Raw genomic sequence first — 53505 nt, forward strand, 5'->3', positions numbered from 1 at the left:
GCAGGGGGAGCATTTCGGCGAGCGTCAGCCGCAGCACGTCACGGGGGTGCGGACGGTCACCGAGCTTCTCCAGCCCCTGATGCACGCGCGCCGACGTCTGCTCGGACGCGAGGTCCATGGCGAAGGAGAGCATGGCGGTCCGGGAGGCGAAGTAGTGCTGCAGCTGCCCGAGTGACATGCCCGCCTCCTGCGCCACCACGCGCATCGTCAGCCGCGTGACGCCGCGCTGCTCCACCACCCGCCACAGCGCGCGGGCGATCGCTTCGCGGCGTCCGCGGTGGTCCACCTGTTTCGGCATCGCCGGCCCTTCCTCGGGGCTGTTCCAATACAGTTGACATAATACCCCTGACCCATAATCCTGGGGTCCACTCCAGGAAAGGAATCGCCATGTCAGGAGAGCCGACGGTACGGACCACGGAAGGCGTGGTGCAGGGGCGCAGGCGGCAGGGGCACGCGGTGTTCCGCGGCATCCCCTACGCCCGGCCCCCGGTCGGGCCGCTCCGCTTCGCCGCGCCCGCGCCGCCGCACCGCTGGGAGGGGACGAGGCAGGCGGTCGAGTTCGGCCCCGTGGTGCCGCTGTCCCTGCCGATCGACGTGCCCCCGCAGGGCGACGACTGGCTGACGCTCAACATCGGCACCCCGGATCCCGGCGCGGCGGGACTGCCGGTGCTGGTGTGGATCCCCGTCGGCGGCTACCTCTCGGCGGCGTCGAGCGACCCGATGTTCGACCCGGCGGCGCTGGCCGAGGCGGGAGTCGTCGTGGTGACCATCAACTGCCGCGTGGGCGCGGAGGGATTCGCGTTCCTCGACGACGCACCGCCCAACCGCGGGTTCCTCGACCAGATCGCGGCGCTGGAGTGGGTGCAGCGCAACATCGCCGCCTTCGGGGGCGACCCCGGCCGGGTCACCGTGGGCGGGGTGTCCGCCGGGGCGGGCTCGGTCGCCGCCCTCCTGACGATGAAGCCCGCGCGCGGCCTGTTCCGGCGGGCCATCGCCCACTCGGTGCCGGGGCTGCACAGCACCCCCGCGCTGGCACGGCAGGTCACCGCCGCGTTCGCGGACCGGCTCGGCGCGGCGGCCCCCACCGCCGAGGCCCTGCGCGACATCGACCCCTGGCGCCTGGCCGCCGAGCTCACCTCCTTCAACGCCGGTCTCCACGCGCACCGCGAGAGCTGGGGACGCCTCACGGAGACCGGCACCGCGCTGTGCCCCGTCGTCGACGGCGAGGTCCTCCCGGAAACGCCCTGGCCCGCGCTGACCGGCGCACGCGCCGACGGGACCGAACTGGTCGTCGGCCACACCCGGGACGAGTTCCGGTACTTCAGCGTCATGAGCGGCCGGCACGGCGCCTTCACCGAGGAGGACGCCCACGCGGCCCTGGAACTGCTCGCCCCGCAGCCGGACGGCGCGCGGGCCTACCGTGCCGCGTTCCCGCAGGCGGGCCCGGAGGAGCTGGTGGAGACGGTGTACTCCGACGCCCTCTTCCGCATGCCGTCACAGAAGCTGGCCGAAGCGAACGCCGCAGCCGGCGGCACCTCGTACCTGTTCGAACTGTGCTGGACCGCGCCGGTCCGCGGCGGCATCCTGGGCGCCTGCCACAGCCTGGACATGCCGCTGGCGTTCGGCACGCTGGACAGCCCCGTCGGCGCCCAGCTCATCGGCGAGCAGCCCACTCCCGAGGCCGCCGCGCTCTCCCGCGAGCTCCAGGAGGCATGGGTCCGCTTCGTCACCACCGGCGACGCGGGCTGGCCCGCCCACCGGCCCGGCGAGCGCCTCACCCGCGTCCTGGACACCGAGTCGGAGACGCTGCCCTACCCCGAAGAGGCGTCCCGCCAGATCTGGGAAGGCCACGCCCCCGCCCCCTTCGATCTCCCGTAACCGGACGGCTGTGCCCGGTCATCGGGGCCGGGCGCGGCTGCCGGTGGCCCAGACGGCCAGCGCGCAGGCTGCGAACCCGGCGCCGAGCAGGCTGGAGCCCGCCCAGCCGTGGGTGGTGAAGACGGCGGTGGTCGTGGCCGCGCCGAGGGCGGAGCCGAGCGAGTAGAAGACCATGTAGCCGCCGACGACGCCGCTCGTGCGATCCGGGTGCGCGAGCGTGAGGAGGTGCTGGTTGCTCACGTGCACGGCCTGGACGGCGAGGTCCAGGGCGACGATCCCGGCGGCGAGCAGCCACAGCGACCGGGGGAGTTGCGCGATAGCCGCCCAGGAGACGATGAGCAGGGCGAGCGCGAGGCCGGTGACGGGGACCGCCCGTCCCGTGTCGGCCCATCGTCCCGCGCGTGCCGCGCCGAGCGCGCCGGCCAGCCCGGCGACGCCGAACAGGCCGATCTGGCTCTCGCTCAGCCGCCACGGCGCGTCCGCCAGCGGCAGCGACAACCCGCTCCACAGCGCGCCGAAAGACGCGAACAGGAAGAACGCCACGAACCCGTATGTCAGGAAGGTCCGTTGCGTGAACAGCCTGCCGAGCGAGGCGACGGCCTGCCCGTACGTGACGGGCCGGGCGGGCCGCTTCTCCGCCGGCAGCGCGAGGAGGACGAGGGCGGCGAGCCCGAGCGACAGCGCGGCGAGCACGGCGTAGACGCTCCTCCACCCCCACGCGTCGGCGAGCAGTCCGGTGACGACCCGCGAGCCCAGGATGCCGATCACGACGCCGGAGGTGACGACCCCGATGGTGCGGCCGCGTTCGGCGGGCGGCGCGACCGACGCGGCGTAGGCCACGGTGGTCTGCACGACGACCGCGAACACCCCGGCCACCGCCAGCCCCGCGAGCGCCGCCCAGGCGGCCGGGGCCGAGGCCGTCAGGGTCGCGCCCGCCGAGGTGAGCGCCAGGTGCGCGGCGATGAGCCGGCGCCTGTCGGCCACGTCGCCGAGCGGCACCAGCAGCACCAGCCCCGCCAGGTAGCCGAGCTGGCCGATCGCCACGATCCACCCGGTGAGCCCGGCCGGCACGCCGAGATCACGCCCCATCGGCTCCAGCACCGGCTGCGCGGCGTAGACGCTCGCCACCGCCACGCCGCACACCACCGCCAGCAGCGCACGCCGCCACGCATCCATCACATCGACCCAATCAGTAGTAGATTGCAACTGTTTGGACCGTACGGCATGATGGTTTCAATCCGCAACCGAACGGAGTCGCCGATGCAGGACCCCGGCTGGACCGACCCCGCCTGCCCCGTCGCCCGCACCCTCGACCTGGTCGGCGACCGGTGGAGCCTGCTCGTCGTCCGCGACGCGATGGACGGGGCGCGGTCGTTCACCGAGTTCCAGCGGCGCACCGGGATCGCGCGCAACATCCTCACCGACCGGCTCCGCAAGCTCGTCGCCCACGGGCTCCTCGCGCAGCGTGCCGCGCCGTCGGGCCGTCGTCAGGAGTACGTGCTCACCGACGCCGGGCGTGACCTCTTCCCGGTCATCGTCACCCTGCGGCAGTGGGGGGAGCGTCACGCGTTCGCGCCCGGCGAGGCCCACTCCACGCTGGTCGACCGGCACGGCGTCCGGGTGCCGGAGATCGTGCCGGCCGGGGCCGACGGCGCCCGCCTCGACGCCGAGAGCACGCTGGTGCGGAAGGTCTGACCTCTACAGGCGCCTGGCGCGGAGCACTCCGGTCAGCATCGGCAGGGTGAACTCGCCGAGAGCGGTCTCCGGCCTGCCCGCCAGGTAGGCGCGGATCCGGCCGAGCGCCGCCTGACGTTCCTGTTCGGGCAGGACGAGCATGCCGGCGCGCGTGGCGAGCGTCGCGACGAGGGAGTCGGCGGTGCGGCTCTGCCCGTGCGGGAACAGCGCCTGTTCCGCCGAGCCGAACCGGGCCTCGCCGGTCCGGGGCAGGTGCATGCCCGTCGTCGAGGCATGCCACTCCGGGGTGGCTGGCCGGGGCTGCCTACCGCGACAGGAAGGGGACGATCGCGGCCAGGAGCGCCTCGGGGTTGTCCTCCTGCACGCTGTGCCCCGCGTCCACCTCGCATCCCCGCACGTCGGCGGCCCACGCCTGCCAGGGGGCGGCCGGGTCGCCGTCGTACAGCTCCGGCAGGTCGTCGTGCCTGCCCCACACGACGAGCACCGGGCAGCCGATCTTCCTGCCGGCGGCCTTGTCGGCCGCGTCGTCGCGCCGGTCCACCGTGAGCCCCGCCCGGTAGTCCTCGCACATGGCGTGGACGGTCCGAGGGTCGCGGCGGGCGGCCCGGTAGTCCTGCCACGCCTCGTCGGCCACGTGGTCGGGCTGGTCGCCGTACCATCTGTCCGGGTCGCGGTTGATCACCTCGTCCGCGGGCTTGTCGGTCTGGCCGAGGAAGAACCAGTGCCACCAGAGCCGGGCGAAGGTCGCCCCGGCCCGGTCGAGCACCTCGCCGATCGGCGGGCCGCCGATGTTCACGAAGGCCCGTACCCGGCCGGGATGGTCCATGGTCAGCCGGAAGCCCGCGTAGGACCCGCGATCGTGTCCGACGACCGCGTACTCCTGATGCCCGAGCGTTCGCATGAGGGTGGCGACGTCGCCCGCCATCGCGCGCTTGGACATCTGCGCATGCTCCGGCTCGTCGGCCGGGACGGTCGAACGGCCGTACCCGCGCAGGTCGGGACAGACGACGGTGAACCGCTCGGCGAGCACGGGGGCGACCTTGTGCCAGGTGGCGTGGGTGCGCGGATGCCCGTGCAGGAGCACGAGCGCGGGGCCCGACCCGCCGTGGCGCACGCGCAGCGTCACCGGTCCGACGTCGACGTGGTCGAGAGTGAAGCCGTTGAACATCCACCGTGGGTTCCCCGGCGCGATCACGCCAAACGGGCGGCCCGGCCGCCCTAGGGTGGAGGGGTGACCGTCGTGCCTGCTCAGCAGAGGTCCGCCGCTCTGGCGCCGTTCGTGGCGACGCTGAGCCCGTACGAGCTCGGCCCCGGGCCGGCCGGCCTCCATCGCGGGCTGCCCTCGTCCACGGTGTCGATCACGATCCCGGAGGCGGACGCGCTGGAGATCGCGTGGCTCGGGCGGCCCGCCTCGCGCGAACGGTTCCGGACCGTGGTCGCCGGGCTGCACCTGGACCCGGCCGAGCTGAGGCAGGAGGGCGGGACGCGCGGCGTGTGGCTGACGCTGAGCCCGCCGGGCGCCGCCGCGCTGCTGGGGGTGCCGGCGTCGGCGCTGGCCGGGCAGGTCGCCGATCTCGCCGACGTGGCCCCGGCGATGGCGCACCTGCCCGAGCGGCTGGCGGCCTGCCGGTCCTGGCCGTGCCGCCGGGCGCTGGTCGAAGCCGCGCTGATCGCCGGGCTGGCCCGGCACCGGGCGAGCACCGGCGGCCCCGCACTGCGGGCCACGCTGGCGGCGCTGTCCGGGACCGGCCGGGTGCAGGAGGCGGCCCGGCTGCTCGGGTGCTCCCGGCGTCATCTGAGCGCCACGGTCCGGGCCGGGCTGGGCGTGACGCCGAAGGAGTATCAGCGGCTTCTCCGGTTCGAGGCCGCCCGGGGCAGGCTCGTGGCCGCCGCCCGCGCCGGGACGGTCAGCCTGGCGGCGGTGGCCGCGGCGTCGGGGTTCGCCGACCAGGCGCACTTCACCCGGGAATGGCGGGCCATGGCCGGGTGCGCGCCGGCCGAGTGGCTGCGTGCCGAAGGTCTGGTTCCCAAATCTTCAATACCCCTGCCTCCGCCCGGCCCGACGATGGGCGCATGACTTCCGACCTTCGTCTCCGTCCCCGTCTCGTCGTGCCCGACCCGGACCGCGCGTCGGCGTTCTACCAGGCCGCCCTCGGCGCTGAGCAGGTGTTCAGCGCTCCCCGGGAGGACGACGGCCGGCCCAGCGTGATCGACCACCGCCTCGGCGCGTCGTCCTTCCGCGTCTCGCCGTCCGTCCCCGCGTGGGGGTGGCTGTCACCCGATGACCTCGGCGGCTCCGCCGTTCTCCTGGAGATCGAGGTCGACGACCCGGACGCCGTCGGCGAGCGCATGACCGCCCACGGCGCCGAGGTGGTCGTGCCGATCGAGAACCGGCCGTACGGCAAGCGCTCGGGCCGGGTCCGTGACCCGTTCGGCCATCTGTGGATCCTCACCGGCGACCCGCGCTGAGCCGCCCGTACGCCTGCCCGGCCCCACCGCGGTCCGCCGGTCAGGGGCGGCGGCGGGTGAGCCGGTCGAGGGGGGAGTCGTCCTTGGCGGGGGCGAACGAGGCGCCGGTGGTGCGGGCGCGCAGGGCCAGGACCAGGCCCTCGCCTAGCAGGCTGACGCCGATGGACAGGGTCATCGGGCGCATCTGGCCGGGTGTGCCCGCCGCCGTGGCCAGGACGCCGAGGCCGGCGTTGACCGCGACCGAGGCGGCCCACACGAGCAGCGTCCAGGCGGTGTAGCGCTGCCAGAGGTGGCCGTCGCGGACGAACAGGCGCGGGGTGAGCCCGCGCAGCGCGCCCAGCAGCAGGCCCGTGACGGCTCCGGCCACCACCCACGCCAGGTCGGCCCCCTCCGGCCGCACGTTGTCGACCAGGGTGTACGTGCCGATGCCGACGAGCGCGACGGGCGGGACGAACAGGTCGCGGGCGTTGAGCGGCTCCCCCCGGAACCGCCGGATCACCACGGCGACGACCAGGACGACGACGACCACCGCGAGCAGGGTTCCGCTCATGACACCTCCGTTGATAGCACGACCATGCTAAATCAGAACATAGCATGGCCGTGCTATAAAGGGGGGTGCCGAAAATCGTCGACCCGGAGGAGCGGCGGCAGGCCGTCGCCGAGGCCGTGTTCCGCGTGATCTGCCGCGACGGCCTGGAGCAGGCGTCGCTGCGCAACGTCGCCGCCGAGGCCGGGCTGGCCATCGGCTCGGTGCGGCACTACTTCGCCGGGCACACCGAGCTGATGGTGTTCGCGATGCGGGAGATGGCCGCGCGGCTGCTGGCCCGGCTGACCGCGCACGCGGAGCTGCTGCTGGACCCGGCCGCGCCGATGAGCGAGGGCGAGCGGCGCGAGACCGTCGTCAGCATGCTGGCGGAGATGCTGCCGCTGGACGACGAGCGCCGCACGGAGGCCGTCGTCTGGCTGTCGTTCGCCGCCGCCGCCCGCTCACGGCCCGAGCTGCGCGCCCACGCCGACGAGCTGTACGACGGGCTGCTCGCGCTCACCACCAAGGTCCTGGAAGGCGGGCGCCGGTCGGGCCGGCTGCGGCCAGGCGCGGACGTCGCGGTGGAGGCCCGCCGCCTGTGCGCGCTGCTCGACGGGCTGTCGCTGGAGGGCGCGTTCTATCCTGACCGCCTCGACCCCGGCACCATGCTCGCCGTGCTCCGCGCCCACCTGGCCGCGCTGACCTCCGAAGGCGCCTGAGGGACGGCCGGGGAGGTCAGGTGGAGGGCCGCTCCCCGGCCTCCGCGCCGAGGGGGATGCCGCGCACGGTGAGCAGCACGAGCAGGGCGCAGCTCACGGTGAGGGCGATGTCCGCCACGTTGCCGACGAACAGCCCGCCGTAGTCGATGAAGTCGACGACGTGCCCCTGCGCGAACGCGGGCGGGCGGAACAGCCGGTCGAGCAGGTGGGAGGCGGCGCCGCCCAGCAGCGCGCCGAGCACGACGGTCCAGGCGGACGAGCGCAGCCGCCGCCCGGTGTAGAGGATGCCGCCGACGGCCGCCGCGGCCGTCAGCGTGAACACCCACGTCACGCCCTCACCGATGGAGAACGCGGCGCCGGGGTTGAACAGCAGCCGCAGCCGGATCAGATCCGGGATCACCGTGACGGTCCGGCCGCCGGACAGCGCCGACAGCGCCCAGAACTTGGAGAGCTGGTCCACCACGAGCACGACCGCGCCCAGCGCCAGCATCCACGTGTACCGTCCCGGCCTGCGGGCATCTTGTCCGATCGGCACCTTCGACCTCGCCATCCGATGAGCTTGTCCCGCCCAATCTAGCGGTTTCGCTTACGTATCGATCGAAAGCGCCGACCCATGCGTCCGTGCCCGGAGCTGTCAGAGCCGGGCCAGGACGGCGCGCAGGACGGGGGCGAACGCCGCGGGGTCGTCGGCGAAGCCCGTGTGGTCGCCAGGGAACACGACGGCGTCGAGGCCGAGCGCGTTCCCCAGCGCGCGGGAGGCGCGGTCGCAGAGCTGCCCGGCCGACTCCGCGCCGACCCCGACGACCAGGCCGGGCGCGGAGCGGAGCAGGCCCAGGTCGGGCCGCCAGCGGGTGGTGCCGCGCAGCTCGTGGGCGAACCAGCGGCGCTCGTCGGCGACGTGCTGCGGATCGCGTTCGCCGCCGAACATCATCTCCAGCGCCCCCTCGGGCAGCGCGATGTCCGCCTGCGCCATGAACGCCGCCCACGCCCCGATGACGTCGCCGCCGAGGTAGGCGGCGACCATGTCGTCGGTCTGGGCGTGCAGCTTGTCGCGGTCGTCCAGGAGCTCGACGAGCGGCGGTTCGTGGGCGATGACGCCGCGCAGCTGCCCAGAGTGGGCCTGGGCGTGGGCGAGCGCGGTGACGGCGCCGCCGCTGGAGCCGAACACCACGGCGGGTCCGGCGTCCACGTGGGCGATCAGCCGGTGCAGGTCGTCGGCGCGCAGCTCGGGGGTGGAGTCCTGGGCGGGGTCGTCGAGCACGCTGCGCCTGATGCCGCGCGGGTCCGCGGTGAGCACGGTGTGGTCGGCGGCGAGCAGGTCGGCCAGCGGGGCGAAGGCGTCGGCGTCCATCGGCGCGCCGACGAGCGCCACGAGCGGGCCCCGGCCGCGTACCTCGAAGTGCAGGCGGGCGTCCGGGACGCGGAGCGTGGAAACGGTCATGATGTCCTCCTGGACAGGGTGTCGGACGCGGTCCTGGTGACCGCGTTCAGCAGGGGTGGTGCGACGGTGGCCACGAGCAGCGCGAGCGCCGCCGGGATCACCAGGGCGAGGGACAGCGTCGCGGTCGTCGCGACGTACCCGATGAGGGCGGGGCCGACGAGGCCACCGCCGTAGCTGATGGTGGTGACGGCCGACAGCCGGCGGGAGGCGCCGTCGGCGGCGCCCAGCCGGCTGGCCACGATCGGCCAGACGACGGCCATGCCGGCGCCCGCGAGCGCCCAGCCGGCCATCGCGCACTCCACCCGCGCGCTCGCGGGCAGCGTGCCGGCGAGCAGGACGAGGCCGTAGCCGGCGGTGGCGGTCGAGCCGGCCAGCCGGATCGTGCGGCCGGCGCCAAGCCGCGAGCGCAGGGCGTCGCCGGTGAAGCGCACGACCGTCATCGCGACGAAGAAGACCGTGTAGACGAGCGAGCCGGTGGCCGGGTCCGCGCCCAGGACGCGGGTGGCGTGCAGCCCGGCCCAGTCGGTGGCGGCGCCCTCGCTGACGAACGCCGCCGCGCCGATCACGCCCAGCAGGAGCAGCCGCCCCGGCGCCCGCGCACCGGACACGGGCGGGGCCGGGGGCGCGGGGGCGTCCGGGGCGCCCTTCACGGCGGCCAGGGCGGCGGCCAGGGCGAGCGCGCCCGCCGCCATCAGCACCCGCACGTCGACGCCGGCGCGCAGGGCGGCCGTGACGACCGCTCCGCCCGCGACCGCGCCGAGCGTCCAGGCGCCGTGCACGCCCGCCATGATGGGCCGGTCCAGCGCCCGCTCGACGGCCGCCGCCTGGAGGCTGAGGGCCACGTTGAGCAGCCCGGACAGCATCCCGAACACCACCGCCGAGGCCATCAGCGTCCCCGCGTCCGCCGCGAGCGCCGGCCCGGTCAGCGCGAGCGCCGCCGCCGGGGCGCAGCCGCGCAGCAGGGCCCGCCCGGTCCAGCGGTCGGCCAGGCGGCCCGCCACCGGCATGGCCACGAGCGCGCCGACGGCCAGCGCCATCAGGAGCGCGCTGACCCGGCCCGGCCCGAGCTCCAGGCGCGCGTCGGTCGCCGGGAGCGTGGCGCCCCACAGCGCGTTCATGACGCCCGTCAGCCCGTAGCTGAGCGTGATCGTTCCTCGTCCGGCCATGCCTCGATCCTGGTGGTGGCGCCCCGCCCGGGTCCAACACCTGTTCGAAGCCGATTCACGCATCAGCTGCGTCAATCGGCTAGGAAGGAGGCATGCCTGACGACGTGGAGATCCGCCTGCTGCGCCACTACGTGGCCGTGGCCGAGGAGTTGCACTTCAGCCGGGCGGCCCAGCGCCTGTTCGTGGCGCAGCAGGCGCTCAGCCGCGACGTGCGCAGGCTGGAGGACCGGGTGGGCCGCAAACTGCTGGAACGCACCACCCGCCGGGTGACGCTCACGCCGGAGGGCCGCCTCCTGCTGGCGCGGGCCCGCGAGATCCTCGGGCTCTACGACGCGACCATGCTGGAGCTGCGCGGCGAACCCCGCTCGCTCACCGTCGACGTCGTCGGCTCCGGCCTCACGCCCGCGCTGGTGCTGGCCGCCGCGCGCCGGCTCGCGCCCGAGGTGGAGTTCTTCGCCCGCTTCCACAACGGCACCGAGGCGGCGTCGCCGCTGCTGCTGGACGGGCGGCTGGACGTCACGTTCGGCCGCGGCCCGGGCGCGCTCGAGGGCCTGCGCCAGCGTCCCGTACGCCACGAGCCCATCGCGGTGCTGGTGCCCGAGCTGCACCCTCTCGCCAGGCTGCCCGCCGTGCCGCTGGAGTCGTTGCGCGGCACCAGCCCGTGCATCCGGGCCGGCGACCACGCGACTCCCGGGTGGGAGCACGCCGTCCTGCAGTTGCTGGCGCCGTTCGGGGTCGACCCGGCGATGGCGCACCCGCACGTGCGGGGCGGCGACGAGCTCGCCCAGCACATCCGCGACCGTGACGCGCCCATCCTCACCCTGACCACCCAGCCCGCGATCCCCGGCGCGGTGCTGCGCCCGCTGGTCGAGCCGGTCGCGGTGTTCCCGTGGATGATGATCTGGCGGGCCGACGGCGACCATCCCGGCCTGCGCGCCCTGCACCAGGCCGTGGACGACCTCGCCGCCGCCCACGACTGGCTCGCCGCGCCCGACGACGCCTGGCTGCCCGAGCCCGAGGCGAGCCAGCCCACGCCGGCCACCGGCTGACCCTCACGCGATCGAGACCTCCCGCGCGCGCCGGCGGGAGGTAATCCGCGCGGCGGATCGGAGATCACCCGTCAGGCGGACGAATCGGCGGCGCCTCAGCGGCCAGCATGTGATCACCATCCCATGCGGCGCCTTCCAGGCGCCGTGCCCGCAGTACGGGACAAACGGGGCGTCACCGATCGCGCGGGATGGCGTGCGCTGAAAGGCTCACGCACTCGGTGCCCACCGGACGACATCGGAAACGAAACCGGAGGACGAAGAGCGTGTACAAGAAGGTGCTATCCGCTGTAGCGGCGACGGCCGCCCTGGCCGCCCTGCCTGCGGCCCCCGCGGCCGCGACCACCTCGCAGAGCGCGGAGGTGACGATCACGACCCAGCTCCAGCACACCTCCACGTTCAAGGAGTCGAGCGGCGTGGCGTTCACCTGCCCGCTCAACGAGGTGATCACGGGGCGCAAGCACAGCGGCGACGAGAACGGCTACACGACCTACTACTGCAGCCGGGTCCTCGTCAACGGGGAGCAGGCCGTGGTCTCGCCGGGGGCGTGGAGCGAGCCGCAGAAGGAGAGCAGCTCGTTCTACGAGACGCCCGCCGACCAGGCGATCGCCGGCAGGTGGCACACGGGGGACGAGAACGGCAGCACGCGGTACCGGCCCGCCACCCTCCACTGGCAGGGGCGGCAGTTGCGTCTGGCGGCCCACGTGTGGACGGGGAACCTCAAGGAGAGCAGCCACTACTCGCACGGCACCCCCGGCGAGGTCATGGTCGGCCGCGCGCACTGGGGTGACGAGAACGGCAGCACGAGATACCGGTACGCCACGGTCATCCTCGGCTGAGGTGTAGAGCGCATCAAGGGGCTCGCCGTCACCGGCGGGCCCCGTTTTTCATTTGACCGGCAACCCAATTGAATATAGTAATGACTCCATGCAAAATGAGAGCAGGCGTCCGTACCGGATGGGAGCCCGCGCCGCCGCCGTGGAGGCCACCCGCGCGCGGGTGCTGGAGGCCGCGGCGGGGCTGTGGATGCGCCACTGGTACGACGACGTCACGCTGCAGCACGTCGCCGACGCGGCGGGCGTGTCCGTGCAGACGATCGTCAACCGCTTCGGCGGCAAGGAGGAGCTGGCCGACGCCGTCGCCGACTGGCTCGCCGCCCGGATCTCCGACACCCGCCAGGCCCCGGCCGGCGACGTGGCGGCGATCGTGGCGGCGCTGTTCGACGACTACGAGCGCGACGGCGACGCCGTGACGCTGTGGATCGCGCAGGTCGACCGCGTCCCGGCCATCGGCAGGGCCGCCGCCCACGCCCGCGCCCAGCACCGAGCCTGGCTGGAGCGCGTCTTCGCCGACCGGCTCCCCGCCGGCGGCCCCGCCCGCGAGCACGCGCTGAACCTGCACTACGCCGCCACCGACGTCTGCCTGTGGAAGCTGTGGCGGCGCGACCTCGGCCTGCCCCGCGCCGACGCCGAACGCGCCATGCGTGACCTGCTGACCTCGATCGACCCGCGAAAGAGTGACCATGAGTAGCAGTTTCCTGTTCGCCACCTGGTCCGGCGGCGGAGCCGTGCCGCCCACCCTCTCGGTCGCCCGCGCGCTGCGCGAGCGCGGCCACCGCGTCCGGGTGCTGGCGGACAGGTCGCTGCACGACGAGGTCGCCGCCACCGGCGCGGAGCCCGTCGCCTGGACGACGGCGCCCCAGGGCGACACCACCGACCCGGCGCAGGACCTGCTGAAGGACTTCGAGGCCCGCACGCCGATGGGCGCGTTCGCCCGGCTGCGCGACCGGCTCGTCTGCGGGCCCGCGGCCGACTTCGCCCGCGACACGCTGGCCGAGTTGCGCGCCCACCCGGCCGACGTGCTGGTCTCCGACTTCTCCCTGCTGGGTACGCTCACCGCCGGTGAGGCCGCCGGGATCCCGGTGGCCGCCCTCGGCACGACCCTCTACCCGTTCGCCACCCCCGGGGCGCCGCCGTTCGGGCCCGGCCTCAAGCCCGCCACCGGCCCGCTGGCCCGCCTGCGTGACCGGATCGTGGCGGAGATGACGCTCAGGCCGTGGGCCAAGGGCCTGCCGGCGCTCAACGCGGCCCGCACCGCCAACGGGCTGCGGCCGGTGGAGTCGGTCATCAGCGCGTTCTCCCGCGTCGACCGGTTCCTCGTGCTGTCGGCGCGCGCGCTCGACTACCCGGGACGGCGCTTCCCCGACCACGTCCGCCACGCCGGGCCCCGGCTGGACGACCCCGTCTGGGTGGGGGAGCTGGAGCTGCCCCCGGGCGACGCGCCGCTGGCGCTGGTCAGCCTCAGCTCGACGTTCATGAACCAGCGCGCGCTGCTCGACCGCATCGCCCAGGCCCTCGGCACGCTGCCCGTGCGCGGGCTGCTGACCACCGGCCCGGCCGTGGACCCGGCGACGGTCCGCGCGCCGGGCAACGTGCTGGTCACCGCCTCCGCCCCGCACAGCGCCGTCCTGCCCCACGCCGCGCTGACGATCACCCACGCCGGGCACGGCACGGCCGTCAAGTCCCTGGCGGCGGGCGTGCCCCTGGTCTGCGTGCCGCTCGGCCGGGACCAGGGCGAGGTCGCCCGCCGCGTCGAGCACGCCGGGGCCGGGCTGGTCGTGGGCAGGGGCGCCTCGGCCAGGACGATCGCCCGCGCGGCCGGCCGGGTCCTGCACGACGGGTCCTTCCGGCGCGAGGCGCGCCGGCTGGCGGACGAGATCGCCGCCGAGACGGCCGCCGACCTCGCGGTGGCCGAGCTGGAGTCCCTGGCCGCCCGCGCCGTCGGCGGGCCGTCGCGGCGCTGATCCGCGACGCCTGCGGGACGCCGATCACGGCACCAGCGCGGCCACCATCGTGCGGAGCGTCGCGAGCGCCTGCCCGGCGTCGACCCGGTCGGGCGCCAGCAGCCATTGTTGAAAGATGCCGATGCCCGCGCCGACGATCACCACGGCCAGCGCGTCCGCCGACACCCCGGCGGGCAGCGGCGCCCGTCGCAGCCTGCGCAGGAGGTGCTCGCGCAGGGTGGCGTGGATCTCGGCGTAGCGGCTCTGGATGGGGGAGCCCGGCTCCAGCGCCTCGACCAGGAGCGTGACGAACAGCTTGGTGGTCGGCGCGGTGAACAGCGCCTCGAACTCGTCCTCCGCCTCCCAGAGCGGCCCGGGGTCCGGCTCGTCGGCGTCGAGGCCCGCGCGGATCGCCGCCACCGAGCGTTCGAGCACGGCCAGCAGCAGGCCCTCCTTGCTGCCGAAGTGCCAGGGGATGGAGCCCCTGCTGATCCCGGACCGCTCGGCCACGTCGACGAACGTCGTCTGCCGGTAGCCCTTCTCGGCAAACAGCTCCGCGGCCGCGGTGAGGATCAGCTCGCGGCTCTCGTGGCTGGTCTGCTCTCGTCGCGGTGTCACACACCCTCCTTGTGTGCTAGCAATCATATTCTATGTTGGCCAACACAGGAGAGCATCGTGCGCTTCGTCACCTATGCCACCGCCGACGGCGACCGAGCCGGGGTCCTCGACGGTGACCTCGTCCACCCCCTCCCGCCCGGCGTCACGCTCGCCGGGCTGCTCGCCGGCGGGCTGCGGGAGGCGGGGGAGCGGGCACTGGCCGAGCCGGGCGAGGTCGTCCCGCTGGCCGGCGTCACGCTGAAGGCGCCGATCCCCACACCCCCGTCCATCCGCGACTGCCTGTGCTTCCTCGACCACATGCGCGGCTGCCTGCGCGCCATGGGCGCCTCCGGCGAGCTCGAACCGACCTGGTACGAGATCCCGGCCTTCTACTTCGGCAACCCCGCCACCGTCGTCGGGCCGCACGACGACGTGCCCGTCTCGCCCGGCAGCGCCTGGTTCGACTTCGAGCTGGAGATCGCCGCGGTGATCGGCGCCCCGGGCCGCGACCTGACCCCCGAGCAGGCCGGGAGCCACATCGCCGGCTACACGCTGATGTGCGACTGGAGCGCCCGCGACCTGCAAGGGCTGGAGAGCCAACTCAAGATCGGGCAGGCCAAGGGCAAGGACGGGGCGACCACGCTCGGGCCGTGGCTGGTCACCCCCGACGAGCTGCCCACGGGCCCGGACGGCAGGCTCGCGCTCGGCGTCCGCGCCGAGGTCAACGGCGAGGTGGTCGGCGAAGGCCGCACCGACGCCATGGACTGGTCCTTCGCCGAGGTCGTCTCGTACGCCTCGCGCGGCGTGGAGCTCCGGCCCGGGGACGTCTTCGGCTCCGGCACCGTGCCCGGCTGCTGCCTGCTCGAACACCTCGACTTCGGCGACCTCGGCGCGTTCCGCGGCTGGCTCAAGGACGGCGACGTGGTGCGGCTGCACGCCGACGGGCTGGGGGAGGTGCGGCAGACCGTGCGCGCCGCCACCGCCCCGCACCCGCTGCCGCGGCGGCCCGACCCGGCCGTCGTCCCGCGTCCCGCGCGGGTCAACCCGGCCCGCTCCGCCGTGCCGTACACCGAAGGTCTGCACCAGGTCGGCGACGGCGTGTGGGCATGGCTGCTGCCGGACGGCGGCTACGGCCGCAGCAACGCCGGGCTGGTCGCCGGAGACGGCGCGTCGCTGCTGGTCGACACCCTGTACGACCTGCGGCTCACCGCCGCGATGCTGGACGGCATGCGGCCCGTCACCGACCGGCACCCCATCAGCCACCACGTGCTCACCCACGCCAACGGCGACCACACGCACGGCGGGCAGCTGCTGGCCGGCTCGGTGCGCGTCATCGCCGCCGAGGGCACCGCGCACGAGATGCGCACCGAGCTGCCGCCGGAGCTGACGGCCGCCCTCCAGGTGATGGACCTCGGGCCGACGCTCTCGCGCTACCTGCGCGCGCGCTTCGGCGACTACGACTTCGGCGGCATCCGGCTGCGCGCCCCCGACCAGACCTTCGAACGGCGGCTGAGCGTCGAGGTGGGCGGGCGGGAGGTGCGCCTGCTCGACCTCGGCCCCGCGCACACCGGGGCCGACACGGTTGTGCACGTCCCCGCCGCGGGCGTGCTGTTCGCCGGGGACCTGCTGTTCGTCGGCTGCACGCCGATCGTGTGGAGCGGGCCGATCGCCAACTGGATCGCCGCCTGCGACACGATGATCGCGCTGGACGCGCCGACCGTCGTGCCCGGCCACGGCCCGGTGACCGACGCCGCCGGCGTCCGCGCCGTACGGGACTACCTGAGCCACGTCGTCGAGCAGGCGGACGCCGCCCACGCCAAGGGCCTGGACCTGCGGGAGGCGGCGTTCGGGATCGACCTGGCGCAGTACGCCGCCTGGCTGGACGCCGAGCGGGTCGTGGTCAACGTCTACCAGCGCTATCGCGAGATCCGCCCCGGCCAGCCGGTGCTCGACAGGTTCGCGCTGTTCGCCCTGATGGCCGAATGGGAGGCCGCCCGCTCATGAGACTTCCGGACACCGCCCACACCTCCGTCCCGTGGCGCATCCACGCCGTGGCACCCGACTTCCGGCTGGAGGACGTGTGGGCGCTGCCCACGCCCGGCGGCCCCGGCGACCTGGACCGGCTGGTCGCCCAGATGGCGGGCGGCGCGGGCCGGTTCTCCGGGCCGAGCCGGTGGCTGTTCGCGCTGCGCTGGAGGCTCGGCGCGCTGTTCGGCTGGGACGGGCCGGGCTCGGGCGTCGGCACGCGGGTGGAGTCACTGCGTCACCGGCTGCCCGCCGACCTGCGTGACGGCCCGCGCGGCCCGGACCCCCGCGCGGTGCCGCTCACCTCCGTCTATCTGACCGGCGCCGAATGGGCGGCGGAGCTGGCCAACCGCACCGTGCACACCGTCATGCACATCGGCTGGGTCCCGGACGGCACGGGCGGCCACCGGGGGCAGATGGCGGTGCTGGTCAAGCCGAACGGCCTGTTCGGCAGGGCGTACATGGCCGTCATCCGCCCCTTCCGCCGCCTGGTCGTGGACCCGGCGCTGGTCCGGATGATCGGCAGGGGCTGGCGGGCCGGGAGCCCGTGACGGGCGCCGGGACCCGCCGGGTCAGGCCCGTACGCCGAGCGTCACGTCGAGCCAGTCCACGGCCTCCTGGGCGAGCCGGGTCGGGTTGTTGACCTGGCAGTGCGCGTCGGCGCCCGAGGCGGCGTCGAACTCCAGCAGGGTCTTGCGCTCCACCGGCAGCGCCTCGTGGAACCGCCGCGCCTGGTCGACGAGGACCGGAGACTCGCTCAGCCCGGCGATCGACAGGAACGCGCTGCGAATCTCGCCCGGGTCGGTGGTGAAGGTCGCCAGCAGACGGGCGAAGTCCACGGGCTCGGCCAGGCCCGAGCGCCACAGGTACATCCGGAAGCTGTCCTTCATCGCCCCGTCGGTCGCCATCGCCTCGACCACCTCGACGGGCAGCACCGCGCCGAAGTCGAGGATCGGGGTGCTGGCGACGCCGGCGGCGATCCTGCGCTCGGACATCAGCGCCCGGCTGATCATGTAGCCGCCGCCGGAGAACCCGATGATCGCCAGCTTCGCGGTGTCCTGCCCGTAGGTCCCCACCAGGTGGTCGACGATCGCGCCGACGGGCCGCTCGGTCTCGGCCATCAGGTGCAGCCCGCGCAGCGGCGTGCTGCCCTGCCCCGGCAGGTCGACGATGACCGTGGTGTAGCCGCGTTCCCAGGCGTTGCGCCCGGCCAGGTGGTACATGTCCTCCTTGCTCGTGTCCCCGCCGCCGATCACGATCAACGTGGGCGTGCCGGGGCCGGCGTCGATCCGCAGACCCGGCAGCGACGCGCCCTCGAACGGCACCTCGATGAAGGTCATCGGGAGAGCCAGCAGCTCCACGGCCCGCCTGAAGGCGGCCTCGTACTTGGAGATCAACGGGAGGAACCGCTCGCCGCGGCCGGCGAACTGCCACGCCTGCCGGTAGGCGTAGTAGGCCTTCATCATGACCTCGCCGGCGCTCCGCCTGCGGCCCTGTCCGGCCCACCGCTCGGCCAGGGCCCGCTGGGCGTCGCCGAAGCCCTCGAACTCCGCCACCCAGCCGGCCGTGTCTCCGTCCTCGATCCGGGAGGCGATGTGGAACAGCTCGCCGGAGTCCAGCCCGCCGGTCTTCGCCGCGCCCAGCGACCACTGGAAGATGAAGTCCATGTCGCGGTCGCCGAAGAAATAGCGGGTCGCGTTGCTGCGCTGCAGCGTGGTGTTCTGCGTCATGGGGGCGAAGCTACGGCCGCGCCGCGGCGGCCGGTAAGGACCGGAGGCGTGGCCCGGGGGACCTTTCACGCGCCCCCGCGATGCTGCTGGGGCGACCTTCCGTACGTGCGGCGGAAGGCCCGGCGGAAGGCCCGCTCGTCCGAATATCCCAGCCGCCGCGCGATCACCGCCGTCGGCAGGCTGCCGTCGCCCAGCATCTCCACCGCCAGGTCGCCGCGGACCGCTTCGAGCTCACGCCGCCAGCTCGTGCCCTCCCGCTTGAGCAGTTCCTGGAGCCTGCGCGGGCTGATCGCGAAGTGCCTGGCCGCGGCTTCCAGATCGCCGAGATGCTGCGCCTGGTAGGCCCGCACCCTGTCCCGCCAGCTCTCCTCGGCGGGGAGGAGCTGCGCGGCCCGGCGCCGCAGCATCGCCGCCGTCACCGGATCGGCTCCGACCAGCGGGATCTCCAGTTCGGAGCGGCGGAAGGTCAGCGAGTTGGCCGGCCGGCCGAAGTCGACGGCGGGGGAGCCGTAGGCCTCGGCCAGGTCGCCGTGACGGTGCGGCGCGGGCATGGCCAGCCCGACGTGGACCGGGGTGATCGGCTTCCCGGCGGCCACGCGGACGAGCGCGAGCTGCCAGCCCAGCAGGAACGTGACCGCGTGCCTGTTCTGCGTCGGCAGGCTCCGGCTCAGCGTGACCAGCCCGTCGTGCTCGCTCCAGCCGTACGACCCGCCCGTGGAGAGCACCCCCACGTTCCGTACGGCGGCGCCGAACGCGCCCGCCAGCGTGTCCGAGCTCAGGAACAGGAAGTCCAGCAGGCCGAACGCGCCCGGCTGGTACGCCCGCCCAAGCGTCAGCCCGAAGTCCGGGTCGCCGTTCAGCCTCGCCGCCCGTGTCCAGAGCTCGTCCACGGCGTCGGCGGGGACGCGGGAGGGGAGCTCGTGATCGGACAGGCCGGTCTCCCGGGCCAGCCGCTCGGGGTCCTCGCTTGCGCCCAGCACGTATTTGACCGCTGATGCCGCAATTGTCCCATTCACAGCCGGAATTGTACGTCCCGGCAGGGCATACCATTCCGTATGGTACCTTTTCCGATCAAGGAACGAGGGGCCGCCCGTGAAATGCCCGGGCGGCCGAATTACTCCTTGAATTCAGTGGATTCCCGCACCTCAGAAAGGTCGCATCATGCGTTTTTCCCGTACCGTCCGTTCCGTCATGCTGGGATGCGTGGCGACGACGCTCGCCCTCGGCCTCGCCTCCTGCGGCGGCGGCGTGGACAAGGCGAGCTTCACGGAGAAGCTGAAGGCCGAGGCGGACATGGAGGGCATGCCCGAGCCGGCCCTGTCCTGCCTGGCGGACGTCGCCCTGAAATACGGTGACGCGAAGAGCCTGCAAAGCTACATGGAGGGCTCCCTCAAATCGGCCGACGACATCAAGGGCCTGACGGGGAACAAGGAGGCCGAGCAGGCGCTCTCCAAGTGCGCCCAGCAAGTGGGCTGACCGGGCTCCGCGCGCGCTCGCTCACCAGCACAAAGGACCATACGATCCGGTATGGTATGGTCCGCCTGGTAAGCGGGCGCGACCCTGCGCGCCTGGCCCGGACGAGTGGGAGCACACCACATGAACGCACTGACCCGATGGGTCCCCCGCCTGATCATCGCGCTGGCGATCGTGCACTTCGCCTACGCCCTCGCGACGCCGAACTCCTGGGCCGACATGGCCGGCGACGGCTTCTGGGCCTCCGCCGCCGACACCGCCGCCGCCGACTACTACAAGCGCGAATACACGCTCTATTTCTTCGCCGCCGGCATCCTGCTCCTGGCGCTGGGCACCCTGGCCCGGACGCTGGCCCACGCCACCGGACGTTTCCCGGCCCAGGTCGGCTGGTACCTGATCATCAGCGGCGCCCTGCTGTGCGTCATCGAGTTTCCGGTCACGGGCGGCTGGCTGATGGTCGCCATCGGCGTGCTCGGCCTCGTCGCCGCGCGCCGTACCGGCACGGCCCGGCCGCTCACCGAGGCGACGGCCGGGCTGGACCGGTGACACCTCCCCAGGCTCAGCGGATCTTCCGGTGACCGCTGCGGTTCCGGTTCAAAGGTCCGGAACGGCCTCTCCGTTGAGGTAGCGCCCGGGCGAGGTGCCGACGGTCCGGCGGAACGCCGCGAGGAAGGCGCTCGGGGTCGCGTACCCCACCGTGTGCGCCACCTGCGACACCGGCCGGCCCTCGGCGAGGAGAGGCAGGGCGGCCCGCAGGCGCATGTGCGTGCGCCAGCGGTCGAAGCTCATCCCCGTGTCACGGACGAACAGCCGCGTCAGGGTGCGCCGGCTCACTCCGACGGAGCGGGCATGGGCGTCCAGGCTCCGGGAGTCGGAGGGGTCGGCGAGCAGGGTGCCGGCCACGGCGCGTACGCGTTCGTCCACGGGGAGCGGAACGTCGATGGGCAGGGCAGGCAAGGGGCGCAGCAGGTCCAGCACCACCGCCTCGGCCCGCAGCCGCGCGTCATCGGCGAGGTCTTCACGGGCGAGATGGGCGATCAGGTGGGCCAGCAGCCCGTCGACGCCGACCGCGGTGGGCTCCGCCCAGTCCAGGGCGCACCGCGCCGGATCGAGATAGAGGCTGCACAGCAGCGCGTCGCGGGTCGCGCCGGTCCGGTGGACGACCCCCGCCGGCAACCACAGGGCCCGGGTGGGCGGCAGGACCCAGTACGCGTCGTCCACGGCGACGCTGAGGACGCCGCTCCGCGTCCAGGCCAGCTGGTGGTGCGTGTGGCTGTGCGGGGAGATCCACTCTCCCGACGACAGCGGGAAGTGCCCGACGACGATCACGCCCACCGCGGCCGGGACCGCGGACTCGCCGGCCTCGATCATGCTGTGCAGACTATGTCCCCACGGCGACATGGTGTGAGCTCATCGCGGATCGTGGCCAGTGCTTCGGGTGAGGTCCTCACCGGGGAGCGGCGGCCGGAAGGCTTCCGCTGACGGCACGCGACGGCAGCAGCACGGCGATGAGCACCGCGCCGACCGCCACGCAGACCGCGCCCGCGGTGAGCCCGTCCGCATAGCCCATGACGGCCAGCGCGGCCACCCCGACGGCGCCGCCGATCTGCTGGACGGAGGTGAACAGGGCCGATCCGAGACCGGCGTTCTCCTCGGTGGTGCCGTCGACCGCGGCCACGGCCATGACGGGCAGGCTCAGCCCGTTGCCCACGCTCAGGACGAGCATGCCGGGCAGGACGTGGGCGGCGTAGGTGTCGCCCGCCGCCACGCCGGACAGCAGCAGCAGGCCGGCGATGTTGACCAGGAACGCCAGCAGGAGCGCCCAGCGCGTCCCGATCCTGAGCGAGATGCGGGAGGACAGCCACATGCCCGCCAGAATGCCGGCGCCGTAGGGCAGGTAGGAGATTCCGGCCAGGAGCGGGCTGTAGCCCAGCACGGTCTGGATCTGGATCATCAGCAGGAACGACATGGCGTACATCGCCATCGAGAACAGCAGGGTCGCGCCGTTGGCGACCGCCCGCGTCCGCGAGGCCAGGAACGACCGGGGCACCAGCGGCTCCGCCGCCCGTGACTCGGCCACCAGGAGCGCCACCGCCAAGGCGGCCGAGAGCACGACGGCGCCTACGGCGAGCGGGTCGCTCCAGCCGGTCTCTCCGGCCCGCAGCAGCCCGTACACCAGCGACACCGCAGCGCCGGTGACCAGGACCGCGCCGGGAACGTCGAGGCCACGCCGGCCCGGAGCACGGGACTCGGGGATCAGGCGGGGGAGCAGCACCAGGGCCACGGCGACGACGGGCAGGTTGATCAGGAAGATCCCCCGCCAGGACAGCAGGTCGGTCAGCGCCCCGGACAGCACCAGCCCCGAGGTCCCGCCCAGGGCGGCGATGCCGCCCCAGACGCCGAGCGCCTTGGTGCGCTCCTCCGGTCCCGGATACAGCAACGTGATCATCGACATCGCCGCCGGGCCGGCCATCGCAGAACCCGCGCCCTGCACGAACCGCCCGACGACGAGCTGCCACGGCTCCTGCGCGAGCCCGCAGGCCAGGCTGGCCACCCCGAACAGCGCCACCCCGATGAGGAAGACGCGGCGGCGGCCCAGCAGATCCGCCATCCGGCCGCACAACAGCAGCAGCCCGCCGAAGGCCAGGAAGTAGGCGTTGACGACCCAGGGCAACCCGGACGCGCTGAATCCCAGCTCATCGCGGATGCTGGGCAGAGCGACGTTCACGACGGTGTCATCGAGCACGAGCATGAACTGGACAAGACACAACACGATCATCGGCACCCGACGACGCTATGATCCGCCGCCGGTGGCCACAATCCGCGACGGGGCCAGACCATGTCGCATGGAGGACACGGGTAGACGGCGCGCCCGCCGACCCCATCGGTCCCTGCCCGTCGGCCGCCGGGGCGCGGCCACCCTGACGGAGGGGGCGATTCATTTGCAGATAGTCGAAAAGCGGGCCGTCGTGCGGTGGAGGCGACAGGGGGACGGACGCACAGTGAGTGCCGTCACGACTCCCAGGAAAGGCGGACCCGTTGCCTCATCCCCCTACCGAGACCGCGCTGGCGGATCTGGCCGGACTGTGGCGGATCCGGGTCTTCGAGGAGACCGTCACCCGCCTGCGGGTCGAGGAGCGGATCGCCGGGTCGGTCCACCTGTGCATCGGCCAGGAGGCCGTCCCGGTGGGCGCCTGCGCCGCGCTCGACCTGACGCGTGACGCCGTGTTCGCCACCTACCGAGGTCACGGCTGGGCGCTGGCCTGCGGCGCCGACCCGGCGGCGCTGTTCGCCGAGTTGCTGGGCCGGGAGACGGGCACCAACGGCGGGCGGGCCGGCTCGGCGTACCTGTCGGATCCCGGCCACGGCTTCTACGGCGAGAACTCCATCGTGGGTGCGCACGCCCCCATCGCCGTCGGCGCCGCGCTGGCCGCCCGGTACGACGGCTCCGGCCGGGTCGCGCTCGCGGTGTTCGGCGACGGGGCGATGAACCAGGGCGCCGTCCACGAGGCCATGAACATGGCGAGCGCCTTCGACCTGCCGGTCGTCTTCGTGGTGGAGAACAACCGGTACTCCGAGCTGACGCCGATCGCCGCGATGGTCAGGGACGACGACCTGGTCTCGCGCGCCGCCGCGTACGGCATGCCGGGCTCGTGGGTGAACGGCAACGACGTCGGCGCCGTCCGGCGCGTGGTCGCCGAGGCGGTGGACGCCTGCCGGTCCGGCCGGGGGCCCGTCCTCGTCGAGGCGCACACCCAGCGGCTGGTCGGCCACTACATCGGCGACGCGCAGACGTACCGGCCGCGTGACGAGGTGGAGGCCGCCCGCGCCACGGAGCCGATCGTCGTGCTGACCTCGGCCCTGCGCGCGGCAGGGGCCGGCGACGCGGAGCTCGCCGCGGTCGAGGCCCGGGCGCGCGCCCAGATCGCGGCCGCGGCGGTCACCGCGCTCGCCGCGCCGCCGGCCGACCCCGCCACCGTGAAGGAGCACGTGCATGGCTGAGATCACCTACGCCCAGGCCGTCAACGCCGCGCTGCGCCGCGCCCTCGCGGAGGACCCGGGCACCCTGCTGTTCGGCGAGGACGTCGCGCTCCCCGGCGGGGTCCACGGCGTGACCCGCCGCCTGCGCCGGGAGTTCGGCGAGCGCGTCTTCGACACGCCCATCTCCGAGTCGGCCATCCTCGGCGGGGCCGTGGGCGCGGCCATGATGGGGCTGCGGCCCATCGTGGAGATCATGTGGGCGGACTTCGCGTTCGTCGCGTTCGACCAGTTGATCAACCAGGCGGCCAACGTCCGGTACGTCTCCCGGGGCAGGCTGACCGCGCCGATGACCGTACGCACCCAGCAGGGCGCGACACCCGGTTCCTGCGCCCAGCACTCCCAGAGCGTGGAGGCGCTGTTCGCGCACGTCCCCGGCCTGCGGGTGTGCCTGCCCGCCACCCCGCAGGACGCCTACGACCTGCTGCTGGCCGCGATCGGCTGCGACGATCCGGTCGTCGTCATCGAGAGCCGGGAGCTCTACCACTCGCTCAAGGGCCCGGTCGACCAGGACGGGCCCCGGGCCCCGATCGGCGGCGCGCGCGTCCACCGCGCGGGGTCCGACCTCTCCGTGGTGACCTGGGGGCCGATGCTGCACACGGTGCTGGAGGCCGCCCGGGTCCTGGAGTCGTCCGGCGTCAACGTGGAGGTGATCGACGCCCGCTGGATCGACCCGTTCGACACGGACACCGTCGTGGACAGCGTCTCGCGTACGGGCCGCCTGGCGGTGGTCCACGCGGCCAACCTGACCGGCGGCTTCGGCGCGGAGGTCGTCGCGCGGGTGGTCGAGCGCGGGGTGCCGCTGTCGGCGCCGCCGCTGCGGATCGCCACCGAGGACCTGCGGATCCCCGCCGCGCCCGCGCTCCAGCGGGCCGCGATCCCCGGCCGTGACACGGTGGCCGGGCGGCTGCTCTCGATGTTCGCGCCCGCGACGACCGCGTGACGGCCACGTGACGGGCGGGCGTCCGGTCAGTCGCGGCCCGGCACGGCCAGGTGATGACCGCGCAGGAGGTTCGTCGCGATGGCGGCGGCCTCCTGCACGGCGGCGATCAGGTCGCGCTGGGCGGTCCTGAACCGCGTGGCGGGCACCGACACCGTGTACGAGCCCGCCGGAGCGCCGTCCTGGCCGAAGTACGCGGCGGAGGCGCAGCAGATGCCGTCGCTGAACTCCTCCAGGTCGAGCGCGAAGCCCTGCCTGCGGATGTTGCCGAGCTCCACGGTCAGGCTGTCGACGTCGCCGAGGGTGCGCGCGGTCAGCCGCCGCAGCTCGACCCCGCCGAACATGATCTCGATCTGCTCGTGCGGCAGGTGCGCCAGCACCGCCTTGCAGGAGGCGCGGGCGTGCGTGTCGCCGGTGTAGCCGACGTCCAGGCCGCGTACGCCGAGCGCCTGCTCACCGGCGATGAACTGCAGCAGGGTGATGACGCCGTGGTGCCAGCCGCTGACGTACGAGGTCTCCCGCGTCCGGGCGTGCAGCCTGGCCAGGATCGCGAACAGCTCGGGAAGGGGCTCGAACCTGGCACGCAGTTGCCTGCCGAGGGAGGCGCCGCCCGGGCCGACGTCGATGCGCCCGCCGGGCAGCCGCACGACGTAGCCGCCCGCCTTGAGCGTGCGCAGGATGTGGTAACAGCGGCCGAGGCTGAGGCCGAGCTGCCGGCTGAGGCTCTTGGCCGTGGCCTGGCCGTCCGCGAGGGCGACGGCGCGCAGCACGTCGATACCTCGCAGCAGGGTTTGCAGGCTGCCGTCGCCCTCGACGGCGGATGGCGGCAGAACGGTGTCGGTCATGCTGGGCTCCCGGGCTGGTCGCCCGCACGCTATGCCGCGAGCGGGCAGGTCACGGGTCCGTCGAAGCGAGTTTTCGACTATAGCGAAAGGCCGGGCCGGCCCCGGGCCGGTGCGCGGGGCCGCGGGCCATACTGCCAACCGCACAATCGACGGACCCGGAAGGATCACATGCTCAGCTCCGAGCAGTTCCGGTCGCGCTTCCCCGCGTTGCAGCGCCACGTCTGGCTGGACACGCCGGCGAGCCCGCCCGCCGCGCTCGAGGTCGCGCACGCGCTGCAGGCGGCCCTGGACTCATGGCTGTACGGCGACTTCGACTGGCAGGAGTGGGACCGCGCCTCCGGCGCCGCCAGGAGCTCGGTCGCCCGCCTGCTGGGTGTCGCCGAGGAGCGGGTCGCCGTCGTGGGCTCGGTCGCCGAGGCCGCCGCGACGGTCGCCAAGTCCCTGCCGCCCGGCCGGATCGTGGTGCCCGCCCAGGAGTTCCGGAGCAACCTGTTCCCGTGGCGGCAACTGGAGTCCGCCGGGCACGAGGTGACGCTGGTGCCGCCCCGGGACGGCCGCACCCGGACCGAGGACCTGGTGGCGGCGCTCGATCCGCGCACCGCGCTGCTCGCCGTCAGCGACGTGCTGTCGATCGACGGCCACCGCGCCGACCTGCCCGCGCTGCGCCGGGCCGCGGACGGCGTGGGCGCGCGGCTGTTCGTCGACGCGACCCAGTCGCTCGGCGCGCTCCGCCTCGACCTCGACCGCGTACGCCCCGACTACCTCGCCGTGCACGGCTACAAGTGGATGCTGTGCCCGCGCGGGGCCGCCTGGCTGGTCACGGCGCCCGACCACGTCGGCGGGCTGGTTCCGCTGCTGCCGAGCTGGAAGTCCACCGAGCCCCCGCACGGCTACTTCGGCGGGCCGTACGTCACCGCCGGCAGCGCGGCGCGCTGCGACACCTCGCCCGCCTGGCTGTCCTGGGTCGGCGCGCTGCCCGCGCTGGACCTCCTGCTCGCTCTCGACGCCGAGCGGGTCGAGAGCCACTGCCTGCGGCTGGCCGCCGAGTTCCGGGAGCGCGTGGCCGAGACGGAGGCCGGCGCCCCCCTTCCCGGCAGCGGGAGCCACATCGCGGTGGTGCGCGTCAGCGACCCCGACGCGGTCCGGGCCCGGCTGGCCCGGGAGGGCGTGCGCGCCACCCTGCTCGGCGACCGGCTGCGGGTGGGCTTCCACTATTTCAACGACGGCGCCGACGTCGAACGGGCCGTCGACGCGCTGCGGGACCGGAAGAGGCGAGCGTCATGATCAACCGCTGGAACCCTGCCGGGGTCCCGGCGCCCGTCGGCCGCTACAGCCATGTGGCCGCGGTGCCGGGGGGCACCACGCTGGTGTTCGTCTCGGGGCAGGTGGGGAACCTGGCGGACGGCTCGCTCGCGGGCCCGGACGCCCTGTCGCAGACCCGCCAGGCGTTCGCCAACCTGCGGTCCGTGCTGGACGCGTGCGGGGCGGGGCCAGACGACGTGGTCAAGCTGCTGACCTTCGTGGCCGGCGCGGAGCACCTGCCCGGCTTCCGTGCGGCCCGGGACGAGGTGTTCGACGCGTGGTATCCCGGCGGCGACGTCCCGGCGCACTCCCTGGCCGTCGTCGCCGCGCTGGCCGACCCGGCGCTCACGGTGGAGATCGAGGCCGTCGTCGCGGTGGACGGCGATCTCCGGGCGCCGGGGCCCGGCCCGGGTCACCTGGCCAGTTCGTAGAGCTGCGACACCCGGCCGCCCTGCCTGGCGTACACCCACACGCGGGCGGTGCCGGGCACCGGCGCGAGGTCCATGATCTCGGTCGGCCCCTCGGGGAGCGGGTGCTCGGTCCACCGCCCGTCCTTGACGTGCAGCAGGTACGGTCTGCGCCCCTGGTCGGGGTTGGCCGCGATCCACACCCCGCCCTCGGTGTCCGCCCGCGCGACGGTCAGCGCGGTCCCGGGCATCGGGCGTTCCACCCGTCTCCACGTCCCGCCCGCCCAGCGCAGGACCACGCCCTCCTTGGCCGTGTAGCGCAGGCAGGCGCCGGGCTTCTCCACCAGGACCGAGCCCACGGCCCAGGCGTCGTCACGGCGGGGCACGGCCAGCGCCTGGATCGAGAACCTCGGCCACCCCGTGCTGACGCAGCCCGCGCCGGTGGGGCTGGGGGACGGGACCGGGACCTGGGGCAGGGGGTGGACGCTCCACCGGGAGCCCTCCCACCGGATGGCCTGGGTCGCGCCGCCGGCCTGCTGGATCGCCCAGACCTGATCGGGCCCGGAGGCGGCGACCCGTTCCAGCCATGCCGAACCCGCCTCGCCCGCGGGACTGACCACCGGCTTCCACCTGCCGCCGTCCCGCCGGTGCAGGTACCAGCCGCCGTACTCGCCGGTCTCGGCCAGCCACGCCTCGCCCTTGGCCGGGACCGCCAGGTCCCTGACGTCGAGGTCGTCGTAGGGAGAGGACCGGGGGCGTCTCACCCACTGGCCCCGCGCCCACTGCCACACGCTGCCGGACACCAGCCAGAGGTCGTCACCCGCCGGTGACGTCCGGAAGCCGAAGCCGTAACCCGCCGGGGTGAAGGAGCCGGGCGGCTCGGTGCGCCGCCAGGCGCGCCCGTCCCACCGCATCATCAATGCCCGGTCGCCCGCGACGAAGGCCCACGCCTGCCCCGAGCTCGTGGCGGCGACGGAGTGCCACCGGTGCTCGCCGGACCCGTTCCAGGTGTGCGTCAGCCGCCACGACCCGCCCGGGTCCGCCGGCGTCCTGGCGGGTGATCCGGCGCTGGGGGCGCACGCCGTGAGCAGCAGAAGCAGGACCCAGACCAGCCGCATAGCGGCCCATCCTAGGACGCTTCACACCGGTCAGGTGGGCTCTTCCAGTTTGCCGGCGATCTCCTCCAGGGCCGCCAGGTCGGCGGGCGAGAGCCGGTCGATGACGTGGCGGCGGACCGATTCGAGGTGGGCGGGGGCGGCGTCCTCCAGCGTTTCGAGGCCGTGGTCGGTGAGGACGAGGTAGCAGCCCCGGCCGTCGTCCGGGTCGGGCTCGCGCCGCAGCAGGCCGCGGGCCTCCATGCGGGTGGCGTGCCGGGACAGGCGGCTGCGCGACCAGCCCATCTTGGCGGCCTGCTCGTGCAGCGTGCTGGTGCGGCCGGGGCGTTCGGACAGCGTGCTCAGAACCTCGTAATCAGGGTCGGACAGGCCGAGTTCGGCCAGGTCGCGCGCGGTGCGCGTCTGGACCGCGATCATCATGCGCCGCAGGGCACGCCACGCCCGTTCCTCGTCGGCTTCGAGCCAGCGCACCGTGGCGTGAGACTGCTTCTTTGACATGTAAACAAGTTACCAGGTACGGTCGTTTCCATGTCAACGAAAACTACGCGTGTCCTCGTCCTGGTGTGCAGCACCCGTCCCGGCGCCCTCGGCCCGGCCGTGGGGGAGTGGCTGATCGACGCGATCGCGCCCCGGGCGGCCGAACTCGGCGTGGAGCTCGTGCCCGTGGCCCTCGGCGACCTGGCCCTGCCGTTCCTCGACGAGGAGGAGCACCCGTCGTCCGGCGTCTACCGGCAGGAGCACACCAAGCGGTGGAGCGCGATGGTGGACGCCGCGGACGGCTTCATCGCCGTCACGCCCGAGTACAACTACGGCATGCCGGCCACGTTCAAGAACGCCCTGGACTACCTCGGCCGCGAATGGGCGTGGAAGCCGATGGGGTTCGTCAGCTACGGCAACACCTCGGCGGGCACCCGGGCGGTCCAGCACGCCAAGCAGGTGGTGACGGCACTGCGCATGGTGCCGCTGGGCGCCACGGTCGCGCTGCGCATCGCCGATACGGTGGAGAACGGGCGGCTACGCCCGGACGCCGCCCGCGATTCGGCCGCCGCCGGGATCCTGGACGAGCTCGTCGGCCTCGCCCACGGCCTGCGTCCGATGCGCGAGCGGATCCGCTCGACGCCGGGGCCGCTGCCGGGCTCGTACGTCCGGGAGCTGACTCCTGACGACGCGGCGGAGGTCCTGGTGCTCCAGCGCTGCTGCTGGATGGACGAGGCTCAGGCCAACGACACGCTGGACATCCCCGCCCTAAGGGAGTCGCTGGAGCAGGTGCGCGCGTGGCTGGGCGCCTGGCAGGGCACGGGCCTGTGGCGGGACGGGCGGCTGCTGGGCATGGTGCGCACCCGGCGCGCGGGCGACGACTGGCACGTGGGCCGGCTCGGCGTCGCCCCCGACCTGCGCGGACAGGGTGTCGGGCGCTGGCTGCTGCGCCGGGCCGAGGCCGCCGCCGACGCGGACTGCCGCCGCGTCGTGCTGTCCACCGGCGCCGGGAGCCGCCACAACCTCGCCCTCTACCACGCCGAGGGCTACCGCACGGAGTCGTCCGACGGCGCGACGGCCTCGCTCGTCAAGCCGACGCCCGCGGGCGCCGCCGTGGGGGAGCCGGCGGGCGTGGTGTGAGGGGCGGGCCGCTACGAGGCCGCCTCCAAGGGCAGGTCGCTGCCGCGCCAGGTGGCCGCCAGCTCCTCGACCGGCAGGCCGAGCGCCTCGCCGAGGCAGACGATCGTGCCGAAGCCGGGAGACGGGAGCCGTCCGGTCTCGATCTTGCGCAGGGTCTCCGGCGAGATGCCGGCCGCCTGCGCGACCTCGGCCAGGTCGCGGCCCGCTCGCGCGTGGCGCAGGAGGGCGCCGAGACGCCGGCCGGCTTCGATCTGCTCGCGTGTGAGCGGTTGGCGGACCATGCGCCCCAGGATAGTGCCGGTATAACTATACCGGCAAGCGCCCGGATGGCGGTATAGTTATACCGACACTCTAGGACGCGAGGTAACCGTGATCGAACTGAAGACGCCTGCGGAGATCGAACGCATGCACGTGGCCGGGCGGTTCGTCGCCGAAGTGCTCTCCGAGGTCGGCCGGCTCGCCGACGTGGGCGTCAACCTCCTGGACCTTGAGCACCACGTACGCGGCATGATCAAACGACGTGGCGCGGAGTCGTGCTACTGGGACTACGCGCCCTCCTTCGGGGACGGCCCGTTCCGCAACGTCATCTGCCTGTCGGTCAACGACGCCGTCCTGCACGGACTGCCTCACGACTACACCCTGCGTGACGGCGACGTGCTCAAGGCCGACCTCGCGGTCGGCATCGACGGCTGGGTGGCCGACTCGGCCCGTACGGTCATCGTCGGGACCCCCGCCGAGGAGGACCTGCGGATCGTCCGCGCCACCGAGGAGGCGCTGGAGGCGGCGATCGAGGCGGCCCGGCCGGGCAACCGCCTGGGCGACATCTCGGCGGCCATCTGGGCGGTCGCCAGCGACTACGGCTACCCGGTCAACACCGAGTTCGGCGGGCACGGCATCGGGCGCACCATGCACGAGGGGCCGCACGTGTCGAACAAGGGCAAGGCGGGGCGCGGCCTCGCGCTCCGGCCCGGCCTGACGCTGGCGATCGAGCCCTGGTTCGCCCGGACGACCGACCGGATCGTCTACGACCCCGACGGCTGGACCATCCGGTCGGCCGACGGCTCGCGTACGGCCCACTCCGAGCACACGGTGGCCATCACCGAGGACGCCGCCCTGGTGCTCACCCGGCGCGAACCGGACGAAACGGCCTGAGATTTCGCGGTCACGAGCGGCCGGTCAGCGCCGCCAGTGTCTGGGCCTCGGGCCGGGGCGAGGCGATCCGGTTCCACGGGAACAGTGACAGCGCCCTGGCCATCGCGCAGGTGTCGGTGAGCGCGGAGAAGGTCAGGCCCGCGCCGATCGCCCCGGCCACCCACGTCAGCGGCCGCCAGGCCATGCCGCCGGCGACCCCGGCGAGCACGAGGGTGCCCGCCACCATGCGGACCTGGCGTTCCATCGCCCAGGCGCCGCGCCCGTGGTTCAGCGGGGCGCCCTCGCTCTGCCAGGCGGTCAGGCCGCCGTCGAGCACGCTCACGGCCGGCAGGCCCGCCGCGGCGGCGATCGCGTGGGCGTCGCGGGCGCGCACGCCGGAGTGGCAGACCAGGACGACGTGGTCGTCGTGCCGGGCGGCGAGGCCGGCGGCGTGCTTGCGGATGAGGTCGAGGGGGACGTTGGCCGAGCCTGGGATGTGGCTCGCCGCGAACTCCCCGGGGCTGCGGACGTCGATGAGCCGGACGCCCGCGCCGCTGTCGAGCAGGGCGCGGACCTGTGCGGTGGTGAGGGTGGTCATGTGCTGGCCTTTCTGGTCGGTACGTTCTCGGCGCGCGGCGGGTCAGGCGGCCATGGCGAGCCCGGCGGAGGCGGCGCGGTCGAAGGCGTCGTTCACCAGCACGACCTCGCGTCCCGTCCTGGCGAGCAGTGAGGCGGCGGCGGTGGCGCGGTAGCCGCTGCCGCAGTGCACCCAGACGGTCCCGGCGGGGATCTCGCCGGCGCGGGCGGCGAGCTCGGGCAGCGGCACGTGCACGGCGCCGTCGAGGTGGGCGGCGTCCCACTCGTTGCCGAGCCGCACGTCGAGGATCACGTCGGGGGCGGGCAGCCCGGCCGGCACGTCACCCGCCAGCGCGGCCGCCAGTCCGGCGAACGTGGCCGTGCGCAGCTCCCGCACCTGGGCGGGGTCGTCGGCGAGCCGCCGGGGCGTGCCGGTGGCCGCGGCGGCGACCCGGTCGACGCCGATGCGCACGAGCTCCCGCTGCGCGTCGGCGACCTGCTCGGGCGTCTCGCCGATGAGGGTGAGCGGCGCGCCCCGGTCGATCAGCCAGCCGAGCCAGGTGGCCATCGGGCCGTCCAGGCCGAGGCTGACGGTGCCGGTCAGGTGGGCCTCGGCGTAGGCCGTGCGGTGGCGCAGGTCGACCACCCATTCGCCGGCCTCCAGCCGTGCGCGCAGCTCGCCGGGGGTGATGCCGGGCGGGCGGCGCAGGTCGACCGGATCGGGGCCGTGCAGGTTGATGACGCCCATGTGCGCGTAGTAGGCGGGGTAGGCGTCGAGCCCGGCCAGCGTCCGGCTGACGAACTCGTCCTCGGCCAGGTGCAGCGCCGGGTTGACCCGCCGCTCGCGTTCGATGGTGGAGTCGTCGCCGGACGCCTGGGTGGCCGAGCAGAAGCTGCCGAAGCCGTGGGTCGGCCAGACGGCGGCGCCGCCGGGCAGCAGGTCGGACAGCTTGCGCACCGAGGCGTGCTGCTCACGGGCGAGCGTGTCGGCGTGCTCGGCGCCCAGCAGGTCGGTGCGGCCCGTGGTGCCGAACAGCAGCGAGCCGCCGGTGAACACGCCCCGCACGCCGTCGGCGCCCTCCAGCACGTAGGACAGGTGGTGGAAGGTGTGGCCGGGCGTGGCCAGGACGCGCAGGCGCAGCTCGGGCGAGACCTCGACGACGTCGCCGTCGGCCAGCGGCAGGTGCGGGAACGGCGGCCGGTCGGCGGCGGCGAAACCGTACTGGGCGCCGGTCAGCCTGGCCAGCTCCAGCCCGCCGGAGACGTAGTCGTTGTGCACGTGCGTCTCGACGACGTGGGTGATGCGCGCGCCGACGCGACCGGCCAGGGCGAGCACCCGGTCGACGTCGCGCTGCGGGTCGACCACGACCGCGACCTGCCCGTCGGTGGCCAGATAGCTGTGGTCGCCCAGCGACGAGGTCGCGATGACGTGGACGTCGATGCTCATCATTCCTCCTACACCCCCGGGGGTATCCGGGCCAGACATTGCGCTCATCGCCTTCCCGCGTCGCGGGACTTCAGGCCAGCGCCAGGAAGAGCTTCTCCAGCTCCTGCTCGGTCATGGGCGGCTCGTCGCCGCGCTCGCGGGCGGCCTGGCAGTGCCGCAGCCCGGTGGCCACGATCTTGAATCCGGCCCGGTCAAGCGCCCGCGAGACGGCGGCGAGCTGGGTGAGCACGTCGGCGCACTCCTCGCCGTCCTCGATCATCGAGATCACGCCGGCCAACTGCCCGTGCGCCCGGCGCAACCGGGTCAACGCGTCGCCCACGAGGGCGGGGGTCATCTCCATGACACCGAGCATACCCCCGCCCGTATAGTGGGCTAGCTCACGACCTTGTCCAGCAGGCCGGCCACCTCGGCGGGCCTGAAGACGAACCCCGCGTGCGACGTGTCCAGGGTGTGCACGTCGTACGGGTTGCCGGGCGTGAGCGCGTCGGCCTCGGCGATCAGCCTGTCCTGCATGGCCACCGGCAGCGACCGGTCGCCGGTGAGCCGGACGTAGGAGCGGGCGATCGTGCCCCAGGTCGCGGCGTCGACGCGGGCGTCGGCCGTCATCACCGCGATCGACTCGTCCGGCTGCAGGATGTTGAGGAAGGCGCGGAACCGCTCGTCGCTGACGTCCGCCAGGGTGGCGGCCTTCAGCGCGTCGAGCAGCTCCACGTCGGCGGTGCGGTAGTTGGCCCGGCCGACGCCGAGCCGCGCGGGATCGCCGACGTTGAAGGCCGCCAGCGGGGCCATCAGGTTGTCCGCGAACTCGGGCTCCTGCATGTACGCGATCGGGTTGGGGAGCCGTACGCACGACCAGGCGGAGATGTAGACGAGCCGGCTCACCAGCTCGGGGATCGCGTTGCCGACGCCGGAGATGGTGACGCCGCCGAGGCTGGCCGCCACGAGCACCACCGGCCCGTGCTCCGCCAGCCGCCGGACCACGCCGGTGACCGCGTCGACGTTGTCCTGCAGGGTGACCCCGGCCAGCGTCGACGGCTCGGCCGCCCACGCGTCGAGGTCCTGCGGAGCCTGGTAGGAGATCGGGTACTGCGCGTCGAGGCCGTGGCCCGGCAGGTCGACGGCGTAGCTGCGGTGACCGAGCAGGGCCAGCTCACGCTGGACCGAAGCCCACATGAAAGAGCTGCTGCCGGAGCCGTGCACCAGCACGAACGTGGGCGACGACGAAGAAGAGTGGTTGGATCGCATGAAGAACAGTCCGTTCGCTGAAAAGGCATGACGAAGACGCGTGCGCTGGTCGCTCGGCGACCGGCGGGCGCAGGCCGCTTCAGCTGCAGCGCGAACGGATGAACTTCTGGATCATGGCCGACACCCTACCATTCGGTGACCTTGTTCTATGATCACGGGCTCATGAGCCAATCGCCCACGCTGTCCGTCAAGGAAATCCGCACGGACCGACTCCTGCTCCGCAGGGCGGTATACGCGTCCGACCGTGACGGGCTCATCGAGCTCTCGACCGATCCCGAGGTCCAGGCACATCTCGGCGGCCCCCGGCCGCTGGACGAGGTCGAGCGGCATCTCGGCACGGTCATGGCCGCCGGCGAGACCTCCGCGCCCGGCAGCTTCATCGTCGCGGACACCGCGACGGGCCAGGTCGTCGGCTCGCTGATGCTGTCCCGGCGGCCGGCCGACCGCGCCGGTCACGTCACCGAGGAGGGCGGGGAGCTGGAGCTGGGCTACCTGCTGCGCCGCCACGCCTGGGGGGCCGGGTACGCGTTCGAGGCCACGACCGCCGCCTTGCGCGCCGCGGCGGCCGAGCTTCCCGACCAACCGGTCCTGATCGTGACGCAGTCCACGAACGCGCGATCCCTGCGGCTCGCCGCCCGCCTCGGCTTCCGGCCGGTCAGCACGTTCCACGAGTACGACGCCGAGCAGACCCTCTGCACCGCCCCCTTGGCCGCCTTCCGCGCCTGATCCGCACCGGCGCCTCCCGAGTGGCGTCATCTTTGGTTGACGCCCGGAGGATCGTCAACCTAGGATGACGGCACTGCGGTGACGGCCCCTCGGGCGCGCCGCATCCGGGCAGCGGCGAGGAGGACGACATGGCGGCTCCATCAGTGACACGAGAGGCCCTCGCGGTCGCCGTGACAGCCAATCTGCCGGTCATCCTCTGGGGTGCGCCGGGCACCGGCAAGACGTCCGCGGTGACCGCGCTCGGCGCGGCCGTCGGCCTGCCGGTCGAGGTGGTGGTCGGCTCGATCCGCGAGCCCAGCGACTTCTCCGGGTTGCCGGTGCTGCGTGAGGGCGGCACCTGGTTCGCACCGCCGCGCTGGGCCGAGCGGCTCGCCGCCGAGGGGGGCGGCCTGCTGTTCCTCGACGAGCTGACCACCGCGCCGCCGGCCGTGCAGGCCGCCATGCTGCGGGTGGTGCTGGAGCGCACGGTCGGCGACCTGGTGCTGCCGGACGAGGTGCGGATCGTGGCCGCCGCCAACCCGCCGGACCAGGCCGCCGACGGCTGGGACCTGTCCGCGCCGCTGGCCAACCGGCTGATTCACCTGACGTGGCAGGTGTCGGCCGAGGACATCGCCGAGGGCTTCACCGGCGGCTTCCCCGTACCGGAGTTCAACGTGAAGGACACGGCCGGGCCCGCCGAGACGGCCAGGGCCCGGGCGCTGGTCGGGGCGTTCCTGCGGGTGCGGCCGGAACTCGTGCTGGCGGTGCCCGACAGCCCGGATCGGGCAGGACGCGGCTGGCCCAGCCCGCGCAGCTGGGAGATGGCCGCGGGGGCGGTCGCCGCGTGCGAGCACCTGGGCGCGGACGAGCCGGTCCTGGCCGAGCTGGTGCTCGGCGCGGTCGGTGAGGCGGCCGGGTTCGAGCTGCTGTCCTGGCGGCGCAACCTCGACCTGCCCGACCCGCAGACCCTGCTGGACGACCCGCGGGCCCCGCTGCCGGAGCGGCTCGACCGGCTGCACGCCCTGCTCGGCGCCGTGGTGGCGTACGTGCGCTCGGACGCCACGGCCGGCACGTGGGAGCGGGCCTGGGCGGTGGTGGCCCGGGTCGCGCGCACGGCCCCCGACGTGGCGGCGACCGCGGCCCGGTCGCTGGCCCGTTGCCGGCCCGAGGGCGCGACCCTGCCCAGGACGATGCTCGAACTCGCGCCGGTGCTGCGCTCGGCGGGGCTCATGCCATGACCTCCGACCGCCCGCGCGCCACCGATGAGGCGGTGCGCGCCCGCATCGCCGCCGCGCGGCTGTGGGCGGCGCACCAGGCGCCCTACCTCGCCTCGGCCGTCTTCGCCCTCAACCCGGTCGTGCTGGAACCGGCCCTGGACGAGGACACCGGCGCTCCCGTCCCCGACCCCGGCTTCCGCGCCTTCCCCGCCGACACCCGCTGGAACCTGTACGTGGAACCGGGCACCACGCTGGCCACCCCTGTCGAGGAGATCGGCTGGTGGATGCTGCACCAGGTCGGTCACCTGGTGCGCGGCCACGCGGCCCGCGCACCGGTGCGGCCGGAGCCGGGCCACGAGGTGAGCCCCGAGGTCAGCCACGCCGCCGGCCCGGTCCGCGACGAGGAGGCCCACCGCTGGAACCAGGCCGCCGACGCCGAGATCAACGACGACCTGGAGGCCGCCGGCCTGCGCGGCCCGGCCGGCGTGGTGTCGCCCGCCGAGCTGGGGCTTCCGGTCAACCGCACCGCCGAGGAGTACGTGCCGATGCTCGACGTGCTGGCCCAGGCGATGGGCCGGGGCGGGTGGGCGCTGGCCGAGGCGATCGACTGCGGCAGCGCGGTGGACGGGCAGGATCGCGCGTACGAGGACAGCGGCTCCGGCGAAGGACTCACCGAGCTCGACCGGGACCTGCTCGAACGCTCCATCGCGGCCGGCATCCAGGACCGGATCAGCGCGCGCAGCGAGGTGCCGTCGGGGTGGCGCCGCTGGGCCGAGGAGCGCCTGCGCCCTTCGGTGAACTGGCGGGCCCGCCTGGGCGCGATGATCCGGCGCGGGCTGAGCACGGTGGCCGGTCAGGTCGATTTCAGCTATCGCCGCCCGTCGCGCCGCGCCGGCGCGTACGCCGACATCGTGCCGCCGTCGATGGCGCGCGCGGTCCCGGACACGGTGCTGCTGATCGACACCTCCGGCAGTGTCACCGACGACGTGCTGAAGCGGCTGCTGGCCGAGGTGACCGGGATCATCGACGGCGTGGCCGGTCCCCACCGGCGGCTGCGGGCGTTCTGCTGCGACGTCCGCCCGCATCCCGTCCAGGTGGTGCGCCGGGCGAGCGACATCGAACTGACCGGCGGCGGCGGCACCGACATGCGGGCCGGCCTCGATGCGGCGATGGCCCTGCGGCCCCGCCCCGACCTGGTCGTCGTGCTGACCGACGGCGAGACGCCGTGGCCCGGGCGGCGTCCCGGGGCGCAGGTGGTGGTCTGCCTGATCGGCGACGGCGGGCACGCGCCCGACTGGGCGTCCGTGGCTCGCGTGCCGGCGGACGTGCCGGCGAAAGGAGACTCATGACCACGGACCACGCCGACGAGCCGCGCCCCGAGCCGCTGCACGAATGGCGGCGGCGCGGGTTCACCATCGCCGAGGCCCGGCAGTGGATCGAGGACGGCTTCCCGATCCACACCGCCGAGCGGTGGCGCGGGTCCGGCGTCTACACCGCCGCCGAGGCGCGGGCGTGGCGCACCGCCGGAGCCACCCCGTTCACCGTGGATCTGTGGCTGCGGGCCGGCATGACCCCACGGGACGCGGTGCAGTGGCGCGAGCTGGGCTATTCGCCCGAGGAAGCGGCCGACCGGCACCTGGCCGGGGAACGCCCGCACCCGCGCGGCTGGCTGGGGCGGCTGCTGCACCGGGGGGAGCGGCCGGGCGGCGCGTTCGCCGACGAGGAACGCTCCCACAGCATGCGGGAGCTGCTGCGCACCGGCATCCCGGCAGGCCGGGCCCGCCCTTACGTGGAGGCGGGGTGGACGGGCGCCGATGCGGTGGAGTGGGCGAAACGCGGCATCGAGGCGGGCCAGGCGCGGGTCTTCGAAGCGCTCGGCCTGTCCGCCCGCGAGGCCGAACGGGTGCTCTCCTCCGGCCAGGACGCCATCTCCCTGATGACCGAGTTCTGGCGGGCCGGGGTGCCGATCGAGGAGGTGGCGGCCTGGCGCGCGGCGGGGTTCACGGGCGAGGAGGCGGCCCGGATGCGGGCCGAGGGCGTCGGCGTCGAGCAGGCCGAGGTGCTGCGGGCCCTGACCGAGGGCGATGAGCCCGGCCGGGAGGCGTGAGACAGGTGTCGTGCCTCGTGCCGTCAGCGTCCGGCTACGCGCTGCGGGCCCGCTGGTCGATCATGGACACCAGGGTCGAGACCAGCTCCTCAGCCGTGATGTCCCACTTGTCCGCGGACAGGTGGCCGCTGACCTCCAAGTCCGTGATCCCGTGCGCGCTGGTCAGGAGCAGCGCGGCGAACTGACGGGCCTGCCCCGCCCCGATCAGATCGCCGACGACGGCCAGGAACTCGTCCATGGCGCGGTCGGCCGCCCGGGTCGCCGCCTGGATCGCGGCCGGGTCGCCCGCCGGGGTGGTGAACATCAGCCGGTACAGGTGCGGCCGGCGACGGCCGATCGTCATCAGCGCCGACAGGGCGTGCCGCAGCCGGTCGGCCGGGGGCTGCCGTGGATCGGCGCGTACGGCCCGCACCTGCTCCGCGAGCCGGTCCAGGGCTTCGGCCGCCACGGTGGTCAGCAGGCTGTCCTTGTCGGGAAAGTGCCGGTACGGCGCGCCGCGGCTGACCCCCGCCCGTGCCCCGACCTCGCGCAACGTCACCGCGTCCGGGCCGCCGCCGTCCAACAGGTCCGCGGCCGCGTCCAGCAGGGCGCGGCGCGTCGCGGCGGCGGACTCCACGCGGCTGATCACGCCGATCATTCTACCGTTGACACTGTCAGCTGAAGATGCGACCTTGTTCAGGTGACAATGTCATCTGAAAATCGGGAGTGCGTCGTCGTGACCGGAGCCTCGACCGGGATCGGCGCGGCCTCCGCCCGAGAGCTCGCCCGCCGGGGATTCCACGTCCTGGCCGGCGTGCGCCGCGACCAGGACGCCGACGCGCTCCGCGCCCCCGGCATCGAGCCGGTCATCCTCGACATCACCCGGCCCGGCCACATCGCCGGCCTGGCCGCCCGCGTCGGCTCGCGGGCAGGCGCCCTGCGGGCGCTGGTGAACAACGCGGCCGTCTCCGTCAACGCCCCGGTCGAGGCCCTGCCGCTGGAGGAGTGGCGTCGGCTGTTCGAGGTCAACCTGTTCGGGCACGTGGCCGTCACGCAGGCGCTGCTGCCCGCCCTGCTGCGTCACTCCGGCCGCGTGGTCAACGTCAGCTCGGTCGGCGGGAAGGTCGCCATGGCCACGTTCGGCCCCTACGCGGGCACCAAGTTCGCCCTGGAGGCGGTCAGCGACGCGCTGCGCCGCGAGCTGGCTCCGCAGGGCGTGCAGGTGGTGGTCGTCGAGCCCGGCGGGATCCGTACGGAGATGGGCGAACGGGGCATCGCCGCCACGAGCCGGCTGGCCGAGGCCATGGCACCGGAGCTGCGAGACCGTTACGGACCGCTGGTCCAGGCGGTCATCGCGCTGACCGCCGCGGGCACCGCAGGCGGCACGTCCGCCGAGGACGCCGCCCGGGTGATCGCCAAGGCCGTGACAGCCGGCAAGCCGCGCACGCGCTACACCGTCGGCCGCGACGCCGCCCTGCTCACCCGCCTGTCGCGGATCCTGCCGGACCGGCTGCTCGACCGCGTCGCCGCGGCCGTCCTCCGCCCGCACTACCCGAAGACCACCCCCGCGTGAAGCCGGGAAACGCAGGGGGGCGGCCAAGGGAAGCCGGAAGACGAAGGGAGGCGGCCAAGGGAAGCCGGAATCGGACAGGGTGGTCTACGGAAGCCGATCCGGGTCGGCGAGGTGGAGCAGGCCCGGCGGCAGCTCGGGCAACGGCAGGCCGCGCAGCCGGGCGACCTCCCGCACGTGGCGGATCTTCTCGGCCAGGTCGGCGGCCTGGGCGGCGTGGACGCGGGCCGCCTCGGCCCACGCCTGCGGGCGCGGCTCCCGCTCGTCCTCCGCCCTGGCGGCGGCCGCCGCCGCGGCGCGGTCACGCCTGGCCCACTCGGCGAGCAGTTCCTGCAGCTCGCGCAGGGTGCGCAGCTCGGCGCGGGCGGCGTCGCCGTGGTCGGGCGGGTCGTCGGGCAGCGGCGCGGTGCCGTCCAGCCACCAGACGGCGTCCTGCGGGGCAGCCTCCACGCCGGGCAGGATCTCCACCGCCTCGCCGGTGCGGCCGATCGGGGCGAGCAGCAGCAGCGGCGGCGTGGCCAGGGCGTGGGCGATGACGAGCAGCTCCGGCACCGTGATGGAGGCGCGGTGGCCGGACTCCAGCTTGGCGAGGTTGCCGCGCTCCAGCGGGTAGCCGTGAGCGGTGCACCGGTCGGCCAGGCCCTGCACCGACAGGCCCTGGCGCCGGCGGTGGTGGCGGATGTTCGCGGCGACCTGGCGGGTGTAGGCGGCGGTCCAGGAGGTGGCGCTGCTTCCAGGCACGATCCCCACGTTAGCGATCTTGGACGCGGGACACAACAGAAGTTGACTCCTCAGGTCACCTTCGCGGGGAATCGCGGGGGGTCGCCGCGGAGGCTCTAGCCGCGTCCGAGGACGCAGAACTCGTTGCCCTCCGGGTCGGCCAGCACCTTCCACGACACCTCGCCCTGCCCGACGTCGGCGGCCGTGGCGCCCAGCGCGCGCAGCCGCGCCACCTCCGCCTCCTGCTCCTCGACGGGGTGCGGCAGCAGGTCGATGTGGATGCGGTTCCACACGGCGGGCGGGCCGGGAACACGGAGGAACTCCAGGTACGGGCCGGTGCCCTCGGCGGAGCGCAGCCGGGCGTGGTCGTCGCTCACCTCGTGCACGGTCCAGCCCGTGGCCTCGCCCCAGAAGCGGGCCTGGGCCCGGGGGTCCTCGCAGTCGACCACCATCGTGGCGATCGGCCCGGTGTCCCGGTAGACCTCCCGGGGCTCCAGCACGCAGAACACGTTGCCTTCGGGGTCGGCCAGCACCGTCCACGGCACGTCGCCCTGGCCCACGTCGGCAGGCGTCGCCCCCAGCTCCGTCAGCCGGGCGACCAGCTCCGCCTGGTGTTCGGCGGAGGTGGTGGCGAGGTCGAGGTGCACGCGGTACTTCACGGTCTCGGGGTCCGGGACGGCGACGAAGTCGATGTAGAAGCCGTCGGGGTCAGGCCAGTCGAAGCCGTGCGGTTCCAGGTTGGTCACGCCGGGCCCCTCGCTGGAGAGCCGCCAGCCCAGCGCCTCCGCCCAGAACCTGCCGAGCGCCGAGTCGTCCCGGGCCTTGAAGTTCACCTGAACAAGTCGCAGCGTCATGCCGCCCCACCCTATGCCCGGCGGCCCGCCGCCAGGGCGGCCAGGGCGGCGGCCTCCGGGGTGCCCTCCCCGCCGCTGAACACGTGCACCACCAGGCCCGTCTCGCCCGGTCCCGCCGGTACGTGCAGCGTCTCGTAGTCCAGATCCAGCAGCCCGGCCGCCGGATGCCGGAGCCGTTTGCGCCCCGCCGTGCACATCACGATCTCGCCGGAGGCCCAGATGCGGCGGAACTCGGCGCTGCGTTCCGACAGGTCCTTGATCAGGTTGACCAGCTCGGCGTCGCCGGGATACTGCCCGGCGGCGACCCGCAACTGGCCCACGGCCTCGGCCGCCCGGTCCGCCCACTCGGGGTGCACGTCGCGGGAGGCGGGGTCGAGGAACAGGTAGCGGGCCTGGTTCGGGTCGCGGCGGGAGGGGCCGGTGAGGCCGCCGATCAGCTCGGAGCCGAGGGCGTTCCAGGCGACCACGTCGAGGCGGCGGTCGGTGGCGAAGGCGGGGAGGCCGGTCAGGGCGTCCAGCATGCGCCGCAGCGTGGGGCCGACCCGGGCGGCGGGCGCGGGGCCGGACTCGGCGCCGACCAGCGTGGTGAGGTGCCGCCGCTCGGCGGCGTCGAGGCCGAGCGCCCTGGCCAGCGCGTCGAGCACTTCGGGGGACGGCTGGGTGGCTCGTCCCTGTTCGAGGCGTACGTAATAGTCCACGCTGATCCCGGCGAGCTGGGCCAGCTCCTCCCGGCGCAGTCCCGGCACGCGGCGGCGGCGCCCAGCCGTGAGCCCCGTGAGCCCGGCCTGCTCGGGCGCGACGCGCTCGCGGCGGGCGCGCAGGAACGCGCCGAGTGCCCGCCGGGCGTCACCGATCCCGCCGTCCGCGTGGTCGATGGTGTACGTGCCGTCCATGGTGTCCAGTATGGGTTGTCCGGCATGGGTGGCCCTCGCGGTACCAGGACTGCGGGACCACCGGCTCGGCCGGGTTCTGGCTACCTCGGCGCGCCCAGGCGAACGTGGGTGACATGTCCGAAACGCTGAAGAAGATCCTGGTCGTCACCGCCCACCCCGAGCCTCGCTCGCTCAACGCCGCCCTGGGCCGCTTCGCCGTCGAGCGGCTGCGCGCGGCGGGTCACGAGGTGCGGGTGACCGACCTGTACGCGGCGAAGTGGAAGGCGGCGGTGGACGCCGACGACTTCCCCGAGCATGTGGGGGACCGGCGGCTGGACGTGCTCGCCGTGTCGGGGGAGGCCACGCTGGCGGGCCGGCTGTCCGCGGACATCGCCGCCGAGCAGGAGAAGCTGCGCTGGTCGGAGGCGGTGATCCTGCAGTTCCCGCTGTGGTGGTTCTCGGTGCCGGCGATCCTGAAGGGCTGGATCGACCGGGTGTTCACGTTCGAGTTCGCCCACGGGCCGTCCGTCCCGCCGCCCTACAGCGAGGGCGCGCTGGCCGGGCGGCGGGCGCTGGCCTCGGTGACGATCGGCGCCCGGGAGTCGGCGTTCTCCGGCCGGGGCGTCCACGGGCGGCTGGCGGACGTGCTCTTCCCGCTCCAGCACGGGCTGTTCTGGTTCACCGGCATGACGCCGCTGGAGCCGTTCGCGGTGTACGACTCGGTCGACGTGCCGCGCGAGCGGTTCGCCCAGGTGACGCAGGAGTACGGGCGGCGGCTCGACGGGCTGTTCACCGACGAGCCCGTCCCGTACCGGACGCTCACCTGCGGCGACTACGGCCGCGACATGCGCCTGCTGCCGGGCGTCGAGGCGCCGGGGACGGCCGGGCTGGACATCCACGTCCGCCCGCGCGGCTAGAGCTCGTCGTCCTGGGCGGCGCTCCGCCCGGCCAGCCGCTCGTAGCGCTGCCGGGCGGCCTGCGGGGTGCCGAGCCCCAGGCCGAACGCGATCTCCTGCCACGTCATGCCGCGCCCCCTGGCCATCCGGAGCAGCCCGGACTCCAGGTCGTCGGCCTCGGCGCGGGCCTGCGCGACCAGGCTCAGGGCGGCGACGATGTCGGCCCGGTCCACGTCCGGCTCGCCGTCGTCGAGCGACACCGCGCCGCTCAGCAGGAACGCCACGATCCGGACGGCCTCGTGCGGCGACAGCTCCGAGGCGTGCGCCTGACGCCGCCGCTGCGCGTCGGTGGCGGCGTGGCGCTCGGCGATGCGCAGGAGCGCGGCGTATTCGCGGTGCGCCCGCGCCTGCCCCGGATGCGGCGGCGTGAAGGGATCGGCGTGCTGCTCAGGAGTCGTCGGCATGCACTCCACCCTGGACGATCCACCATCCGTTGTCAACATGACGTGTTGAACAGAACGTTTAAGTGCACTTGCCGGCGAGCCAGGCGCGGTAGTCGCGGGTGTAGTTCGTCATCACGCTCGGCGGCGCCTGGCTCAGGACCGACTGCCAGCGGCTGATGTTGCCGGTCCAGGCGGGGGGCGGCTCCTCCCAGCCGACGCCGTCGGTCCAGCGGGCCTGAGAGCCCTTGAGCAGGCCGGGGTGGCGGCGGGCCAGCTCGCCCTGGATCCAGGAGTCCGTGGAGTAGACGAGGATGCGCTGCGCGGCCTGGCGTTCCTTGATCGGGTCGGAGATCTCCTTCCACGCGGCCGTCGCGTACGCCGGGTCGGACAGCGCCGTCCTGGCCTCGGGCTTGACCTCCAGCAGGGCGATCAGGCCGCGCGAGCGCACGTGGTCGAGCCACTGGCGCAGCGTGTAGACCTGCTCTCCCTGGTACGGGCCGCGCGCGATGCGGCGGTCGCGCAGGTTGTCGGCTCCGGCCGCCCACCACAGGGCGGTGATGTTCGTCCGGGTGCCGGTCAGCCCGTTGGTGGTGGTGTTGTGCCACATGACGGCCTTGGTGCCGTTCCTGGTGAGCTGGACGTCGCCTTCGACGCCGTCGGCGCCCCAGGTCTTCTGGTCGTTCACGGCGCGGACGTTGTTGGGCTGGCGGATCTGGTCGCGTTCCCAGGGGTTCGCGCCGGAGGGGTAGCCGCCGTGGCCGAACACGGCGGGACAGGCGACGGCGGACCCGGCGTGAGCGGCCTGAGCGGCGGGCGGGACGGCGGTGAGGGAGATCGCGGCCAGTGATGCGGCGAGCGCCGCCTTCGTCCTGATCGTCATGGGGGTCGGGACTCCGTCCATGAGGGGTGACCGGCACCGGCAGCGTATGCGCCGCACCTCAGGTGATCAAGAGCGGCGGGAGGGACCGGAAGTCCCCGCGTAACGAGGACTTTGGTCGGTGCCCCTCGCCGGGCTTCCGCACTGGGATGGACACGCGGCGCACCCGCGCCCGCCGATCCAGCACGACACCTTGGGGACACGATGACGACGACCGGAACCGATGGGAAGGAACAGGCGGCCCACGGGGCCAGGCCGATGCTCATGCTCGGCCTGGCGACGCTCGGCTTCGCGCTGAACTTCTGGGCGTGGGCGCTGCTCAGCCCGCTCGGGCCCCGCTACAAGGACCTGCTCGGACTGTCGGCCTCGCAGCAGGCGCTACTGGTCGCGGTGCCGGTGATCGTGGGCTCGCTGGGCCGCGTCCCGGTGGGCGCGCTCACCGACCGGCTCGGCGGGCGGGTGATGTTCCCGCTGATCTCCGCGGCCACCATCGTGCCCGTGCTGTTCATCGGCGTGGCCGGGCAGAGCTCGCTGCCGGCGCTGCTGGCCGGGGGCTTCTTCCTGGGCGTCGGCGGGACGGTCTTCGCGGTCGGCGTGCCGTTCGTGAACGCCTGGTTCCCGCCCCGGCGGCGCGGCCTGGCGATCGGCGTGTTCGGGGTGGGCATGGGCGGCACCGCGATCAGCGCCCTGACGACGGTCAAGCTGGTCGAGGCCGGGAACGCGACCACGCCGTTCCTGATCACCGCGGTCGTCCTCGCGGTGTACGCCGCCGTCGCGTGGCTGGTGATGCGGGACGCGCCCGGCCGGACGGTGTCGCCGCAGCCGCTTCTCGGCAGGCTCGCGGCCACGGCCAGGCTGCCGATCACCTGGCAGGCGTGCGCGCTGTACGCGGTCGCGTTCGGCGGCTACGTCGCCTTCTCCGTCTACCTGCCCGCCTACCTGCAGACCGGCTACGGGCTGGAGCAGGCCGACGCCGCCAACCGCATGGCCGGGTTCGTGGTCCTCGCGGTCCTGATGCGGCCGGTGGGCGGCTGGCTGTCGGACCGGATCGGCTCGATCCCCGTGCTGACGGGGGTGTTCGTGGTGGTGTGCGGCGCGGCGGCGGTCCAGGCGCTGACGCCCGGCCTCATGCCGGTGGGCACGATCGCGTTCCTGACGATGGCGGCCGCGCTCGGCGCCGCCAGCGGCGCCACGTTCGCGCTGGTCGCGCAGGTCACCCCGGCCGACCAGGTCGGCGCGGTCACCGGCCTCGTGGGCGCCGCGGGCGGGCTGGGCGGGTTCGTGCCGCCGCTGCTGATGGGCTTCCTGTACGGCGAACTCGGCTCGTACGGGGTGGGCCTGGGGCTGCTGGCGGCCACGGCGGCGCTGACCGTGCTGCTGACGGTGACCGTGGTGCGCCGGGCTACGGTGCGGGAACCAGCTCGAAGCCTGTGACGATCTCCGGCTGGATGCTGATCACCTGGTCCATCTCGCCGGTCACCCAGGGGTGGAGCAGGGCCTTCAGCCGCTCGGTCTCCGCCGGGTCGGTCAGCAGCCGCGCCACCCCGGTGACGATCACGCTCCAGCCGAGCCGCGCGTGCCCGTCGAGGTCGTCGGCCTCGAACGCCACCACGGCCTCCGGCACCGCCACGTGGGAGCTGAGGATCGTCCCGGGGCTGGACCGGATGACCACCCGCCCGTCCACGACCAGGTGGTTCACCGGCCGGACCGCGGGCAGCGCCTGGCGGGTGAAGACGATCCGGCCGAACGGCACCCCGGCCAGCAGGCGCAGCGCCTCGGCCTCGGGCAGTTCCCGCAGACGCCGGGCTCCCGTCCCGTCCGGCGCCCGGTCGTGGTGGCATGTCACGACAACAGCCTGCCGCCCACCCGGCGCCGTAAACAGGGACCAAAGTCCTTTCTCCCCCCGGCCAGGACGAACCGGCCGCCGTCGCCGGGGATGGCGGCCGGGGGTGGCTACCGAGCTCAGCCGGCGTGCCACACGCGGTCGAGGAACCCGGCGACGAGCGGGGCGATCTCGTGCAGGTGGTCCTCCAGGGCGAAGTGGCCGGTGTCGAGGACGTGCAGCTCGGCGTCGGGCAGGTCGCGCAGGTAGGCGCGGGCTCCGGGCTCGGGGAAGAACGGGTCGTTCGCGCCCCAGGTGATGAGCGTGGGCGGGGTGTGCGTGCGCAGCCACTCCTGCCAGGCGCCGTAGCGCTCGACGTTCGAGTGGTAGTCGAAGGCGAGCGCGACCTGGGCGTCCTTGCGGCCGGGCAGGTCGAGGAAGTGCTGGTCGAGGGTCCATCCGTCGGGGGCGACGAGGCCGGGGACGGCGACGCCGGTCTCGTACTGGCCGCGGGTGCCCGGCAGGGTGAACAGGGCGCGGACGGTTTCCTCGGCGCCGGGCCGGTCGGGGCGCAGCGAGATGAAGTCGCGGGCGCCGTCGGACAGGCCCTCCTCGTAGGCGTTGCCGTTCTGCACGACGAGGCCGGCGATCCACTCGGGGTGCCGTTCGGCGAGCCGGAACCCGACGGGCGCGCCGAAGTCGAACACGTACGCCACGAACCGGGTGAGGCCGAGCTTCCGCACGAAGCCCTCGGTGATGTCGGCGAGCCGGTCGAAGGAGTAGGTGAACCCGGCCGGGGCCTCGGTGTGGCCGAAGCCGGGGTAGTCGGGCGCGATCAGCCGGTAGCGGGTCCCGAGCACGTCGATCAGCCTGCGGTACTGGTGCGAGGCCGACGGGAACCCGTGCAGGAGCAGCAGGACGGGCGCGTCGGCCCGCTCGGGCAGCGACTCCCGGAAGAAGACCCGGACGCCGTCGACGTCGAGGTGCCGATGGACGGTACGGGCGAGCACGGGAATCGTCATATCTAATGCCTTTCAACGCCAATGATGCGTTAGTTATAGCGGGCAGCGCTCTAACGCGTCAACACGGCGACAAGGCATTAGAACGTGCGGAGGGACGCGAGCCCCTCCGCACGGGGGAGTGCTACGTCAGCGGCACCGCCCGGTCGAGGGCGGGCGGGGTCAGCGGCCCCTGCCGCAGGTAGGCCCGCATGGCGTCGTAGTCACGGTTGCCGCGCACCGCGTCGGTGTACCCGGCGAAGGCGCTGTAACCGTCGGCGCCCAGCAGCGTGTACGCCAGCGCGGCGAGCCGGTAGGTCCTGCCGGTGTCGAGCGGCTGCCCGTCGATGAGCACGTCGGCGGGGTTGATCCGGTCCCCGACCGGCCTGCCCGGCGAGTAGGAGAAGCGGACGTTCTTCGACACGGCCAGCGGCGCGAACTTCACGGTGCCGTCGGCCTGCGTCTGCCACTGCTGCTCCAGGGCCTGCTCAAGCTGCGAGCCCTTGACCGAGACGGTGAGCACCGGGTTGGCGTAGCCCCAGGCCGCCCACGACTCGCCCAGGAGCACCTGGCCGTCGCTGTCGGCGGGGTTCGGCCCCTTGGCGAACCTCAGGTCGCCGCGCAGCGAGTTCGAGCCCTTGACCGGGGCCACGGCGACCATGGCCAGATCGGCCTTGCCGCCCTCGGTCTGCTGGGAGTCGAAGTAGGCCACGTCGGCCACGGTGTTGCCGAGCGTGCTCTGCCCCGTGGCGTCGCGGGTCCTGGTGATGTCGCCGGTGATGGTCCCGTACGGCTTGGCGTAGGTCTCCTTCTGCTTGGCGTTCCAGTGGTCGACCAGCTTCGTCATGACGGGGTCGGGGGTGACGTCGCGGGTCACCGGGTGGTTGACCGCGGTGGTCGCGGACCTGATGACGTCGCGGGTGCGGCGGTCGATCTTCAGGTTGATCTCGTTGATGAGGCGGCCGTGGTTGGCGGCCTCGACGACCGGGCGGGGGTTGCCCGCGGGGTCGGGGACCGAGCAGGTGAAGTACGCGTGCCAGTGGCCGGTGACGATGACGTCGATGTCGGGCGAGGCCTTCTTGGCGAAGTCCCAGATCGGCCCGTTCATCGGGTCGGCGCAGCCGTTGAAGTCGGCGCCGGCCGCGCCGCCCTCGTGCACGTTGGCGACGATGGCCCGCACGCCGCGCCGCTTGAGGATGGCGGCGTACTTGTCGGCCGTCTCCACCAGCGGCAGGTTGTCCAGCGACGGCTGGTAGGAGGTGGAGCCGTCCACCGTGGTGGGCGTGGTCAGGTTGATGAACCCGACGGGGATGCCCCGGAACTTCTTGATCACGTACGGTTCGAGCACCGGGCGGGTGTCGCCCTTCTCGGTGATGTTGGCCGTGGAGAAGGCGAAGTCGGCGCCGTGGAAGCGGCGGCCGTCGGAGTCGGTGAAGCAACTGTCGACGTCGGCCTCGCCGAAGCACTCGCCCGCGCCCATGTGGTCGCGCAGGAACTCCAGGGACCGGTCCAGCTCGTGGTTGCCGACCGCGGTGAAGTCCAGCCCGATCTTGTTCAGGAACTCGATCGTGGGCTCGTCGGCGTGGAAGGACACCTCGGTGGGCCAGCCGCTGAAGTTGTCGCCGTTGGAGAACGTGACCGTGTTCGCGTGCCCTTCCCTCAGTTTGCTGAGGTGGGTCGCCAGGTACGGCGCGCCGCCCACCACCAGGGTGTTCCCCTGCGCGTCCTTGATCGTGCCGTCGGCGGCGTTGTTCTGCGGGGTGATGTAGCCGTGGAAGTCGGCGATCGACAGCAGTTGCACGTCCACGGGCTTGGGCGCGGCCAGTGCCGGTGAGGCGGACGAGGCCAGAGTGACACCTAAGGCGACAACGATCCACTTACGGAGGGAATGCACGCATACTCCTAGATAGGGGGATGTAACGGGAGGAAAGGCTGGTAGATCGGCCTGTCCGGTCGGTGAACACGACCCCGGCGATCGGCTGCCGCCGCATGACAGCGAGGAGAATGATCCGGGGGCGAGGAGCCTGCGGCCGGACCCCCGCTCGCATTTATGATGGAGTCCACTATTAAGGTCCGTCAAGAAGGGTGATCAGTGACGCTCCCGGTGACCGGCGGCGACCTCCAGCGGCTGCGGCGCCACAACGCGCTCGCCGCGCTCTCCGCCTTGCGCTCCGCCGGGCCGCTGACGCTGACCCAGCTCGCCGAGCGCGCCGACCTGGCCAGAGCCACCGTCAAGGCGGCGGTCGACGACCTGACGGGGCTGGGCTGGGTCGCCGAGCTGGACCCCAGCGGCGGGGAGAAGGGCAGGCCCGCGCGCCGCTACCGCTTCCGCGCGGAGGCGGGCCGGGTGCTCGGGCTCGACATCGGGGCGCACAAGGTGCTCGCGGTCGTGGGCGACCTCGACGGCGCCGTCCTGCACACCACGCGCGAATCGGTCACCCCCGAGCAGCCGCGCGCCGAGCGGCTGGCCGCCGTGGACCGCGTCGTCGACGCCTGCCTGGCCGGCTCGGGCACCGCCGCCTCCGACGTCCGGATCGCGGTCGCGGGCAGCACGGGCCACGTCGACCTGGAGGGACGCGTCGTCGCGTCGCGGGCCATCCGCGACTGGCCGGGCGTGCCGCTGGCCGAGCACCTGGGCGCGCGGCTGCGCTGCCCGGTCCTGGTCGACAACGACAGCCGGCTCGCCGCCCTGGCCGAGTGCCGCAGGGGCGTCGCCCGCGACGCGGGGAACCTGGTGTTCCTGCACATCGGCCGCCGGGCCGGGGCCGCGATCGTGCTCGACGGGGTCCCGCTGCGCGGCGCCGGCGGCGCGGCGGGGGAGATCGGCCTGCACCCGCTGTTCAACCTCGGCCACGTGGGCGACCTGCTGCACGCCTTCCCCGCCGTGGAGCCGGGCACGCCGCCCGACGCGGTCGCGGCGGCGGTGTTCGAGGCTGCCCGGGGCGGTGACGCCGCGGCGCGCGGCGCCGTGCTGCGGTACGTCAAGGTGCTCGCGCTGGCCACCGCCGCGATGGCTCTCACCGTCGACCCCGAGCTGGTGGTGCTCGGCGGCGGCTTCTCCCGCTCGGCCGACGTGCTGCTGGAGCCGCTGAGAGGCGAGCTGGAGACCATGTGCCTGCGCACCCCGCAGGTGCGGGCCTCCGTGCTCGGCGACGAGTGCGTGGCCGTGGGCGCGGTGTGCCAGGGCGTCGAGCACCTGTCCGCGATGCTGTTCGGCCCCGAGCGCGGCGGCCCGCTGCCCGCCGCGTCACCCGTCCAATAATGACGCACTCCACCGTATATCCGCTCACTAGACTGCCGCCGTGAACGACGACACCCTGCGGATCCGGCCGGGCGGGCCCGCCGACACCCCGGCCGTGCTCGCCATGATGGACGCGGCCGTGATCTGGATGAACGCGCGCGGCAACACCGAGCAGTGGGGCACCCAGCCCTACTCCCAGCGGCCCGGCGGGGCGGCGCGGATCGAGCAGCTCATGGCCGGCGGCGCTCCCCACATCGCCGAGCTCGGCGGCGAGCCCGTCGGCGCGATGGTGCTGGACTCCGGGCCGAGCGCCGAGATGCCCATCGCCCCGGCCGACGAGCCCGAGCTGTACGTCCGGCTGCTCGTCTCCGACCGGCGGCACGCGGGCCGGGGCATCGGCGCGACCCTGCTGGCCCTCGCCGTCGAGGAGACCCGGCGGGCCGGGGCGGAGCTGCTGCGCGTCGACTGCTGGGCGGGCGGCGGCGGTCAGCTGGTGGGCTACTACGTGCGCAACGGCTTCACGCCTGCCGAGCCCTTCCGGTACGAGGCGTGGCCGGGACAGGTGCTGGCCATGCGGGTGCCGCGCGCGAACCCGGGCGAGCCTGCGGTCACCTGATCGCCCGGCCGGAGATCTGCTCGGCCCTGACCAGGATGAAGTGGTCGCGCTCGCCCGGCGCCCACGGCGTCAGCGGCAGCCTGGCCAGGTGCGCCACCTCCGACGCGTCGCGGGCGGCGCGAGCGTGCCCCACCGCGGTCACCGACCAGCCGGTCCGCAGGTCCGGGTCGAAGGCGTCGGCCTCGAAGGCGACCACCGAGTGCCGGGTGGCCGCCGCGAGCTTGGAGCCCGGCCCGGTGCGGATCACGATGCGCTCGCCGTCCAGGCAGAACGTGACCGGCTGCACGGCCGGCAGCGCCCGGTCGGTGAAGACGATCCGCCCGATCGGGGCGGAGCCCAGCAGGCGCAGGCATTCGGCGCGGGAGAGCACCCGCAGGCCGGATGAGTCGAGTCGCATGCCCCCAGCCTGGCCGGTGCGGCCGGGCGTCCGGCAGGGGCGAAAGTCCCGTCAATCCCGCCGATCAGCCCGCAGCCGGGCGGCCAGCACGGCGGCCTGGGTGCGGCGCTGCATGTTCAGCTTGGCCAGCAGGTTCGACACGTAGTTCTTGACCGTCTTCTCCGCCAGGAACAGGCGCTCGCCGATCTGCCGGTTCGTCAGGCCCTCGCCGATCAGTTCGAGGATGTGCCGTTCCTGCTCGGTCAGCGCGGCCAGCGGGTCACGCCGGGCGGCCTGGTCGCGCAGCCGCTGGAGCATGGCGGCGGTGGTCTGCGGGTCCAGCAGCGACTGCCCGGAGGCGACGGTGCGCACCGCGCCGACCAGGTCGGAGCCGTGGATCTGCTTGAGCACGTAGCCGGCGGCCCCGGCCATGACGGCGTCGAACAGGGCGTCGTCGTCGGCGAACGAGGTCAGCATCAGGCAGGCCAGCCCGGGGAGCTTGGAGCGGACCTCGCGGCAGACGTCCACGCCGCTGCCGTCGGGCAGCCGCACGTCGAGCACCGCCACGTCGGGCTTGAGCGCCGGGATGCGGGCCACGGCCGACCCCGCCGTGCCGGCCTCGCCGATCACCTCGATGTCGTCCTCGCCGTCGAGCAGGGCGGCGACTCCGCGCCGTACCACTTCATGGTCGTCGACAAGGAACACGCGAATCATGCCTTGACGCTATCCGCACTCGGCTTTCCCGCAAAAGGGACCAAGGTCCTGAACGCGGCATCGCCGGGTGCCGGTGCGACACTGAGCGGTATGTCCGAAAGTGAGCACAGCCCGTTGCTGCCCCAGATGCGGCTGGACGAGTTGCTGGCCGAGCTGCAGACCCGGCTGAACGCCGTGCTGGCCACCCGGGACCGGGTGCACGCGCTGCTCGAGGCCGTGGTGTCCGTGGGCAGCGACCTGGACCTGGAGACGGTGCTGCGGCGGATCGTGGAGACCGCCACCAAGCTGGTGGACGCCGGTTACGGGGCGCTGGGCGTGGTCGGCGACGACAGCACGCTGGTGCAGTTCATCCCGGTCGGGCTGAGCGAGGAGGAGATCGCCAGGATCGAGCACTGGCCGCACGGGCTCGGCCTGCTCGGGCTGCTGATCAAGGACGCGCGGCCGGTCCGGCTGGGGCGTATCTCCGACCATCCCGAGTCGTACGGGTTCCCGCCCGGCCATCCGCCGATGGGCACCTTCCTCGGGGTGCCGATCCGGGTGCGCGACGAGGTGTTCGGCAACCTCTACCTGACGGAGAAGCGCGGCGGCGGCGAGTTCGACGAGGAGGACGAGGCCGTCGTGATCGCGCTGGCCACGGCGGCGGGCGTCGCGGTGGAGAACGCCCGCCTGTACGAGGAGTCGCGGCGGCGCGAGACCTGGCTGCAGGCGTCGGCCGAGGTGACCACGAGCCTGCTGTCCGGCGCCGAGCCCCGGCAGGTGCTCACCACGGTGGCGGCGCGGGCCCGCGAGATGTGCGACGCCGACCTGGTCGAGGTGCTGCTGCCGGAGCCGTCGGGCGAGTCGCTGAGCGTGGCGGTCGCCGAGGGGGAGGGCGCGGCCGACGTGCGGGGCACCGCCTTCCCGGTGCCGGGCACGTCCGTGGGCGAGGTGTTCACCCGGGGCGAGCCGATGACCGACCAGGACCTGCACGGCGCGCCCGGCACCGGCTCGCCGTTGCGGCGGCTCGGCCTCGGGCCCGGCCTCATGGTGCCGCTGGGCACCGCGCCGAAGGTGCACGGCGTGCTCACGCTGGCCAAGCGGAGCGGGCGGCTGCCGTTCAGCGACGCCGACCGGCAGATGCTGCAGTCGTTCGCCGGGCAGGCGGCGATCGCGCTGGAGCTGGCCGAGGCCCGCCGCGACGCCGAACGGCTCGGCCTGCTGGAGGACCGTGACCGGATCGCCAAGGACCTGCACGACCTGGTCATCCAGCGGCTGTTCGCGACCGCCATGACGTTGATGAGCACGGTCC

At 73.8% G+C, this 53505-nt stretch carries 61 protein-coding genes (2 of these 61 only partly in view); 29 read left to right on the forward strand and 32 right to left on the reverse strand.

Annotated elements, in window-relative coordinates:
* Positions 1 to 298, reverse strand: the beginning of a protein-coding gene (locus ACBI99_RS19675; RefSeq protein WP_375073003.1) for a TetR/AcrR family transcriptional regulator. It extends 302 nt beyond the left edge of the window; 298 of the gene's 600 nt are visible here — the first part of the coding sequence; it begins with the start codon at positions 296 to 298; its stop codon lies off the left edge, out of view.
* An 89-nt stretch (positions 299 to 387) separates the two neighbouring features.
* Between ACBI99_RS19675 and ACBI99_RS19680 the strand changes: the two genes are divergently transcribed.
* On the forward strand, positions 388 to 1878 hold the full coding sequence (locus ACBI99_RS19680; protein WP_375073004.1) for a carboxylesterase/lipase family protein: 1491 nt from the start codon (positions 388 to 390) through the stop codon (positions 1876 to 1878).
* Positions 1879 to 1896: 18 nt separating this feature from the next.
* On the opposite strand, the gene ACBI99_RS19685 is transcribed toward ACBI99_RS19680, so the two are convergent.
* Positions 1897 to 3054 carry an MFS transporter gene (locus ACBI99_RS19685; protein ID WP_375073005.1) on the reverse strand — a complete coding sequence of 386 codons (1158 nt, stop codon included), beginning with the start codon at positions 3052 to 3054 and terminating at the stop codon, positions 1897 to 1899.
* Between the two features lie 84 nt (positions 3055 to 3138).
* Here ACBI99_RS19685 and ACBI99_RS19690 point away from each other — a divergent pair, with 84 nt between their 5' ends.
* Positions 3139 to 3573: a helix-turn-helix domain-containing protein gene (locus tag ACBI99_RS19690; RefSeq protein ID WP_219513096.1), complete on the forward strand. Its 435-nt coding sequence runs from the start codon at positions 3139 to 3141 to the stop codon at positions 3571 to 3573.
* A 3-nt stretch (positions 3574 to 3576) separates the two neighbouring features.
* Here ACBI99_RS19690 and ACBI99_RS19695 read toward each other — a convergent pair whose 3' ends face one another.
* Complete coding sequence (locus ACBI99_RS19695; protein WP_375073006.1) at positions 3577 to 3831, reverse strand: hypothetical protein; 255 nt, start codon at positions 3829 to 3831, stop codon at positions 3577 to 3579.
* 46 nt (positions 3832 to 3877) lie between these two features.
* Positions 3878 to 4741 carry an alpha/beta fold hydrolase gene (locus tag ACBI99_RS19700; protein WP_219513086.1) on the reverse strand — a complete coding sequence of 288 codons (864 nt, stop codon included), beginning with the start codon at positions 4739 to 4741 and terminating at the stop codon, positions 3878 to 3880.
* A gap of 72 nt (positions 4742 to 4813) precedes the next feature.
* Between ACBI99_RS19700 and ACBI99_RS19705 the strand changes: the two genes are divergently transcribed.
* A complete protein-coding gene (locus tag ACBI99_RS19705) occupies positions 4814 to 5650 on the forward strand; it encodes a helix-turn-helix domain-containing protein (protein ID WP_375073007.1) in 837 nt (278 codons plus the stop codon).
* Entirely contained in the window at positions 5647 to 6042 is a 396-nt protein-coding gene (locus ACBI99_RS19710) for a VOC family protein (RefSeq protein WP_219513079.1), read from the forward strand. Before ACBI99_RS19705 ends, ACBI99_RS19710 begins: the two co-directional genes overlap by 4 nt.
* 40 nt (positions 6043 to 6082) lie before the next feature.
* Here the strand turns inward: ACBI99_RS19710 and ACBI99_RS19715 are convergent, their stop codons facing one another.
* Positions 6083 to 6592: a CcdC protein domain-containing protein gene (locus tag ACBI99_RS19715; RefSeq protein WP_219513071.1), complete on the reverse strand. Its 510-nt coding sequence runs from the start codon at positions 6590 to 6592 to the stop codon at positions 6083 to 6085.
* 65 nt (positions 6593 to 6657) lie between these two features.
* Between ACBI99_RS19715 and ACBI99_RS19720 the strand changes: the two genes are divergently transcribed.
* Entirely contained in the window at positions 6658 to 7287 is a 630-nt protein-coding gene (locus ACBI99_RS19720) for a TetR/AcrR family transcriptional regulator (protein WP_375073008.1), read from the forward strand.
* A gap of 16 nt (positions 7288 to 7303) precedes the next feature.
* Here the strand turns inward: ACBI99_RS19720 and ACBI99_RS19725 are convergent, their stop codons facing one another.
* The 3 genes from ACBI99_RS19725 to ACBI99_RS19735 all read right to left on the reverse strand — a co-directional run bounded on the left by ACBI99_RS19725 (position 7304) and on the right by ACBI99_RS19735 (position 9894).
* Positions 7304 to 7837 carry a signal peptidase II gene (locus tag ACBI99_RS19725; protein ID WP_219513055.1) on the reverse strand — a complete coding sequence of 178 codons (534 nt, stop codon included), beginning with the start codon at positions 7835 to 7837 and terminating at the stop codon, positions 7304 to 7306.
* Positions 7838 to 7921: 84 nt separating this feature from the next.
* Complete coding sequence (locus ACBI99_RS19730; protein WP_375073009.1) at positions 7922 to 8728, reverse strand: alpha/beta fold hydrolase; 807 nt, start codon at positions 8726 to 8728, stop codon at positions 7922 to 7924.
* Entirely contained in the window at positions 8725 to 9894 is a 1170-nt protein-coding gene (locus ACBI99_RS19735; protein ID WP_375073010.1) for an MFS transporter, read from the reverse strand. Before ACBI99_RS19735 ends, ACBI99_RS19730 begins: the two co-directional genes overlap by 4 nt.
* A gap of 92 nt (positions 9895 to 9986) precedes the next feature.
* Here ACBI99_RS19735 and ACBI99_RS19740 point away from each other — a divergent pair, with 92 nt between their 5' ends.
* The 4 genes from ACBI99_RS19740 (at position 9987) to ACBI99_RS19755 (ending at position 13743) form a co-directional block, all read left to right on the forward strand.
* Entirely contained in the window at positions 9987 to 10943 is a 957-nt protein-coding gene (locus tag ACBI99_RS19740; RefSeq protein ID WP_375073011.1) for a LysR family transcriptional regulator, read from the forward strand.
* A gap of 263 nt (positions 10944 to 11206) precedes the next feature.
* Positions 11207 to 11779: a hypothetical protein gene (locus ACBI99_RS19745; RefSeq protein WP_357587837.1), complete on the forward strand. Its 573-nt coding sequence runs from the start codon at positions 11207 to 11209 to the stop codon at positions 11777 to 11779.
* A gap of 88 nt (positions 11780 to 11867) precedes the next feature.
* Entirely contained in the window at positions 11868 to 12470 is a 603-nt protein-coding gene (locus ACBI99_RS19750) for a TetR/AcrR family transcriptional regulator (RefSeq protein ID WP_375073012.1), read from the forward strand.
* Complete coding sequence (locus tag ACBI99_RS19755; protein ID WP_375073013.1) at positions 12463 to 13743, forward strand: glycosyltransferase; 1281 nt, start codon at positions 12463 to 12465, stop codon at positions 13741 to 13743. Before ACBI99_RS19750 ends, ACBI99_RS19755 begins: the two co-directional genes overlap by 8 nt.
* A gap of 24 nt (positions 13744 to 13767) precedes the next feature.
* On the opposite strand, the gene ACBI99_RS19760 is transcribed toward ACBI99_RS19755, so the two are convergent.
* Entirely contained in the window at positions 13768 to 14340 is a 573-nt protein-coding gene (locus ACBI99_RS19760; RefSeq protein ID WP_375073014.1) for a TetR/AcrR family transcriptional regulator, read from the reverse strand.
* A gap of 57 nt (positions 14341 to 14397) precedes the next feature.
* Between ACBI99_RS19760 and ACBI99_RS19765 the strand changes: the two genes are divergently transcribed.
* Positions 14398 to 16323, forward strand: coding sequence for a fumarylacetoacetate hydrolase family protein (locus ACBI99_RS19765; RefSeq protein ID WP_375073015.1), 1926 nt, complete (start codon positions 14398 to 14400; stop codon positions 16321 to 16323).
* Complete coding sequence (locus ACBI99_RS19770; RefSeq protein WP_219513023.1) at positions 16320 to 16895, forward strand: DUF2867 domain-containing protein; 576 nt, start codon at positions 16320 to 16322, stop codon at positions 16893 to 16895. Before ACBI99_RS19765 ends, ACBI99_RS19770 begins: the two co-directional genes overlap by 4 nt.
* Before the next feature lie 21 nt (positions 16896 to 16916).
* On the opposite strand, the gene ACBI99_RS19775 is transcribed toward ACBI99_RS19770, so the two are convergent.
* Both ACBI99_RS19775 and ACBI99_RS19780 read right to left on the reverse strand, forming a co-directional pair.
* Positions 16917 to 18074 carry an alpha/beta hydrolase family protein gene (locus ACBI99_RS19775; RefSeq protein ID WP_375073016.1) on the reverse strand — a complete coding sequence of 386 codons (1158 nt, stop codon included), beginning with the start codon at positions 18072 to 18074 and terminating at the stop codon, positions 16917 to 16919.
* 65 nt (positions 18075 to 18139) lie between these two features.
* Positions 18140 to 19090: an AraC family transcriptional regulator ligand-binding domain-containing protein gene (locus ACBI99_RS19780; RefSeq protein WP_375073017.1), complete on the reverse strand. Its 951-nt coding sequence runs from the start codon at positions 19088 to 19090 to the stop codon at positions 18140 to 18142.
* A 187-nt stretch (positions 19091 to 19277) separates the two neighbouring features.
* On the opposite strand from ACBI99_RS19780, the gene ACBI99_RS19785 reads away from it, so the two are divergent.
* Together ACBI99_RS19785 and ACBI99_RS19790 are read left to right on the forward strand one after the other, a co-directional pair.
* Positions 19278 to 19550: a hypothetical protein gene (locus tag ACBI99_RS19785; protein ID WP_375073018.1), complete on the forward strand. Its 273-nt coding sequence runs from the start codon at positions 19278 to 19280 to the stop codon at positions 19548 to 19550.
* Between the two features lie 120 nt (positions 19551 to 19670).
* On the forward strand, positions 19671 to 20093 hold the full coding sequence (locus ACBI99_RS19790; RefSeq protein WP_219512983.1) for a DUF6463 family protein: 423 nt from the start codon (positions 19671 to 19673) through the stop codon (positions 20091 to 20093).
* 48 nt (positions 20094 to 20141) lie between these two features.
* Here ACBI99_RS19790 and ACBI99_RS19795 read toward each other — a convergent pair whose 3' ends face one another.
* Both ACBI99_RS19795 and ACBI99_RS19800 read right to left on the reverse strand, forming a co-directional pair.
* Positions 20142 to 20918: a helix-turn-helix transcriptional regulator gene (locus ACBI99_RS19795; protein WP_246646420.1), complete on the reverse strand. Its 777-nt coding sequence runs from the start codon at positions 20916 to 20918 to the stop codon at positions 20142 to 20144.
* A gap of 76 nt (positions 20919 to 20994) precedes the next feature.
* Positions 20995 to 22326, reverse strand: coding sequence for an MFS transporter (locus ACBI99_RS19800; protein WP_375073144.1), 1332 nt, complete (start codon positions 22324 to 22326; stop codon positions 20995 to 20997).
* A gap of 260 nt (positions 22327 to 22586) precedes the next feature.
* Between ACBI99_RS19800 and ACBI99_RS19805 the strand changes: the two genes are divergently transcribed.
* On the forward strand, positions 22587 to 23549 hold the full coding sequence (locus ACBI99_RS19805; RefSeq protein ID WP_375073019.1) for a thiamine pyrophosphate-dependent dehydrogenase E1 component subunit alpha: 963 nt from the start codon (positions 22587 to 22589) through the stop codon (positions 23547 to 23549).
* The gene (locus tag ACBI99_RS19810; protein ID WP_375073020.1) at positions 23542 to 24528 is read left to right on the forward strand and encodes an alpha-ketoacid dehydrogenase subunit beta; all 987 of its coding nucleotides are present in this window, start codon (positions 23542 to 23544) and stop codon (positions 24526 to 24528) included. The genes ACBI99_RS19805 and ACBI99_RS19810 overlap by 8 nt, the downstream gene beginning before the upstream one ends.
* A 26-nt stretch (positions 24529 to 24554) precedes the next feature.
* On the opposite strand, the gene ACBI99_RS19815 is transcribed toward ACBI99_RS19810, so the two are convergent.
* Entirely contained in the window at positions 24555 to 25370 is an 816-nt protein-coding gene (locus ACBI99_RS19815) for an IclR family transcriptional regulator (protein ID WP_375073021.1), read from the reverse strand.
* Positions 25371 to 25538: 168 nt separating this feature from the next.
* On the opposite strand from ACBI99_RS19815, the gene ACBI99_RS19820 reads away from it, so the two are divergent.
* Together ACBI99_RS19820 and ACBI99_RS19825 are read left to right on the forward strand one after the other, a co-directional pair.
* Entirely contained in the window at positions 25539 to 26654 is a 1116-nt protein-coding gene (locus tag ACBI99_RS19820; RefSeq protein WP_375073022.1) for an aminotransferase class V-fold PLP-dependent enzyme, read from the forward strand.
* A complete protein-coding gene (locus ACBI99_RS19825) occupies positions 26651 to 27103 on the forward strand; it encodes a RidA family protein (RefSeq protein WP_375073023.1) in 453 nt (150 codons plus the stop codon). The genes ACBI99_RS19820 and ACBI99_RS19825 overlap by 4 nt, the downstream gene beginning before the upstream one ends.
* On the opposite strand, the gene ACBI99_RS19830 is transcribed toward ACBI99_RS19825, so the two are convergent.
* Both ACBI99_RS19830 and ACBI99_RS19835 read right to left on the reverse strand, forming a co-directional pair.
* The gene (locus ACBI99_RS19830) at positions 27085 to 28197 is read right to left on the reverse strand and encodes a hypothetical protein (protein WP_375073024.1); all 1113 of its coding nucleotides are present in this window, start codon (positions 28195 to 28197) and stop codon (positions 27085 to 27087) included. The genes ACBI99_RS19825 and ACBI99_RS19830 overlap by 19 nt on opposite strands.
* A gap of 30 nt (positions 28198 to 28227) precedes the next feature.
* The gene (locus ACBI99_RS19835; RefSeq protein ID WP_375073025.1) at positions 28228 to 28692 is read right to left on the reverse strand and encodes a MarR family winged helix-turn-helix transcriptional regulator; all 465 of its coding nucleotides are present in this window, start codon (positions 28690 to 28692) and stop codon (positions 28228 to 28230) included.
* A 30-nt stretch (positions 28693 to 28722) separates the two neighbouring features.
* On the opposite strand from ACBI99_RS19835, the gene ACBI99_RS19840 reads away from it, so the two are divergent.
* Entirely contained in the window at positions 28723 to 29811 is a 1089-nt protein-coding gene (locus tag ACBI99_RS19840) for a GNAT family N-acetyltransferase (protein ID WP_375073026.1), read from the forward strand.
* Positions 29812 to 29822: 11 nt separating this feature from the next.
* Here the strand turns inward: ACBI99_RS19840 and ACBI99_RS19845 are convergent, their stop codons facing one another.
* Positions 29823 to 30092, reverse strand: a complete 270-nt coding sequence (locus ACBI99_RS19845) for a helix-turn-helix domain-containing protein (protein WP_219510698.1) — start codon at positions 30090 to 30092, stop codon at positions 29823 to 29825.
* Between the two features lie 88 nt (positions 30093 to 30180).
* Here ACBI99_RS19845 and map point away from each other — a divergent pair, with 88 nt between their 5' ends.
* Entirely contained in the window at positions 30181 to 30963 is a 783-nt protein-coding gene (gene map, locus ACBI99_RS19850) for a type I methionyl aminopeptidase (protein ID WP_357587872.1), read from the forward strand.
* 10 nt (positions 30964 to 30973) lie between these two features.
* Here the strand turns inward: map and ACBI99_RS19855 are convergent, their stop codons facing one another.
* The 4 genes from ACBI99_RS19855 to ACBI99_RS19870 form a co-directional block, all read right to left on the reverse strand.
* Positions 30974 to 31540, reverse strand: coding sequence for a rhodanese-like domain-containing protein (locus tag ACBI99_RS19855; protein WP_357587874.1), 567 nt, complete (start codon positions 31538 to 31540; stop codon positions 30974 to 30976).
* A gap of 42 nt (positions 31541 to 31582) precedes the next feature.
* Positions 31583 to 32965 carry a rhodanese-like domain-containing protein gene (locus tag ACBI99_RS19860; protein ID WP_375073027.1) on the reverse strand — a complete coding sequence of 461 codons (1383 nt, stop codon included), beginning with the start codon at positions 32963 to 32965 and terminating at the stop codon, positions 31583 to 31585.
* A 70-nt stretch (positions 32966 to 33035) separates the two neighbouring features.
* Entirely contained in the window at positions 33036 to 33305 is a 270-nt protein-coding gene (locus ACBI99_RS19865) for a metal-sensitive transcriptional regulator (protein WP_357587878.1), read from the reverse strand.
* 32 nt (positions 33306 to 33337) lie between these two features.
* The gene (locus tag ACBI99_RS19870) at positions 33338 to 34210 is read right to left on the reverse strand and encodes an alpha/beta fold hydrolase (RefSeq protein WP_357587880.1); all 873 of its coding nucleotides are present in this window, start codon (positions 34208 to 34210) and stop codon (positions 33338 to 33340) included.
* A gap of 162 nt (positions 34211 to 34372) precedes the next feature.
* On the opposite strand from ACBI99_RS19870, the gene ACBI99_RS19875 reads away from it, so the two are divergent.
* From ACBI99_RS19875 to ACBI99_RS19890, 4 genes are all read left to right on the forward strand, one after another.
* Entirely contained in the window at positions 34373 to 34936 is a 564-nt protein-coding gene (locus tag ACBI99_RS19875) for a GNAT family N-acetyltransferase (protein ID WP_375073028.1), read from the forward strand.
* A gap of 128 nt (positions 34937 to 35064) precedes the next feature.
* Positions 35065 to 36153, forward strand: a complete 1089-nt coding sequence (locus ACBI99_RS19880; RefSeq protein ID WP_357587884.1) for a MoxR family ATPase — start codon at positions 35065 to 35067, stop codon at positions 36151 to 36153.
* Positions 36150 to 37481 (forward strand): VWA-like domain-containing protein, encoded by a 1332-nt coding sequence (locus tag ACBI99_RS19885; protein ID WP_375073029.1) that lies wholly within the window; start codon positions 36150 to 36152, stop codon positions 37479 to 37481. The genes ACBI99_RS19880 and ACBI99_RS19885 overlap by 4 nt, the downstream gene beginning before the upstream one ends.
* Positions 37478 to 38239 (forward strand): hypothetical protein, encoded by a 762-nt coding sequence (locus ACBI99_RS19890; RefSeq protein ID WP_375073030.1) that lies wholly within the window; start codon positions 37478 to 37480, stop codon positions 38237 to 38239. The genes ACBI99_RS19885 and ACBI99_RS19890 overlap by 4 nt, the downstream gene beginning before the upstream one ends.
* Before the next feature lie 34 nt (positions 38240 to 38273).
* On the opposite strand, the gene ACBI99_RS19895 is transcribed toward ACBI99_RS19890, so the two are convergent.
* Positions 38274 to 38867, reverse strand: a complete 594-nt coding sequence (locus ACBI99_RS19895; protein WP_308126037.1) for a TetR/AcrR family transcriptional regulator — start codon at positions 38865 to 38867, stop codon at positions 38274 to 38276.
* Positions 38868 to 38954: 87 nt separating this feature from the next.
* Here ACBI99_RS19895 and ACBI99_RS19900 point away from each other — a divergent pair, with 87 nt between their 5' ends.
* Complete coding sequence (locus tag ACBI99_RS19900) at positions 38955 to 39791, forward strand: SDR family oxidoreductase (protein ID WP_375073031.1); 837 nt, start codon at positions 38955 to 38957, stop codon at positions 39789 to 39791.
* Between the two features lie 84 nt (positions 39792 to 39875).
* Here ACBI99_RS19900 and ACBI99_RS19905 read toward each other — a convergent pair whose 3' ends face one another.
* The 3 genes from ACBI99_RS19905 to ACBI99_RS19915 form a co-directional block, all read right to left on the reverse strand.
* Complete coding sequence (locus ACBI99_RS19905) at positions 39876 to 40529, reverse strand: hypothetical protein (protein WP_375073032.1); 654 nt, start codon at positions 40527 to 40529, stop codon at positions 39876 to 39878.
* Positions 40530 to 40624: 95 nt separating this feature from the next.
* The gene (locus tag ACBI99_RS19910; protein WP_219510717.1) at positions 40625 to 41362 is read right to left on the reverse strand and encodes a VOC family protein; all 738 of its coding nucleotides are present in this window, start codon (positions 41360 to 41362) and stop codon (positions 40625 to 40627) included.
* A gap of 11 nt (positions 41363 to 41373) precedes the next feature.
* Positions 41374 to 42255: a helix-turn-helix transcriptional regulator gene (locus ACBI99_RS19915; protein WP_375073033.1), complete on the reverse strand. Its 882-nt coding sequence runs from the start codon at positions 42253 to 42255 to the stop codon at positions 41374 to 41376.
* Between the two features lie 113 nt (positions 42256 to 42368).
* On the opposite strand from ACBI99_RS19915, the gene ACBI99_RS19920 reads away from it, so the two are divergent.
* Entirely contained in the window at positions 42369 to 43151 is a 783-nt protein-coding gene (locus tag ACBI99_RS19920; RefSeq protein ID WP_375073034.1) for an NAD(P)H-dependent oxidoreductase, read from the forward strand.
* Here ACBI99_RS19920 and ACBI99_RS19925 read toward each other — a convergent pair.
* Positions 43148 to 43594, reverse strand: coding sequence for a DNA-binding protein (locus tag ACBI99_RS19925; RefSeq protein WP_375073035.1), 447 nt, complete (start codon positions 43592 to 43594; stop codon positions 43148 to 43150). The genes ACBI99_RS19920 and ACBI99_RS19925 overlap by 4 nt on opposite strands.
* Before the next feature lie 58 nt (positions 43595 to 43652).
* The gene (locus tag ACBI99_RS19930) at positions 43653 to 44453 is read right to left on the reverse strand and encodes a glycerophosphodiester phosphodiesterase family protein (protein WP_246646234.1); all 801 of its coding nucleotides are present in this window, start codon (positions 44451 to 44453) and stop codon (positions 43653 to 43655) included.
* Positions 44454 to 44654: 201 nt separating this feature from the next.
* On the opposite strand from ACBI99_RS19930, the gene ACBI99_RS19935 reads away from it, so the two are divergent.
* Positions 44655 to 45884 (forward strand): MFS transporter, encoded by a 1230-nt coding sequence (locus ACBI99_RS19935; protein WP_357587899.1) that lies wholly within the window; start codon positions 44655 to 44657, stop codon positions 45882 to 45884.
* Here ACBI99_RS19935 and ACBI99_RS19940 read toward each other — a convergent pair.
* From ACBI99_RS19940 to ACBI99_RS19950, 3 genes are all read right to left on the reverse strand, one after another.
* Entirely contained in the window at positions 45853 to 46296 is a 444-nt protein-coding gene (locus ACBI99_RS19940; protein ID WP_219510724.1) for a pyridoxamine 5'-phosphate oxidase family protein, read from the reverse strand. The two genes, ACBI99_RS19935 and ACBI99_RS19940, sit on opposite strands and share 32 nt — an antisense overlap.
* Positions 46297 to 46412: 116 nt before the next feature.
* A complete protein-coding gene (locus tag ACBI99_RS19945; RefSeq protein ID WP_375073036.1) occupies positions 46413 to 47294 on the reverse strand; it encodes an alpha/beta fold hydrolase in 882 nt (293 codons plus the stop codon).
* Between the two features lie 121 nt (positions 47295 to 47415).
* Entirely contained in the window at positions 47416 to 49077 is a 1662-nt protein-coding gene (locus tag ACBI99_RS19950) for a bifunctional metallophosphatase/5'-nucleotidase (RefSeq protein ID WP_375073037.1), read from the reverse strand.
* A 285-nt stretch (positions 49078 to 49362) separates the two neighbouring features.
* Between ACBI99_RS19950 and ACBI99_RS19955 the strand changes: the two genes are divergently transcribed.
* Complete coding sequence (locus ACBI99_RS19955) at positions 49363 to 50532, forward strand: ROK family transcriptional regulator (protein ID WP_357587905.1); 1170 nt, start codon at positions 49363 to 49365, stop codon at positions 50530 to 50532.
* A 40-nt stretch (positions 50533 to 50572) separates the two neighbouring features.
* Positions 50573 to 51127 carry a GNAT family N-acetyltransferase gene (locus tag ACBI99_RS19960; protein WP_364180022.1) on the forward strand — a complete coding sequence of 185 codons (555 nt, stop codon included), beginning with the start codon at positions 50573 to 50575 and terminating at the stop codon, positions 51125 to 51127.
* Here ACBI99_RS19960 and ACBI99_RS19965 read toward each other — a convergent pair.
* Positions 51120 to 51524: a pyridoxamine 5'-phosphate oxidase family protein gene (locus ACBI99_RS19965; protein WP_219510733.1), complete on the reverse strand. Its 405-nt coding sequence runs from the start codon at positions 51522 to 51524 to the stop codon at positions 51120 to 51122. The two genes, ACBI99_RS19960 and ACBI99_RS19965, sit on opposite strands and share 8 nt — an antisense overlap.
* Before the next feature lie 51 nt (positions 51525 to 51575).
* Positions 51576 to 52217: a response regulator transcription factor gene (locus ACBI99_RS19970; RefSeq protein WP_219510735.1), complete on the reverse strand. Its 642-nt coding sequence runs from the start codon at positions 52215 to 52217 to the stop codon at positions 51576 to 51578.
* A 90-nt stretch (positions 52218 to 52307) separates the two neighbouring features.
* Here ACBI99_RS19970 and ACBI99_RS19975 point away from each other — a divergent pair, with 90 nt between their 5' ends.
* A protein-coding gene (locus ACBI99_RS19975) for a GAF domain-containing protein (protein ID WP_375073038.1) crosses the window boundary here: on the forward strand, positions 52308 to 53505 show its 5' portion. It continues 500 nt past the right edge of the window; the window shows 1198 of its 1698 coding nt (coding positions 1–1198); its start codon is at positions 52308 to 52310; the stop codon falls past the right edge of the window.

This window comes from Nonomuraea sp. ATR24 (genome assembly GCF_041950485.1).
GTDB classification, from domain to species: Bacteria; Actinomycetota; Actinomycetes; order Streptosporangiales; family Streptosporangiaceae; genus Nonomuraea; species Nonomuraea ceibae.

Bases quoted from the DNA above. Each gene is read 5' to 3' on its own strand.
- ACBI99_RS19680 (WP_375073004.1), top strand. From the start codon at position 388: ATGTCAGGAGAGCCGACGGTACGGACCACGGAAGGCGTGGTGCAGGGG.
- ACBI99_RS19685 (WP_375073005.1), bottom strand. From the start codon at position 3,054: ATGGATGCGTGGCGGCGTGCGCTGCTGGCGGTGGTGTGCGGCGTGGCG.
- ACBI99_RS19690 (WP_219513096.1), top strand. From the start codon at position 3,139: ATGCAGGACCCCGGCTGGACCGACCCCGCCTGCCCCGTCGCCCGCACC.
- ACBI99_RS19695 (WP_375073006.1), bottom strand. From the start codon at position 3,831: ATGCACCTGCCCCGGACCGGCGAGGCCCGGTTCGGCTCGGCGGAACAG.
- ACBI99_RS19700 (WP_219513086.1), bottom strand. From the start codon at position 4,741: ATGTTCAACGGCTTCACTCTCGACCACGTCGACGTCGGACCGGTGACG.
- ACBI99_RS19710 (WP_219513079.1), top strand. From the start codon at position 5,647: ATGACTTCCGACCTTCGTCTCCGTCCCCGTCTCGTCGTGCCCGACCCG.
- ACBI99_RS19715 (WP_219513071.1), bottom strand. From the start codon at position 6,592: ATGAGCGGAACCCTGCTCGCGGTGGTCGTCGTCGTCCTGGTCGTCGCC.
- ACBI99_RS19725 (WP_219513055.1), bottom strand. From the start codon at position 7,837: ATGGCGAGGTCGAAGGTGCCGATCGGACAAGATGCCCGCAGGCCGGGA.
- ACBI99_RS19730 (WP_375073009.1), bottom strand. From the start codon at position 8,728: ATGACCGTTTCCACGCTCCGCGTCCCGGACGCCCGCCTGCACTTCGAG.
- ACBI99_RS19735 (WP_375073010.1), bottom strand. From the start codon at position 9,894: ATGGCCGGACGAGGAACGATCACGCTCAGCTACGGGCTGACGGGCGTC.
- ACBI99_RS19740 (WP_375073011.1), top strand. From the start codon at position 9,987: ATGCCTGACGACGTGGAGATCCGCCTGCTGCGCCACTACGTGGCCGTG.
- ACBI99_RS19750 (WP_375073012.1), top strand. From the start codon at position 11,868: ATGCAAAATGAGAGCAGGCGTCCGTACCGGATGGGAGCCCGCGCCGCC.
- ACBI99_RS19755 (WP_375073013.1), top strand. From the start codon at position 12,463: ATGAGTAGCAGTTTCCTGTTCGCCACCTGGTCCGGCGGCGGAGCCGTG.
- ACBI99_RS19770 (WP_219513023.1), top strand. From the start codon at position 16,320: ATGAGACTTCCGGACACCGCCCACACCTCCGTCCCGTGGCGCATCCAC.
- ACBI99_RS19775 (WP_375073016.1), bottom strand. From the start codon at position 18,074: ATGACGCAGAACACCACGCTGCAGCGCAGCAACGCGACCCGCTATTTC.
- ACBI99_RS19790 (WP_219512983.1), top strand. From the start codon at position 19,671: ATGAACGCACTGACCCGATGGGTCCCCCGCCTGATCATCGCGCTGGCG.
- ACBI99_RS19795 (WP_246646420.1), bottom strand. From the start codon at position 20,918: ATGATCGAGGCCGGCGAGTCCGCGGTCCCGGCCGCGGTGGGCGTGATC.
- ACBI99_RS19800 (WP_375073144.1), bottom strand. From the start codon at position 22,326: ATGATCGTGTTGTGTCTTGTCCAGTTCATGCTCGTGCTCGATGACACC.
- ACBI99_RS19810 (WP_375073020.1), top strand. From the start codon at position 23,542: ATGGCTGAGATCACCTACGCCCAGGCCGTCAACGCCGCGCTGCGCCGC.
- ACBI99_RS19815 (WP_375073021.1), bottom strand. From the start codon at position 25,370: ATGACCGACACCGTTCTGCCGCCATCCGCCGTCGAGGGCGACGGCAGC.
- ACBI99_RS19820 (WP_375073022.1), top strand. From the start codon at position 25,539: ATGCTCAGCTCCGAGCAGTTCCGGTCGCGCTTCCCCGCGTTGCAGCGC.
- ACBI99_RS19825 (WP_375073023.1), top strand. From the start codon at position 26,651: ATGATCAACCGCTGGAACCCTGCCGGGGTCCCGGCGCCCGTCGGCCGC.
- ACBI99_RS19830 (WP_375073024.1), bottom strand. From the start codon at position 28,197: ATGCGGCTGGTCTGGGTCCTGCTTCTGCTGCTCACGGCGTGCGCCCCC.
- ACBI99_RS19835 (WP_375073025.1), bottom strand. From the start codon at position 28,692: ATGTCAAAGAAGCAGTCTCACGCCACGGTGCGCTGGCTCGAAGCCGAC.
- ACBI99_RS19840 (WP_375073026.1), top strand. From the start codon at position 28,723: ATGTCAACGAAAACTACGCGTGTCCTCGTCCTGGTGTGCAGCACCCGT.
- ACBI99_RS19845 (WP_219510698.1), bottom strand. From the start codon at position 30,092: ATGGTCCGCCAACCGCTCACACGCGAGCAGATCGAAGCCGGCCGGCGT.
- ACBI99_RS19855 (WP_357587874.1), bottom strand. From the start codon at position 31,540: ATGACCACCCTCACCACCGCACAGGTCCGCGCCCTGCTCGACAGCGGC.
- ACBI99_RS19860 (WP_375073027.1), bottom strand. From the start codon at position 32,965: ATGAGCATCGACGTCCACGTCATCGCGACCTCGTCGCTGGGCGACCAC.
- ACBI99_RS19865 (WP_357587878.1), bottom strand. From the start codon at position 33,305: ATGGAGATGACCCCCGCCCTCGTGGGCGACGCGTTGACCCGGTTGCGC.
- ACBI99_RS19870 (WP_357587880.1), bottom strand. From the start codon at position 34,210: ATGCGATCCAACCACTCTTCTTCGTCGTCGCCCACGTTCGTGCTGGTG.
- ACBI99_RS19875 (WP_375073028.1), top strand. From the start codon at position 34,373: ATGAGCCAATCGCCCACGCTGTCCGTCAAGGAAATCCGCACGGACCGA.
- ACBI99_RS19880 (WP_357587884.1), top strand. From the start codon at position 35,065: ATGGCGGCTCCATCAGTGACACGAGAGGCCCTCGCGGTCGCCGTGACA.
- ACBI99_RS19885 (WP_375073029.1), top strand. From the start codon at position 36,150: ATGACCTCCGACCGCCCGCGCGCCACCGATGAGGCGGTGCGCGCCCGC.
- ACBI99_RS19890 (WP_375073030.1), top strand. From the start codon at position 37,478: ATGACCACGGACCACGCCGACGAGCCGCGCCCCGAGCCGCTGCACGAA.
- ACBI99_RS19910 (WP_219510717.1), bottom strand. From the start codon at position 41,362: ATGACGCTGCGACTTGTTCAGGTGAACTTCAAGGCCCGGGACGACTCG.
- ACBI99_RS19915 (WP_375073033.1), bottom strand. From the start codon at position 42,255: ATGGACGGCACGTACACCATCGACCACGCGGACGGCGGGATCGGTGAC.
- ACBI99_RS19920 (WP_375073034.1), top strand. From the start codon at position 42,369: ATGTCCGAAACGCTGAAGAAGATCCTGGTCGTCACCGCCCACCCCGAG.
- ACBI99_RS19925 (WP_375073035.1), bottom strand. From the start codon at position 43,594: ATGCCGACGACTCCTGAGCAGCACGCCGATCCCTTCACGCCGCCGCAT.
- ACBI99_RS19930 (WP_246646234.1), bottom strand. From the start codon at position 44,453: ATGACGATCAGGACGAAGGCGGCGCTCGCCGCATCACTGGCCGCGATC.
- ACBI99_RS19935 (WP_357587899.1), top strand. From the start codon at position 44,655: ATGACGACGACCGGAACCGATGGGAAGGAACAGGCGGCCCACGGGGCC.
- ACBI99_RS19945 (WP_375073036.1), bottom strand. From the start codon at position 47,294: ATGACGATTCCCGTGCTCGCCCGTACCGTCCATCGGCACCTCGACGTC.
- ACBI99_RS19965 (WP_219510733.1), bottom strand. From the start codon at position 51,524: ATGCGACTCGACTCATCCGGCCTGCGGGTGCTCTCCCGCGCCGAATGC.
- ACBI99_RS19970 (WP_219510735.1), bottom strand. From the start codon at position 52,217: ATGATTCGCGTGTTCCTTGTCGACGACCATGAAGTGGTACGGCGCGGA.